The sequence below is a fragment of the Ralstonia sp. OTU4908 genome (genome assembly GCF_038440115.1).
Taxonomy (GTDB): domain Bacteria; phylum Pseudomonadota; class Gammaproteobacteria; order Burkholderiales; family Burkholderiaceae; genus Ralstonia; species Ralstonia pickettii.
Genome location: NZ_JASATD010000015.1, coordinates 57672 through 114443, shown reverse-complemented (window position 1 = coordinate 114443; position 56772 = coordinate 57672). Strand labels below are relative to the sequence as shown.

At 62.0% G+C, this 56772-nt stretch carries 52 protein-coding genes and 1 pseudogene (2 of these 53 running past the window's edge); 23 read left to right on the top strand and 30 right to left on the bottom strand.

What is annotated here, in order from left to right; translation table 11 throughout:
* From AAHM38_RS15040 to AAHM38_RS15015, 6 genes are all read right to left on the bottom strand, one after another.
* On the bottom strand, positions 1–236 hold the beginning of the coding sequence (locus tag AAHM38_RS15040; protein WP_116575919.1) for a cytochrome b. It extends 289 nt beyond the left edge of the window; only the first 236 of its 525 coding nucleotides appear in the window; the start codon lies at positions 234–236; its stop codon lies beyond the left edge, outside the window.
* Between the two features lie 176 nt (positions 237–412).
* Entirely contained in the window at positions 413–1960 is a 1548-nt protein-coding gene (locus AAHM38_RS15035; protein WP_259393901.1) for a thymidine phosphorylase family protein, read from the bottom strand.
* A gap of 10 nt (positions 1961–1970) precedes the next feature.
* Entirely contained in the window at positions 1971–2249 is a 279-nt protein-coding gene (locus tag AAHM38_RS15030) for a DUF1488 domain-containing protein (RefSeq protein ID WP_009241734.1), read from the bottom strand.
* 29 nt (positions 2250–2278) lie between these two features.
* Positions 2279–3220 carry a ribose-phosphate pyrophosphokinase gene (locus AAHM38_RS15025; protein ID WP_116575921.1) on the bottom strand — a complete coding sequence of 314 codons (942 nt, stop codon included), beginning with the start codon at positions 3218–3220 and terminating at the stop codon, positions 2279–2281.
* Entirely contained in the window at positions 3217–4581 is a 1365-nt protein-coding gene (locus AAHM38_RS15020; RefSeq protein WP_116575922.1) for an MBL fold metallo-hydrolase RNA specificity domain-containing protein, read from the bottom strand. The genes AAHM38_RS15025 and AAHM38_RS15020 overlap by 4 nt, the downstream gene beginning before the upstream one ends.
* 18 nt (positions 4582–4599) lie before the next feature.
* The gene (locus AAHM38_RS15015) at positions 4600–5022 is read right to left on the bottom strand and encodes an Hsp20/alpha crystallin family protein (protein WP_004634108.1); all 423 of its coding nucleotides are present in this window, start codon (positions 5020–5022) and stop codon (positions 4600–4602) included.
* 338 nt (positions 5023–5360) lie between these two features.
* On the opposite strand from AAHM38_RS15015, the gene AAHM38_RS15010 reads away from it, so the two are divergent.
* From AAHM38_RS15010 to ftsH, 3 genes are all read left to right on the top strand, one after another.
* Positions 5361–5861: a lecithin retinol acyltransferase family protein gene (locus tag AAHM38_RS15010; RefSeq protein ID WP_116575923.1), complete on the top strand. Its 501-nt coding sequence runs from the start codon at positions 5361–5363 to the stop codon at positions 5859–5861.
* Between the two features lie 14 nt (positions 5862–5875).
* Positions 5876–6097 carry a hypothetical protein gene (locus AAHM38_RS15005; protein ID WP_009241738.1) on the top strand — a complete coding sequence of 74 codons (222 nt, stop codon included), beginning with the start codon at positions 5876–5878 and terminating at the stop codon, positions 6095–6097.
* Between the two features lie 153 nt (positions 6098–6250).
* The gene (gene ftsH / locus AAHM38_RS15000; RefSeq protein ID WP_116575924.1) at positions 6251–8194 is read left to right on the top strand and encodes an ATP-dependent zinc metalloprotease FtsH; all 1944 of its coding nucleotides are present in this window, start codon (positions 6251–6253) and stop codon (positions 8192–8194) included.
* Here ftsH and AAHM38_RS14995 read toward each other — a convergent pair.
* Positions 8186–9472: an erythromycin esterase family protein gene (locus tag AAHM38_RS14995; RefSeq protein ID WP_342234296.1), complete on the bottom strand. Its 1287-nt coding sequence runs from the start codon at positions 9470–9472 to the stop codon at positions 8186–8188. The two genes, ftsH and AAHM38_RS14995, sit on opposite strands and share 9 nt — an antisense overlap.
* A 267-nt stretch (positions 9473–9739) precedes the next feature.
* On the opposite strand from AAHM38_RS14995, the gene AAHM38_RS14990 reads away from it, so the two are divergent.
* On the top strand, positions 9740–10240 hold the full coding sequence (locus AAHM38_RS14990) for a BCAM0308 family protein (protein ID WP_116576022.1): 501 nt from the start codon (positions 9740–9742) through the stop codon (positions 10238–10240).
* Between the two features lie 132 nt (positions 10241–10372).
* Here AAHM38_RS14990 and AAHM38_RS14985 read toward each other — a convergent pair whose 3' ends face one another.
* The gene (locus AAHM38_RS14985; RefSeq protein ID WP_116575926.1) at positions 10373–11305 is read right to left on the bottom strand and encodes a 1-phosphofructokinase family hexose kinase; all 933 of its coding nucleotides are present in this window, start codon (positions 11303–11305) and stop codon (positions 10373–10375) included.
* A 209-nt stretch (positions 11306–11514) separates the two neighbouring features.
* Here AAHM38_RS14985 and AAHM38_RS14980 point away from each other — a divergent pair, with 209 nt between their 5' ends.
* Together AAHM38_RS14980 and ppsA are read left to right on the top strand one after the other, a co-directional pair.
* A complete protein-coding gene (locus tag AAHM38_RS14980; RefSeq protein ID WP_009241743.1) occupies positions 11515–11778 on the top strand; it encodes a hypothetical protein in 264 nt (87 codons plus the stop codon).
* Between the two features lie 48 nt (positions 11779–11826).
* The gene (gene ppsA / locus AAHM38_RS14975; protein ID WP_116575927.1) at positions 11827–14226 is read left to right on the top strand and encodes a phosphoenolpyruvate synthase; all 2400 of its coding nucleotides are present in this window, start codon (positions 11827–11829) and stop codon (positions 14224–14226) included.
* Positions 14227–14253: 27 nt separating this feature from the next.
* Here ppsA and fdhF read toward each other — a convergent pair whose 3' ends face one another.
* Both fdhF and AAHM38_RS14965 read right to left on the bottom strand, forming a co-directional pair.
* Positions 14254–16914: a formate dehydrogenase subunit alpha gene (gene fdhF / locus AAHM38_RS14970; protein ID WP_116575928.1), complete on the bottom strand. Its 2661-nt coding sequence runs from the start codon at positions 16912–16914 to the stop codon at positions 14254–14256.
* Positions 16902–18065: an NADH-ubiquinone oxidoreductase-F iron-sulfur binding region domain-containing protein gene (locus AAHM38_RS14965; RefSeq protein ID WP_310735794.1), complete on the bottom strand. Its 1164-nt coding sequence runs from the start codon at positions 18063–18065 to the stop codon at positions 16902–16904. Before AAHM38_RS14965 ends, fdhF begins: the two co-directional genes overlap by 13 nt.
* A gap of 778 nt (positions 18066–18843) precedes the next feature.
* On the opposite strand from AAHM38_RS14965, the gene AAHM38_RS14960 reads away from it, so the two are divergent.
* Entirely contained in the window at positions 18844–20811 is a 1968-nt protein-coding gene (locus tag AAHM38_RS14960; RefSeq protein ID WP_116575930.1) for a phosphate transport regulator, read from the top strand.
* Positions 20808–22463, top strand: coding sequence for a PEP/pyruvate-binding domain-containing protein (locus AAHM38_RS14955; RefSeq protein ID WP_116575931.1), 1656 nt, complete (start codon positions 20808–20810; stop codon positions 22461–22463). Before AAHM38_RS14960 ends, AAHM38_RS14955 begins: the two co-directional genes overlap by 4 nt.
* A gap of 197 nt (positions 22464–22660) precedes the next feature.
* Here AAHM38_RS14955 and AAHM38_RS25700 read toward each other — a convergent pair whose 3' ends face one another.
* The 8 genes and pseudogenes from AAHM38_RS25700 to AAHM38_RS14925 form a co-directional block, all read right to left on the bottom strand.
* The gene (locus AAHM38_RS25700; protein WP_009277622.1) at positions 22661–22981 is read right to left on the bottom strand and encodes an HPF/RaiA family ribosome-associated protein; all 321 of its coding nucleotides are present in this window, start codon (positions 22979–22981) and stop codon (positions 22661–22663) included.
* Positions 22982–23109: 128 nt separating this feature from the next.
* Complete coding sequence (locus AAHM38_RS25695; RefSeq protein ID WP_353734649.1) at positions 23110–23340, bottom strand: hypothetical protein; 231 nt, start codon at positions 23338–23340, stop codon at positions 23110–23112.
* Positions 23322–24197: pseudogene (locus AAHM38_RS14950) on the bottom strand (PAS domain S-box protein); the annotation flags it as partial. The gene AAHM38_RS25695 and the pseudogene AAHM38_RS14950, both read right to left, overlap by 19 nt.
* 24 nt (positions 24198–24221) lie before the next feature.
* Positions 24222–24491: a hypothetical protein gene (locus AAHM38_RS14945; protein ID WP_125472839.1), complete on the bottom strand. Its 270-nt coding sequence runs from the start codon at positions 24489–24491 to the stop codon at positions 24222–24224.
* A gap of 185 nt (positions 24492–24676) precedes the next feature.
* Complete coding sequence (locus AAHM38_RS14940; protein WP_116575933.1) at positions 24677–25789, bottom strand: ABC transporter substrate-binding protein; 1113 nt, start codon at positions 25787–25789, stop codon at positions 24677–24679.
* Positions 25786–26565, bottom strand: coding sequence for an ABC transporter permease (locus AAHM38_RS14935; RefSeq protein WP_116575934.1), 780 nt, complete (start codon positions 26563–26565; stop codon positions 25786–25788). Before AAHM38_RS14935 ends, AAHM38_RS14940 begins: the two co-directional genes overlap by 4 nt.
* The gene (locus AAHM38_RS14930; RefSeq protein WP_009241752.1) at positions 26562–27521 is read right to left on the bottom strand and encodes an ABC transporter permease; all 960 of its coding nucleotides are present in this window, start codon (positions 27519–27521) and stop codon (positions 26562–26564) included. The genes AAHM38_RS14935 and AAHM38_RS14930 overlap by 4 nt, the downstream gene beginning before the upstream one ends.
* A 70-nt stretch (positions 27522–27591) precedes the next feature.
* Positions 27592–28683 (bottom strand): ABC transporter ATP-binding protein, encoded by a 1092-nt coding sequence (locus AAHM38_RS14925; RefSeq protein WP_009241753.1) that lies wholly within the window; start codon positions 28681–28683, stop codon positions 27592–27594.
* Positions 28684–29514: 831 nt separating this feature from the next.
* Between AAHM38_RS14925 and AAHM38_RS14920 the strand changes: the two genes are divergently transcribed.
* Positions 29515–31263, top strand: a complete 1749-nt coding sequence (locus tag AAHM38_RS14920; RefSeq protein ID WP_116576023.1) for a sensor histidine kinase — start codon at positions 29515–29517, stop codon at positions 31261–31263.
* Between the two features lie 34 nt (positions 31264–31297).
* Here the strand turns inward: AAHM38_RS14920 and AAHM38_RS14915 are convergent, their stop codons facing one another.
* Positions 31298–31927 (bottom strand): response regulator, encoded by a 630-nt coding sequence (locus tag AAHM38_RS14915; RefSeq protein ID WP_009241755.1) that lies wholly within the window; start codon positions 31925–31927, stop codon positions 31298–31300.
* A gap of 319 nt (positions 31928–32246) precedes the next feature.
* Between AAHM38_RS14915 and AAHM38_RS14910 the strand changes: the two genes are divergently transcribed.
* Both AAHM38_RS14910 and AAHM38_RS14905 read left to right on the top strand, forming a co-directional pair.
* The gene (locus AAHM38_RS14910; protein ID WP_009241756.1) at positions 32247–32792 is read left to right on the top strand and encodes an Hsp20/alpha crystallin family protein; all 546 of its coding nucleotides are present in this window, start codon (positions 32247–32249) and stop codon (positions 32790–32792) included.
* Between the two features lie 206 nt (positions 32793–32998).
* Positions 32999–33340 carry an HPF/RaiA family ribosome-associated protein gene (locus AAHM38_RS14905; protein WP_116575935.1) on the top strand — a complete coding sequence of 114 codons (342 nt, stop codon included), beginning with the start codon at positions 32999–33001 and terminating at the stop codon, positions 33338–33340.
* Positions 33341–33669: 329 nt separating this feature from the next.
* On the opposite strand, the gene AAHM38_RS14900 is transcribed toward AAHM38_RS14905, so the two are convergent.
* Positions 33670–34479: a hypothetical protein gene (locus tag AAHM38_RS14900; RefSeq protein ID WP_259393903.1), complete on the bottom strand. Its 810-nt coding sequence runs from the start codon at positions 34477–34479 to the stop codon at positions 33670–33672.
* Between the two features lie 75 nt (positions 34480–34554).
* Between AAHM38_RS14900 and groL the strand changes: the two genes are divergently transcribed.
* From groL to AAHM38_RS14885, 3 genes are all read left to right on the top strand, one after another.
* Positions 34555–36192, top strand: a complete 1638-nt coding sequence (gene groL / locus AAHM38_RS14895) for a chaperonin GroEL (protein ID WP_116575937.1) — start codon at positions 34555–34557, stop codon at positions 36190–36192.
* A 122-nt stretch (positions 36193–36314) separates the two neighbouring features.
* Positions 36315–36692 (top strand): hypothetical protein, encoded by a 378-nt coding sequence (locus AAHM38_RS14890; RefSeq protein ID WP_259393904.1) that lies wholly within the window; start codon positions 36315–36317, stop codon positions 36690–36692.
* Positions 36693–36708: 16 nt separating this feature from the next.
* Positions 36709–37092 (top strand): hypothetical protein, encoded by a 384-nt coding sequence (locus AAHM38_RS14885; RefSeq protein ID WP_009241761.1) that lies wholly within the window; start codon positions 36709–36711, stop codon positions 37090–37092.
* A 16-nt stretch (positions 37093–37108) separates the two neighbouring features.
* Here AAHM38_RS14885 and AAHM38_RS14880 read toward each other — a convergent pair whose 3' ends face one another.
* Complete coding sequence (locus AAHM38_RS14880) at positions 37109–38926, bottom strand: adenosylcobalamin-dependent ribonucleoside-diphosphate reductase (protein ID WP_116575939.1); 1818 nt, start codon at positions 38924–38926, stop codon at positions 37109–37111.
* A 171-nt stretch (positions 38927–39097) separates the two neighbouring features.
* On the opposite strand from AAHM38_RS14880, the gene AAHM38_RS14875 reads away from it, so the two are divergent.
* Complete coding sequence (locus AAHM38_RS14875) at positions 39098–39652, top strand: hypothetical protein (protein ID WP_223293297.1); 555 nt, start codon at positions 39098–39100, stop codon at positions 39650–39652.
* A 213-nt stretch (positions 39653–39865) separates the two neighbouring features.
* Positions 39866–40228 (top strand): hypothetical protein, encoded by a 363-nt coding sequence (locus tag AAHM38_RS14870; protein WP_009241764.1) that lies wholly within the window; start codon positions 39866–39868, stop codon positions 40226–40228.
* 52 nt (positions 40229–40280) lie between these two features.
* On the opposite strand, the gene AAHM38_RS14865 is transcribed toward AAHM38_RS14870, so the two are convergent.
* From AAHM38_RS14865 to AAHM38_RS14850, 4 genes are read right to left on the bottom strand one after another with little or no spacing between them, the layout of a single operon-like run.
* Entirely contained in the window at positions 40281–42671 is a 2391-nt protein-coding gene (locus AAHM38_RS14865; RefSeq protein ID WP_116575940.1) for a serine hydrolase, read from the bottom strand.
* Positions 42626–43909: a putative glycoside hydrolase gene (locus AAHM38_RS14860; protein WP_116575941.1), complete on the bottom strand. Its 1284-nt coding sequence runs from the start codon at positions 43907–43909 to the stop codon at positions 42626–42628. The genes AAHM38_RS14865 and AAHM38_RS14860 overlap by 46 nt, the downstream gene beginning before the upstream one ends.
* Positions 43881–44672 (bottom strand): polysaccharide deacetylase family protein, encoded by a 792-nt coding sequence (locus AAHM38_RS14855; RefSeq protein ID WP_116575942.1) that lies wholly within the window; start codon positions 44670–44672, stop codon positions 43881–43883. The genes AAHM38_RS14860 and AAHM38_RS14855 overlap by 29 nt, the downstream gene beginning before the upstream one ends.
* Before the next feature lie 52 nt (positions 44673–44724).
* The gene (locus AAHM38_RS14850) at positions 44725–45318 is read right to left on the bottom strand and encodes a rhomboid family intramembrane serine protease (protein ID WP_116575943.1); all 594 of its coding nucleotides are present in this window, start codon (positions 45316–45318) and stop codon (positions 44725–44727) included.
* 180 nt (positions 45319–45498) lie between these two features.
* On the opposite strand from AAHM38_RS14850, the gene polX reads away from it, so the two are divergent.
* Together polX and AAHM38_RS14840 are read left to right on the top strand one after the other, a co-directional pair.
* Positions 45499–47247: a DNA polymerase/3'-5' exonuclease PolX gene (gene polX, locus AAHM38_RS14845; protein WP_116575944.1), complete on the top strand. Its 1749-nt coding sequence runs from the start codon at positions 45499–45501 to the stop codon at positions 47245–47247.
* A 161-nt stretch (positions 47248–47408) separates the two neighbouring features.
* A complete protein-coding gene (locus AAHM38_RS14840; RefSeq protein ID WP_004634046.1) occupies positions 47409–47726 on the top strand; it encodes an HPF/RaiA family ribosome-associated protein in 318 nt (105 codons plus the stop codon).
* 23 nt (positions 47727–47749) lie between these two features.
* On the opposite strand, the gene phbB is transcribed toward AAHM38_RS14840, so the two are convergent.
* Genes phbB through AAHM38_RS14820 form a run of 4 tightly spaced genes read right to left on the bottom strand, consistent with a single transcriptional unit; the run spans position 47750 to position 50757 of the window.
* On the bottom strand, positions 47750–48496 hold the full coding sequence (phbB, locus tag AAHM38_RS14835) for an acetoacetyl-CoA reductase (protein ID WP_116575945.1): 747 nt from the start codon (positions 48494–48496) through the stop codon (positions 47750–47752).
* A gap of 7 nt (positions 48497–48503) precedes the next feature.
* Positions 48504–48959 carry a hypothetical protein gene (locus tag AAHM38_RS14830; protein WP_259393906.1) on the bottom strand — a complete coding sequence of 152 codons (456 nt, stop codon included), beginning with the start codon at positions 48957–48959 and terminating at the stop codon, positions 48504–48506.
* 59 nt (positions 48960–49018) lie between these two features.
* Positions 49019–49672, bottom strand: a complete 654-nt coding sequence (locus AAHM38_RS14825) for a nitroreductase family protein (protein ID WP_116576024.1) — start codon at positions 49670–49672, stop codon at positions 49019–49021.
* 47 nt (positions 49673–49719) lie between these two features.
* Positions 49720–50757, bottom strand: a complete 1038-nt coding sequence (locus AAHM38_RS14820; protein WP_116575947.1) for a zinc-dependent alcohol dehydrogenase family protein — start codon at positions 50755–50757, stop codon at positions 49720–49722.
* 127 nt (positions 50758–50884) lie between these two features.
* On the opposite strand from AAHM38_RS14820, the gene AAHM38_RS14815 reads away from it, so the two are divergent.
* From AAHM38_RS14815 to AAHM38_RS14795, 5 genes are all read left to right on the top strand, one after another.
* Positions 50885–52435: a bifunctional aminoglycoside phosphotransferase/ATP-binding protein gene (locus tag AAHM38_RS14815; protein ID WP_116575948.1), complete on the top strand. Its 1551-nt coding sequence runs from the start codon at positions 50885–50887 to the stop codon at positions 52433–52435.
* 185 nt (positions 52436–52620) lie between these two features.
* Positions 52621–53109, top strand: coding sequence for a hypothetical protein (locus AAHM38_RS14810; RefSeq protein ID WP_116575949.1), 489 nt, complete (start codon positions 52621–52623; stop codon positions 53107–53109).
* 22 nt (positions 53110–53131) lie between these two features.
* Positions 53132–53596, top strand: coding sequence for a CBS domain-containing protein (locus AAHM38_RS14805; protein ID WP_004634031.1), 465 nt, complete (start codon positions 53132–53134; stop codon positions 53594–53596).
* Between the two features lie 40 nt (positions 53597–53636).
* Positions 53637–54320 carry a dienelactone hydrolase family protein gene (locus tag AAHM38_RS14800; protein ID WP_116575950.1) on the top strand — a complete coding sequence of 228 codons (684 nt, stop codon included), beginning with the start codon at positions 53637–53639 and terminating at the stop codon, positions 54318–54320.
* Between the two features lie 4 nt (positions 54321–54324).
* Positions 54325–54975, top strand: a complete 651-nt coding sequence (locus AAHM38_RS14795) for a phosphoribosyltransferase (RefSeq protein WP_009277634.1) — start codon at positions 54325–54327, stop codon at positions 54973–54975.
* 40 nt (positions 54976–55015) lie between these two features.
* On the opposite strand, the gene mgtA is transcribed toward AAHM38_RS14795, so the two are convergent.
* Positions 55016–56772, bottom strand: partial view of a magnesium-translocating P-type ATPase gene (gene mgtA / locus AAHM38_RS14790; RefSeq protein ID WP_116575951.1) — the 3' portion only. 871 nt of this gene lie beyond the right edge of the window; only the last 1757 of its 2628 coding nucleotides appear in the window; its start codon lies beyond the right edge, outside the window; the stop codon is at positions 55016–55018.

Below are 56772 nucleotides of genomic sequence, written 5' to 3'. Positions count from 1 at the left end.
GTGCCCGGAACGGGAGGCGGGGCCTGCGTGGCCACCCGGGCCAACAGGCGCAACACCATCAAAGCGAGCACGGAGAGCCCCGCTGTCTGATGGAGCATGAAGAGAGCGGCACGCCCGGCGCTGCCTTTCGGGAAGAAATCGAGAACTTCGATCGCCGCGACGGCGATCAACACCGCCAGAACCACGAGCCAATGGAGCGCGCGCAGGGGACGGGAGTACTTCAGGTCGGATTGCATGGCGTTATCCAGAGTACGTTGAGTGGTAAGGGAAGTTACTGCAGATCATGCTTAGGCCGGGCGGGTGGCTTTCGGCGTTCAGCAGCCTGGCAAGTGCAGGCCCTCCAACCGGTGCATGCGCGCTCGTCTGTTCAGCCGCCCTGCACCGCCAGCGGGTAGGCGGAGACAGCCCGATGTCAGCCCACGCCAATCGGAGACAGTCCCACCACAGCATGCGTCAACGCATATGCCGACGAATACTCCAGCTCGCCCGAGGCCTGCGCGTGGATCGTGAACAGCGGTTGCCCAACATTCACCTGATCCCGCAGTCGCACACGCATCTGTACGCCCGCGACTTGACGCATCGGCGCGCCCGCAAGCTTTGCAATGCGGGCAAGGTGGCGGTTGTCGATGTGGGTGACGATGCCATTTTGTTCGGCAACGACGTCGCGGCGGAACACGGCTTCTCCGGGGATGCGCAAGCCACCCTGTGCCTCGCAGATCGCTTCGAACTTTCGCCATGCAGCACCGCTGTCCAGCAGGTCGGTTGCCATGACAAGCCCCGTTCCGGCAACAGCCGTACCGCAAAACTCCAGCAATGCGCCGGCCAGCAATAGAGACCGTTCCCGCAAGTCGAACGGCGCGGTAGGGGTCCGTTGGAGTACAGCCAGAACGTCTCTTGCTTCCAGCGCAGGGCCGATCCCGCGGCCAACGGGCTGCGCGCCATCCGTGCGCACCATCAGCACCTGCACCCCAAAAGCTTGCGCCACACGTTTGAGCAGCATTTCAAGGCGTTCAAGGTCTTCGACACTACGGACTTTGGCCGTCGGCCCCACAGGCACGTCGATCAACACATGGGTGGACCCGGCCGCGATCTTCTTGGAGAGAATGGACGCCACAAGCTGGGCATCGCTGTCGACGTCCAGTGCCCTTTCCACCCGAATCAAGACGTCGTCCGCGGGGCTGAGGCTCAATGCGCCGCCCCACGCGAGCGATGCCCCAACCTGCCCCACAACGCATCGCAACTCTGCCGCGCTCAGGTTGACGCGGGTGAGCGTTTCCATCATGTCGGCGGTACCCGCAGGCGAGGTGATGGCGCGTGACGACGTTTTAGGCAGCAACAGCCCCGCCGCCGCACAGATGGCAACCACGATGGGGCTGGTGCGATTGCCGGGCAGACCGCCCACGCAGTGCTTGTCTGCCACAACGGCGCGATCCCACTGCAGGCGCTCACCCGAGTCGACCATCGCTTGTGTGAGGTCGATGGTCTCCTTGATGGTCATGCGACCAGATGCGCAGGCACTCAGGAATGCCGCGATATGGACATCGGCATAACGCTCATGCGAGATGTCAGCAATGATCTCCTGCAATTGCTTGGCGTCCAGATGCCCGCCATAGATCTTGGCCCGCAGGGCGCGCAGCGACTCGAGCGACGGCGCGTGCCTGACGCAGACTTCGTCACCCGGGCGCGCCATCAACGAATCGACCGCGCTGGCTGACAGGCTCACCTCATGCTTTTCCAGCAACCCCGAGCCCACCAGGTTTAGCGTGGCGATCGCCGATCGCTGGCCGATCTGCACTTCCACACGGGCCTGCGCGGCAAAGCCCTCCGACCGGCAGATCGCGCTGTCCGGGTGCATGTAGATGACGTGCTCCTGCCACGTGTCAATGCCAAGCGCCTTGAACCTGAGGCATCCCGGCGGCGCAACGGGTGCGTCAACCGAGGGCATGGAGATGGTGGTCATGACAGGCATGTCAGCCAGCGAACCGGAAGTGCCCGCTGTGCAGCGTGATCTCCTTGGAACCTGTTTGCTCGAACAGAAGGCGTGCAACTTCTTCGATATCTCCGCGGTGCACCTTGAACGCGCTCAGCAGATCGTCCGACCGGCAGGAAAGCGCACCAAAATGATCCTCGAGGGCTTCCGCCGTGATTGCGTAGCTTGCGGAGCAGCCATCGACCGACGCGCGGCATTGCAGGTGCGGCCCCGCTGCGCAGTATGTCGGGTCGTCAGGCAGGAACCTGATCTGTTTCATGATGGCCTCCAGATACGAAAGCGCCCCGGTCAAACAAGCATCTGCTTGCTCAAAGGCAGGGGTAGATCAAACATGCGTGAAATGGCGTCGACCAGCGGCCCTGTCAGTGCAATCTGGTTCGAAGGATGCGGGATCGTGTCGCACGTGACCACCTCGGCGCTGGCCGCACACAGCTGGCTGTACGCGTCGGCGGCGAACACAGCATGCACTCCTACGCATACCGGCTGCGGTTTGCCGGCGCGCTGCAGCAAGCCTGCGGCGGCGAGCATCGTGCGCCCGGTCGAGATGATGTCGTCGACGAGTACCGGCACACACCTTGGTGGAATGTTCGGCAACTCAGCCACTTCCACGTGCCACGCACTGTGTCGCGTCTTGGTCAATGCAGCCCATGGGGCCCCGCACATGCCAGCTACTTGCTCGACCCACTGCCTGCTTTCCTCGTCAGGCCCGATCAGGAACGGCGCCTGTACATGGGTCTGAATCCATTCGGCAATGGCAGGTGCGGCTTCCACGGCGACCGTCGGCACGCGATAGACCTCCGACAAATGCGAAATGCGATGCAAGTGCGGATCCACCGTGACAAGCCAGTCGAACACGGGATTGAGCAAGGCGGCAAAGTGTTCCGCAGCGCGAATCTCGCCCGCATTGAAGATGACGTCCTGCCGCATATACGGCAGGTACGGCGCAATCAGGCCAACGCGGCGCGCCCCGCCCTGGCGTGCGGCAATCGCGAGCCAGAGCAGTGGCAAGAGCTTCTCGTCGGGACGATCGAGTGTGCAGACAATGGCCGCTTCTGCGCCGTGCACGGGCGTGTAAAGCCGCACGTAAGACTCTCCGTCCGGAAAGCGGGTCACTGCGGCATGCCCCAACTCTGCGCGCAGCGGGATGGCAAGTCGCATGGTGGCAGTGTCGCAGCCCGGCATGGCAATCAGCACACGCTGCGGGTCCAGAGCAACGGTCGGGGCGGTCATGCACCCTCCAGTTCGTAGGACTCGCGGTACTCCGGCATGCAGACCGACCACTGCAATTCATGCTCGATGCGCTGGCGCAAGGCGTCGCTGGCGGCTGGCTCGCCATGCACGATGAAGGTCTGCTGTGGCGGCCGCGTGAAGCCCCGTAACCAGGTCATCAGTTCATTGGCATCCGCGTGGGCGGACAGATTCTGGATCTGCTCAACCGAGGCTCGGATGGCAACCTCGCGTCCGTGCACGCGCAACGCCCTTTGACCGGCCAGCAGCGCGGCGCCCCGCGTGCCGGCGGCCTGGAAGCCCGACATCAGGATGGCGTTGCGCTTGCCGCCGCCAAAGTTCTTGAGGTGATGCAGCACCCGCCCGCCCGTTGCCATGCCGCTTGCCGCAAGAATGATCTTGGGCGCGCGATCGTTCCCCAGATGCCTCGACTGTTCTGGGCTCTGCACCGGAATGGCCAATGCACAGGCAGCCTGGCAGTCGGCAGCCTCGATATGCAGATCGTCAATATGATGCGCAAACACCCCCGTCGCCAGTTCGGCCATCGGGCTGTCGAGGTAGATCGGCACATGTGGAATCCGATGCTCGCGGATCAGCATGTAAAGGCAATACAGAAGCTCCTGCGTACGCCCCACAGCGAAAGCCGGGATCAGCAGCGTGCCGCCCTGCCCGATGGTCCGCTGCACAACCCGCTCGAGTGCATCGAGCGGGTCTCCCGCCGGATGCACGCGATCGCCATAGGTCGATTCGACCAACAGGGTATCGGCCTCCGCAATGGGCTCGGGTGGCCGCATGACGGGATCGACCTGCCGCCCCAGGTCGCCTGAGAAGACAATGCGGCGCCCCTCGGTCAGCAATGTTGCCGTGGCCGCACCGATGATGTGTCCTGCACGGTGGAACTCCGCTTCCACGCCCTCGGCAACGGAGAAGCGCTCGCCATAGCCGACGGGATGCAGGCGGCGCAACGCCCTGGCGGCGTCCTTTTCGTCATAGAGCGGCAAGGCGGGATGATGGCGCGAGAACCCCTCGGCGTTCGCGTACTGTGCATCCTCCTGCGCAAGCCGAGCGCTGTCAGGCAGCAGGATGTTGCACAGCTCAGACGTGCCTTTCGTGCAATAGACCGGACCATGAAACCCATTGCGCACGAGCAGCGGCAGGTAGCCGCTGTGGTCGATATGGGCATGCGTGAGCACGACCGCATCGATGTGATGCGGGTTGACGGCGAGCTTGTCCCAGTTGCGCAGACGCAGCGACTTGTAGCCCTGAAACAGCCCGCAGTCGACCATGACGCGGCGCCCGCCGGTCTCAAGCACGTACTTCGAGCCGGTTACCGTGTCGGTCGCGCCGAGAAATTGCAGCCGCATGCCACAGTCCCCTGGCGCCTAGCGAATCGTGATGCGCTGCTGTGGAGAGGCGTCCTTCTTGGGCAGCGTCACACGCAGCAGTCCGTTTTCGTACGTGGCGTCGACCTTGCTCTCATCGACTGCCGCATCCAGCGTGAACATGCGCTGCATGGTGCCGCTGTAGCGCTCGCTGCGGATGATGCGTTCGCCTTCCTTCTCTTCGGAAGTGCGCTCCACCTTGGCCGAGATCATGACCGTACCGCGATCGACCGTCACGTCGATATCTTCCTTTTTCGCCCCCGGGATTTCTGCAACAACGCTGTATGCCTTGTCAGACTCCGTCACGTCGACCTTGAATGGCAGCACGCTATCCATGCTGCCGCGCACCGAGCGCAGAAGCCCCTGGAAGATATCGCCAACCGGTTCAATGGCGAACGGGTCATAACGCTTGAGTTGACTCATGACTGCCTCCTGATGAGTAATCCCCGGGTTCCTGGGGTCACCAGATTCATCGTGGCACGGCAGTGCCGGAGTGCCTTGCGGCAGATCAACGGTGGCGCACGGTAGCCGTCGCAGGCGCGGCTTGCGACTCGCATCAAGCACATCGCTTCTGAGGTGCCGGCTGCCGTGTCAGGCTTTCCTGACATGGAAACCCGCGGCTCCGACAGTATTCTCAGCGCAGCCTGCATGACGCCGGCGCGTGCACTGCCAATACTGGTGGCACACCACCAAACAGCGCAGCGTCTTGTCGCATCGCCCCCAGAACTCGACAACGCCCAGCCAGTACAACGGAGCGCGCCATGAGCCGGAACATCGAATGCATCGCCCTGTGGAATGCGCCGCAAGACCTCGCCGCTTTTGACACTGCGCTTCCTGTTGGCGCACACCTTGTAGCGGACCGCGATGGGTACGAACACCACGGCATCTATGTCGGCAATGGGCAGGTCATTCACTACGCCGGCTTCTCGCGCCGTCAGCGCCGCGGGCCGGTGGAGCGCATCTCCATTGGCTGCTTTGCATGCGGTTTTGCAGTGACCATCCAGCGCGACGCCAGCCCCTGCTACGACGGTGAAGAAGTCGCCCGCCGTGCCGGTTCACGCCTGGGGGAGCGCAATTATCGGCTGCTGACCAACAACTGCGAGCACTTCTGTTCGTGGTGCCTGTTCGGAGAATGCCGCAGCGCACAGGTGGAGGCGTGCCTGAAAAGCCCCGTGCGAGCTGCGCGCACGCTATTCAAGCTGATGCTGCTGGCGCTTTCGACCGAATGTCGGACCGCACAGCCGCAGGCTCGGGCCGCGTGACACCGGAGAACTCCATGCCCCAATGCGACACCTCGTTGCGCGAGCTGGTCACCAAGTGGTTTGGCCTGAGCGATATGCCGCATCTGCGAATCACGCGCCTGCATTGCCCCGGCGTCGATTGCGGCTGCGTACGGGCGGAGCTGACGACATCCGCCCGCCCGCTTGCCATCGTCTTCTTTCGTCACCAGGCGGGCTGCTGGAGGTTGTTTCCGCCATCGCCCACACGCCGCCGATAGTGGCAACGTAAGTTTTCCTGCTGTAAGCCGACCCCAACTTGCGGGTGGGTTGATCCGCATCAACCGTCATTCCGGCTCAAGCACGAACATCAAGGTTCGATCCGGATGCCGGTTGACGCACGACCATGCGAAGGTGGACACGTGAAAGAGAGTATGCAGCCGCGGCAGCAAAGGTTCTCGCTCTGGTACGCCGTCATCGTCGCGTTGACCATGCTGGCGTTCCAGACGCTGTTCATGTCCGAGCAGATCGACACCCTCCCCTACAGCGACTTCAAGGCCCTACTGCATGCGGGCAAGATCAAGGACGTCGCCATTGGTGACCAGGACATCACCGGCACGTTCTCCACGGAAGGCGTCGAGGCGTTGCTGACGCAGCAGCAGGTCGATGCCATCCACCGCACGGGCAAGGGCGACCATCCTTTCCAGACCCTTCGCGTGAATGACCCCGCTCTTGTTCAGGAGCTGGAGGCGGCAAAGGTGCGCTTTGTCGGTCGGCCGGACAACAAATGGTTGAGCACCCTCTTGTCGTGGGTGGTGCCTGCGCTCCTGTTCTTCGCGGTTTGGAACTTCCTGATCCGGCGCATGGGCGGGGCCGCCGCCGGTGGGCTGATGGAAATCGGCAAGAGCAAGGCAAAGGTCTACATGCAAAAGGAAACCGGCGTGACCTTCGCCGACGTTGCCGGCATCGATGAAGCCAAGGACGAGCTGTCGGAAATCGTGAGCTTCCTGAAAGAGCCACTGCGGTATCAGCTCCTGGGCGGCAGGATTCCCAAGGGCGTGTTGCTTGTGGGGGCTCCCGGCACAGGCAAGACGCTGCTTGCCAAGGCAGTTGCCGGTGAAGCCGGCGTGCCTTTTTTCAGTATGAGCGGGTCGGAGTTTGTCGAGATGTTCGTTGGTGTAGGTGCCGCACGCGTGCGGGATCTGTTCAGCCAGGCCGAATCCATGGCGCCGTGCATCATCTTTATCGATGAACTCGATGCCCTGGGCAAGACGCGTGCGTTCAACCTGGTTGGTGGCAATGAAGAGCGCGAGCAGACGCTGAACCAGCTTCTGGTCGAAATGGACGGCTTTGACAGCAACAAGGGCGTCATCATCATGGCCGCGACGAACCGGCCCGAAATACTTGACCCTGCGCTGCTTCGTCCTGGCCGGTTTGACCGTCATGTCGCCCTGGACCGTCCGGACCTCAAGGGGCGAGAGCAGATCCTCAAGGTCCACGCCAAAAACGTCACGCTGGGGGCCGATGTCGACCTAGGCAAGATTGCCGCCCGAACACCGGGCTTTGCCGGCGCCGACCTGGCCAACCTCGTCAACGAGGCGGCGCTTCTTGCGGCGCGCGAAGGTAAATCCGCCGTCGAGACCACCGACTTTGACCAGGCGCTTGACCGCATCGTTGGCGGCCTGGAGAAGAAGAACCGGGTGATGAACGCCACGGAAAAGGAGACGATTGCCTACCACGAAGCCGGCCATGCCATCGTGGCCGAGCACCGACCCCTGGCCGATCGCGTTTCGAAGGTTTCCATCATTCCAAGAGGCATCGCCGCCCTGGGCTACACGCAGCAGACACCTACGGAGGACCGCTACCTCCTCAAGCACAGCGAATTGCTGGACCGGCTCGATGTGCTGCTGGGCGGCTACGTTGCCGAGCAGATCGTGTACCACGATGTATCGACCGGTGCGCAAAACGACTTGCAACGCGCCACTGACATGGCCCGCCAGATGATTACCCAGTTCGGCATGAGTGAACAGCTCGGACTGGCGACCTATGAGCAGACGCCCAACCCGCTACTCGCCGGCACAGGCTTGATGCAGCGCGAGCGCAAGGAATATAGCGAAGACACAGCCCAGTTGATCGATGCGGAAGTGCGCAAGGTGTTGTCCGATGCCAGCGCACGCGTGACCGCAACACTGGAAGGCCAGCGTGCCAAACTGGACGCTTTGTCGCATATGTTGCTGGACAAGGAGGTGGTTGACCGCCACGACCTGGACATGATTCTGGCTGGCAACGTGACCCCAATGCCGCCCCCGAAGGCAGAAGCGGGCTCCCCCGTCGGCGTTCCAGCGCTGGTGCCCGCGCAACAGCCGCATTCACGGTAACAGCGCCGTGGTCAACGGCTCGATGGCGGAGGTTTCGTCCAGATGGATCAGCGCGTCAAACTGGGCACCGATGGCGGCATCGAAGTAGTGCGAGGCGTACTCGGTTTTCGGCAGGTACAGCACACCGATTGCGCGCTCCAGCAGCGGCTCGTGGAACACATCTGCCGCCGTATCGCCAAGCGGCAGGAGGAAGCGATCCAGCCCGGTGCTATGGAACACATGTTCCCAACTGTCCGGCCGCGCCGGGCGCACCCATTTCCGCTCGGCCTCGCCGCCCCACTCGGATGCGGCGCATACATGGCCCGTATAGGTGGTAAAGCCGACAAGCAATGCGGCACCGCCCACCCGCTCACGCACGAGCTGTCCAAGGTTCCACTCATGCCGGCTGGCGGACTCCGTTGCCCGCGCATCGCCCACATGCGAGTTGTGCGCCCACACGACGACCCGTCCGTCGCCGCCTCGGCGCTGCCGGTATGCAGCCAAACCCAACAGCGTTTGTGCCATGTGCGCATCGCGCAGATTCCACGTATTGACGCGGTGCCCGAATGATTCGCGGTAGTACGCTTCTGCGTTGACGACGACGATGGCGTTCTGCTCGGCAAAGAAATGCGAGTCGATGGCAGCGACGCCGTCCTGCTCGATCAGCCTGGCCTCGCTTGCCCGAAGCCGACGCAGTTGCTCGACCACCTCGCGTTGCGCTGGCAGCCTCAAACCGGCGGCGGCTTCGTAGCCGTACGTCATGGGTTCCCGCACATGGTCCAGTGCCGCGTAGTGCATGCGCGCCACCGCTGCCTGCTCGGGGTCGGTCTTCTGCAGGTATTCGATGACGGCCTCGGCAGACCGGTACAGGCTGTACAGATCCAACCCATAGACGCCCACACGTTCTGAGGCAGCAAGGGCCGTATTGTGCTCATGCAGCCAGGTGATGAAGTCGAGCATGTCCGGGTTGCGCCACATCCACTCCGGAAAACGCTGGAAATCGCCTAGCGCCTCGGTAGCGGTGTCTGCGCCCTCGCCCTGGACATAGCGGTTGATGCGCCACACGTCCGGCCAATCCCCCTCGATGGCGACAGCGTCAAAGCCGCCTTGCACAATCAACTGCCGTGTGATGTCTGCGCGTGACTGATAGAACTCGCGTGTTCCGTGCGTAGCCTCGCCAAGAAGAACGTAGCGCTTTCCCTTCGCCATCTCCAGCAGGGGGTCGTAGTCGACAGCGCTTCCGGTGAGGCGGCTGGCCGCTTCGCGGACACCAAGGAAAGGCGTGAGAGGGGCAGACATGGGCGACGGACTCCACGGATGCAGCGGCAGTATCTGCAGTCTAGGCAGCGCTGATGCACATTGATTGCGCTATCTCAAGCGACAGGCCGCTCGGCATTGCGGTGCAGCTCGACTCGAGTCTGGCCCGATGAGCGCTGCTGCACGCAGAGTTGATTCAGCCCAAAGTGCGCCGCGCTGCGGGACGTACTCTGAGAGTTGTCCACCGCGACTGCGTTGCAGATTCTGGTCTGCAGCAGGCCGGAGGAACTCGCCCTCATAGGAGTCAACATGAAACAACGCTCTCAATCCGAACGAGTGCGGCCGGCACGCTGGAGCCCATTTGCCGTTGAGCCGATCCACACCAGGTATCGGCAACCCGACAAGGCACCGGCGGCAAGCTGCTGCCCAGTCTGCGGTGCTGTCTACCTCAAGGGCCGCTGGTTATGGCGCAGTCCACCGCCCGGAGCCACTTCGTTGATCTGCTCGGCATGCCAGCGTGCCGCCGACCAGATGCCTGCGGCCAGAATCCACCTCTCGGGGGACTTTGAGGCGGCCCATCGGGAGGAGATCCTGACACTCGCACGCCACCGCGAGGCAGATCTGCGGGCAGATCATCCGATGGAGCGCATCATGGCCGTCGAATCCACGAGCAGCGGCACTGACATCCTGACGACCGGGTTTCATCTGGCGCGCGACATCGGCCACGCAATCCACCATGCATTCCACGGGCACCTGACATTTGACTATGGCAACGCAGAGACCGAACTGCACGTGAAATGGAGCCGGTAGCGCCGAGGGGGCGTTCCGTATCGCCCCCATCCGCCTAGCCGACAGACCGATCACCCATACAACGGATCATCGCCGGCCTTGTGAGCCAAGCGGCGCTTCAACAGCGGTCAATCAGGCCGAGGCAGGTGCAACTCAAGTCAATGAGATCTCTGCGAAGCGCTGCTCGATTTCGGCGGCGCTGCCAAGTTCGGTACCGGCATGGCTCAACGCGGCTGCGGCGGCGGCCATGCCGTACCGAAATGCCTCTCGCATGCCTGCATCGCGGTTTAGCGCCCACACCATTCCGCCCACGAAGCTGTCACCTGCCCCAATCGTGCTGAGGATTGACGTTCCGACAGCACCCGAGCGGACAACCTCTTCCTGCGTGACGAGCATGGCGCCGCCCGCACCCAGGGTGAGCGCCACCACCTGCGCGTGCCCCTTGCGGACAATCTCCCGCGCAGTCTGCATGCAATCCGCTTCCGTCTCCAGCGCGTGCCCCGTCAGTTGCCGAAGCTCGTTCAGGCTCGGCTTGATCAGGTATGGCGTATGCGGCAACGCAGCACGCAATGCCGGACCGGCGGTGTCCAGTACGACGCGGCTGCCGCGCGCCTTGGCCCTGTCAATGACCCATGCATAGAAATCGTCGGCAACCCCAAGTGGCAGGCTTCCGCTCAGCACCAGGTAGCGCGGCGGTGGTTGCAGCGAATCGAGGTGGTCCAGGCAGCGCTGCCATTCCGCCTCCAAGACGACCGGCCCCGGCATGACGAACCGGAACTCCCGGTGGCTGCACAGTTCCGTCACGGAAAAATTCTCTCGCGTCTCCCCTTCGATCCCGAGGACGGCGAACGATAAGCCCTCTGCCGACAGGAGACGCGCCAATCGCTCGGCCACCGGACCGCCGGCAAGGTAGATGGCGAGGCAATCCCCGCCCAGGCGATGGACAACGCGGGCGACGTTGATTCCGCCCCCTCCAGGGTCACAGCGCACCGGTGCGCAGCGCATCTTGTGCGTATCCGTCAAGCGCTCCACCGACGTGGCGATATCGATTGCGGGATTGACCGTGAGCGTGACGATTTCCGGCATTGCACACCTCCAGGGGGCACGACTGGCAGCATGACAGTGCCAACGTGTCCAGGCGATTTTTCTGGGCGCAGGGTAATCGGCCCTCGTTTGATACGGCACAAAACCAGCGCCATCCATCATGCCAGTATTGATTCGACTGGCCGAGTCACCCTTGCTGCTTGTCGTCTCAGGTTAGGGATCGGCTTGAAAATATAGGAGACGCAATCGCCATGAAGACCGCATCACAAAACCACGGGCACCTCACCGCGAAAGAGATCAGAGAGATCATCGGCCCGTTCGAGATGGAGGTGTTGACTCGTATTCTTGCGATTGACCCGACCATCGAGGATGTGCAGATCGCGTACAAGTGGCTTCGCTCAGACGAGCACCTCGTCCGCGGCATGGATATCGAACTCACCGGTAAGGCCAGGACGATCTATGAGCTCCTTGACGCCGAGTTTCCGGACTTCGACGCATTCGGGCGTGGCGCCTAGGTTCCTCTTGCAACAATCCGTCGAACCCGCACCGAAAGGGAGGCCGTCATGGTCAACGACACCGCGCACGTTGTCTGGCTCGAAAATCTCCGGCGGACCGATGTTCCACGGGTCGGCGGCAAGAATGCGTCGCTCGGCGAGATGCTGGCCAACCTGGCGGGACGGGGCGTCAACGTTCCGCCGGGCTTTGCACTGACAGCCGATGCTTTCAGGCAATTCATAGAGGCAAATGATTTGCAGCCGGTCATCTTCTCGGCGCTCACCGACCTCGATGACAGCAAACTTTCCCTGGCCGAAGCGGGACTTGCCATCCGACGCGCCATGCTTCGCGGTGAATGGCCAAAAGAGACGGCGCGGGCAATCCGTCTTGCTTACGATGAACTGAACCGCCGAACAGGGCAATCCGACTTGGACGTTGCCGTGCGATCCAGCGCAACGGCCGAGGATCTGCCAGAAGCAAGCTTCGCTGGGCAGCAAGAAACCTATCTCAACATCAAGGGCGAGCGCGCCCTGCTTGACGCCTGCCGGCGCTGCTACGCGTCGCTTTTCACCGACCGGGCGATCAGCTACCGCCAAGCGAAGGGAATCGACCATCTGAAGGTCGCGCTGTCGGTCGGTGTCCAGCGCATGGTGCGATCGGACCTTGGGGGCGCCGGCGTCATGTTTTCCATCGATACCGAGACGGGCTTTGACAAATCGGTCCTGATCAATGCGGCCTGGGGTCTTGGCGAAAACGTGGTTCAGGGAGAAGTCGATCCCGATGAATATGAGGTCTTCAAGCCGCTGTTGTCGGAACCGTCGCTATCGCCCATTGTCGGGAAAAAGCTTGGCGGAAAAAGCCTCAAAATGATCTGCACAACCGACAACGAGCAGCCGACGAAGAACGTCCCCACCTCGAAAGCCGAGCGTGCGGCTTTCGTCCTGAGCGACCACGATATCCTGGCTTTGTCTCGCTGGGCCTGCGTGATCGAACAGCACTATGGCCAACCAATGGATATTGAATGGGCAAAGGACGGGCTCACCGGCGAGGTGTTCGTCGTGCAAGCCCGCCCGGAAACGGTCGAGTCACGTCGTGAAGCCAGTGCGGTAAGGACGTGGCATATCAAGAAGGCAGGCCGCAAGATGCTCTCCGGTGTCAGCATCGGCGAAGCCATCGCCGCCGGCAAAGTCTGCATCATCGAAAGCCCCAGCGACATGGGGCGTTTCGTCGACGGCGCCATCCTGGTCACCCAGACGACGGACCCGGATTGGGTGCCCGTCATGCGGCGGGCGGCTGCCATCATCACCGACCAGGGGGGACGCACATCGCACGCTGCGATCGTCAGCCGAGAGCTGGGGCTTCCTGCCATCGTCGGCGCCGGTAACGCGACGCATCTGCTGCATGACGAGCAGGAGATCACCGTGTCATGCGCAGAAGGCCGAGAAGGATTCGTCTACGAGGGGATTGCCGACTTTGCGGTCGAAGAGGTCGACTTTGGCAATATCCCCGCGACGCGCACCAAGGTCATGCTGAACCTCGCCAACCCGGCGGCGGCGTTTCGCTGGTGGCGGATACCCGCCGACGGTGTCGGGCTCGCGCGAATGGAGTTCGTCGTGAACAACCATATCAAGATCCACCCGATGGCCCTGGCCCGCTTTGACACACTCAAGGACGAAGACGCCAAGCAGACCATTGCGGCGTTGACCACGGGCTACGAAGACAGGACGGAATATTTCGTCGATCGCCTTGCGCGTGGATTGGGACGGATCGCAGCGGTCCAGTATCCGCACCCTGTCATTGTCCGCATGAGCGACTTCAAGACCAATGAGTACGCGCATCTGATTGGCGGCGCGGAATTCGAGCCTAAGGAAGACAATCCCATGCTCGGATTCCGTGGCGCATCGCGTTACTACTCCACACGCTACCGGGAAGGCTTCGCGCTTGAATGCCGCGCCATTCGACGCCTGCGCAATGAGATGGGCTTCACGAACGTCGTGGTGATGATCCCTTTCTGCCGTTCAACAAAAGAAGCGGACCGCGTGCTTGAGGTCATGGCTGACAACGGCATCCATCGTGGCGAAGCCGGTCTCCAGGTTTACGTGATGTGCGAGATCCCGTCGAACGTGATTCTGGCAAAGGCCTTCGCGCAACGTTTCGATGGCTTCTCCATTGGCAGCAACGATCTGACGCAACTGACGCTGGGCGTCGACCGTGACTCGGCCGATCTCGCAGCGCTTTTCGACGAACAGGATGACGCCGTCAAGTGGATGATCCGCAATGTCATTGCGAGTGCTCACGAGGCGGGTGCACATGTCGGTCTGTGCGGTCAGGCGCCCAGCGACCACCCCGAGTTTGCTACCTTCCTGGTCGAATGCGGCATCGATTCCATATCGGTGAGTCCTGACAGCTTCATCGCGGTCAAGCGCAGTGTGGCTGCCGCGGAGAGCACTGCCGCGAAAGCGCCGTGATACGGACGTCACTCAAACTGGTCCTGATCAGTCGCTGCGCTTTTTCACCCGTACCGCAGTCACCTTATATTCGGGCGTATGCACCTGCCGGTCTCGCACGGGAGAGGTCAATCGGTTGACCAATAGATCGGCGCGGTGAAAGCTGCAGAACAGTTGCCCAATCTGCATCGCATGGCTGATATGCAACGGCAGGATCGCGGAACCATACCGGCTTGTTACCTCGACCACATCACCTTCGGTAAAACCGTGGCGTGCTGCATCCGCTGGTGCCATGTCCAGCGTGTCCGACGGCCGTAGCGCTGCGTTCGGGGTGCGGTAGCTCATCGTGCCGGCGTTGAAGTGCTCCAGCACGCGACCTGTGGTCAGAAGAAAGGGATAGTCATCGTCTGGCCGCTCGGGCGTCGGCACATAGTCGACCGGTATCAGAGCGGCCGTCTTGCCGCCGGAAAAACGTTCCCGGTGGAGCACGGGTGTTCCGGTGTGCGTTTCGTCAGGGCACGGCCAATGCAGGTTTTCGCCGTCCAGGCGCGAATACGCCAAGCCGGCGCCCTCTGGCCAGAGCGCGCGCACTTCATCCCAGATCTGCTCGGGGCCGTCAAACTCGAAGCCCTCCGGCTTGCCCATGCGAGCAGCCAGCGCCTGGATAATCCACCAGTCGGAGCGTGCCTGCCCAGGAGCCGTCGTGACAGCACGAACACGCTGTACGCGTCGATCCGAGTTCATGAAGGTGCCCTCTTTCTCGAAGGCCGATGCCGCGGGCAGAAACACCGTACCGAACGCCGCAGCCGTCTGGTTGATAAACAGGTCCTGCACAATCACCAGATCCAAGGCGCCAAGCGCGGCAGCCGTTGCGGATGCATTGGCCAGCGAGAGATAAATGTCGTAGCCCATCACCCACAGCGCTTTGAGCCGACCCGCCTGGGCTGCATCCATCATTTCTATGACATCCAGCCCGCGCGTGGCGGGCAGTTTGGCACCCCACACCTGTTCAAAGCGCGCGCCCGCCTGGCCAATTGACTGGGCGCCGGTGAGGGTAGCCGGGTCGCATCCCATCTGTGCTGCGCCCTGTACGTTGTTCTGCCCACGCAATGGATTGATGCCGCTGCCCGGCCGACCGAGATTGCCCGTCAGCAGCGCCAGGTTGATGAGTGCCATCACCGCTTCGCTGCCTTGCAGGTGTTCGGTTACGCCCAGGCCATGAAAACACATGGCGGGCTGCCCTTTGGCGTAGATTCCGGCGGCGGCACGAATGGCCGGAGCCGACACGCCACATCGTTCGGCAACGCTCTCGGGAGCGTAGTGCGCGACATGCGCAGCGAAGGTATCGAAGCCGATGACCCTCTCGGACAGAAACGTGCGATCAACCCACCCTTCCTCGATGATCGCGGCGGCCAACGCGTTGAACAGCAGCACGTTGCTGCCAGCGCGCACTGGCAGATGCACGTCGGCCAACGCCGCCAGTTCTGTACGGCGCGGGTCGATGACCACGAGCTGCGCTCCCCTCGACACGGCCTGCTTGATGCGCGCTCCGACGACCGGATGATTCTCGGTCGGGTTCGCGCCGCAGATCAGGAACGCGCTCGCATGCTCGATATCGTCGAAGGTGTTGGTGGCTGCGCCAATGCCAAGCATCGTCTTCAGCGCTTTCGCACTAGGGGTATGGCAAACGCGGGCGCAACAGTCGACGTTGTGCGTGCCCAGCACCACGCGGGCGAACTTCTGCGCCAGGTAATTCTCCTCATTGGTCGCCCGTGACGATCCGAGTACGCCAATGGCATCCGCCCCGTTTGTGGCGATGATGTCTTGTAGCCGTGACGCCGTGAAGCCAAGCGCCTCATTCCACCCCACCGCTTGCCACCTTCCATTACGCCGCAGCATCGGTTGGGTGACACGGTCTGGGGCGTGGTTGTACTCAAACGCATACCGCCCCTTGAGGCAGAGATGCCCGCGATTGACGGGGCTATCTGCAGGGCGCACCAGGACTATGCGGCCACCGGCCGTTCCGACTTCCATTTGGCAGCCGACTGCGCAGTATGCGCACGTCGTACGGGTCCAAGCCGTAGGCTTGACGCCGGACCGTTTGTCGAACAAGGCTCCGCTGGCACAACTGTCTACACAGGCGCCGCAACTGACGCACCCCGCCGTGAGCAACGTAGGCCCCTTGCCGATTGCAATGCGCGTCGTATCGTCGCGCCCGGTCGTCTCCCAGATGAATTGCCCTTGCACTTCCTCGCAGATGCGTACACAGCGGTCGCAATGGACACAGCGTTCCATGCCGACGCCAAGGTAGGGATGGCTGTCATCTTTAAAAAATCCGTCCTCGTGCTTGCCCCCGGGCGGCACACCGTATTCGGCCAGCAGACGGTGGAACGGGTGCTTCGGGTCTGCGGCATACGCCGTTCGCGGATAGCGCGCGGCGATGAGCTCCAGATTCGTGCGGCAGAGTGTGTCGAGCGCATGGCTGCGCGTCTGCACGACCATGCCTTCAGCCACTTCGGCTGTGCAACTCGCAACCGGCCGCCGTTGGCCTTCGACCTCCACGAGACACAGGCGGCACGCGCCAGAAGGCACCAGGCGTTTGTCGTGGCACACGTGCGGAACTGCCTTGCCCGCCGCCGACAGCGCGTCGATCAGCAAGGCGCCTTCCGCCACCTCCAACGGGCTGCCGTCGATCGTCAGTCGCACCATGCTTGCAGCTCCGACGGATAGTGGCGGCGCACAGACTGGACAAACTCGGCCAGCCCCCGGCCATGCCCGCAAAGGCTGGTCGCCGCCAATGCATCAATCAACCGGCGAAAACGGTCCGCATCAACTGGCAGACGGTTGGCCGCCGCATCCGCCATCGCTGCAAGAATGGGCGTACCAAGATGACAGGGCGTGCACTTGCCGCAGGACTCGCGAGCGCCGAAACGCAAGACCTGGGCAACGATGCGTGGGATGGACGTGTCGTCGGCAAACGCGATGACGCCGCCATGCCCCACGGCGCAATCGATGGCCTGCATCTCTTCGTAGCCGAGCCGGGTGTCGAGCAATGTCGGTGGAACGATGCCGGCCAACGGGCCACCGACCATCAGGCCATTCAGCCTGCCACGACGCAACCCTTGCCCGAGCTGCTCGACGACATCCGCCAGACTGATGCCGAACTCGACTTCATAAAGCCCAGGGCGACAAAACAGAGAATTCAAAGACAACAACTTGGTGCCTCGGCTGTTGGAGAAGCCGAGGGCGGCATACGCAGCGGCGCCATGGGTCACGATCCAGGGGATCGCGCACAAGGTCTCGACGTTGTGTACCAGCGTGGGGGCGCCAAACAGTCCGCGCTCGCTGATCTGCGGAGGCCTTGGCCGCACTTCCGGACGGCGGCCTTCCAGCGCGTTCAGCAGGGACGTCTCTTCTCCACAGATGTAGGCGCCCTGCCCCACGACCAGCTCGAGTTCGAGTGTCGGCCCGAGCCAGCCAGCCACACGCGCCTGTTCCAGTGCATGCGACATGACCCGCACCGCATCCGGGTACTCCTTGCGGATGTAGATGTAACCGCGTCGCGCGCCTACTGCGTGTGCGGCAATCGCAGTGGCCTCAATGAGGCGAAACGGATCGTCCTCCAGCAGGAACCGGTCAGAGAACGCGCCCGGGTCACCTTCGTCGGCATTCACGACCACATACTTGGTTTCGGCGCATGCGCTGGCAACGGCTTGCCATTTGGTGCCTGCGGGAAATGCGGCGCCGCCTCGCCCTCGCAATCGGGACGCCTCCACCATGTCCAGCAACGCTTGTGGCGCCATCCGTCGAGCTTTCTCAAGCGCTGCCCCGCCGCGGCGATAGGTCGGCAGATCGCGCACGCCACCGCGCAGCACGTTGCCTAACAACACGGTTTGGCTCGCATGCTCGCCCACGTGCGGTCGAACATCGTGCGCGCCGTCACTGGGTGCGTCATAGCATTTGCCAAGGCAGTAGAGCACCGGGGTCTGCGTGGCCGCGGTCTGCCAGCGGTCCGGTCTATCGGCGCGGGCGGCAAAACACGCCAACCCCGCGCAAGCGCACTCGCTGATCGCCGTGTGCTCAAGGTGATAAAAGCCGATTGGAGCTGGATGCCGTTGCCTGGGCATCGTCACGGTCTCGATGGCGCCTCGGTTCGTGGGCAACGTCGCCGCTAGGGTAGACACGACGTCGCTGCCGTCAGCCTGTTCTGCATCCCCACCCCGCTCATGCCGATGCAGGCGCCTGCGCAGGACGTCTCGTAAGACTGGCTTCATGTTCGTGGCCGCAACGGAAGGACAGAATCATTGTTCGCCAGCCGGGCGCGCGCAGCTTGATGCCGGTCAAGTCGCCGGTTGATATCGGCCGGGTACGGTGACACCGAAATGTTGGGTTCGCGCTTGCTGCCACATGTTCGCGCGAGGTCTGGCCGCGACGGCAATGAGGCACCCAGAGCGCCGTACACGCTCAGCCCTCCTCCGCCAAAAGTGATCCGGTGGCGCTATGCCGCGAAGATGTGCTGTGTGGGGGCTTGATCCGAGTCAACCCCTAACGCCATCGACTACCTAGACTTTCCACGTTTGTCCCAGCATTCCGTGGAACGGCGATCCGGCTGGCCACGTCTGCCGCTTGAGCATACCGATGCAAAAAGCCGAAGCCGTCGTTGCAATTGGTAAGCGCAGCTTGCTGCTGCCAGCATGGATCAAGGCCGCCCTCGCCGCCAATGATCGTCTCAAACTCTTCCTGAGCGTTGTGCAAGCCGCTGCTGCACACGCAGCGCACCCCGATCTGCAGATGCTAGATCTGGCACCAGAGATCGGTGTGGCCCAGAGCGATGCCGCCTGGCTGCGTGACATGCCCGCAACAGCAATCCAGGTGGACAGCGCGTTACGCCTGCCAAATCTGCCGCGTTTCGCCAAGCGGGCGGCGGAAGAACTTGGCGTGATGGCCCGTCCGGTGCTGGAAGCACATGACAACGCATTTCGCGAGCGCGTGCAGAACTGGCTTGCCTGGCTGGGCAAGATCGATGCAGGCGAGTTGACCAACGCACAACTACGCGCGTTGACCAGCGGTGTGACAGCCGGCGGCGAAGACAGCTTGCACCAGCTGATCATGGATCTGCACAGGCAGCTGGCAGAACTAGAGCGCTCCCTCGCAACCGAGGAGATCGACGGTGCCCACGTATGGCAGGTGCTTCCCGAAGATCGCGCCCGCATCGCGGCGTTCATGCGCGGGCTGAATCGGACCGCGCCGCTCAAGTTCGACCATACAGGTCTGGGGACTGCTGTGACGCGGGACGGGGACAAGCTCTTACTGCAAAACGACATTGGCGCGACCGATGTACACGTGCTGGTGGTTCAGGTGCAAGCAATGACCATCACGGTGAACTACGCAGACCTGCATCGCCAACGGTTCGAGTTCTTTCGCTCGATGCTCGAACCATTGGACGTGCATTGGGAGGGGCTCCAATCGAAACTCGATCCCGCGCTGAACGAGGGACAGCCTTTCATCTTCGGCACTGCCCGCCTCGAATGTGGTGACGAAGCGTCGCTCGACGACGCGCTGGAAGGTATCGGCTCCCGCATCGTGTTTCTGATCGACTGGAACCGCGCGCGCAAGCGCCTGCTGTCGTTTGTCGGAAAGGACGCCGCCGTGGGCATCCTGCAAGAGGCTGCACGTATCGACGCCGGCCACATGGCCTGGCTCAAATGTGGTGGCGAAGCGCTCATCCACGGCGCCATGCAAGCCGTCGGCGCGGGCGTCTTCCGCATCGGGGACCGTCTTGACACCGTGCTTGGTGCCGCCGACGCATGCCGTTTCCTGATCGATGTGTTGCGCCTGGCAAGTCAGGCCATGCTTAATGACCAACCTGTCGCGCAGTTGGCAGACCAGACACGCCTGTTGCTGATGCGTTCCGTGCGTCTGTACGGCAGCGAATTCGAACTGCTCGAAGAGCATGCCGCGTATTGCCACGCATTGGCCCAGTCCGTCAGCGACGCACTCGAACACGACGTCATGAATACGTCATGCATGCAACCAAATTCGGGGGCCGGTGCCAGTGCAACGCAGAGGCTAGCGGCTCGCGCCAAGTCGTGGGAGCGGGAAGCCGACGAGCTCGTGACACTCGCTCGGGAGAAGGCGCAGCGGCAGCCGCGTTGGGGGCGCTTTGCCCGCGTGATCGAATCTTCCGACGACATTGCCGATGCACTGGAAGAAGCCGCCTTTCTGATGAGCCTGATTGCCGACGGCCATCAGATCGGCTGGAACGACGTCATCCGCGACACGCTTTGCCGCCTGGCACGCACGGTCCAGGTCGCCACGCAGGAGCACATCAAGGCGCTGGCGATTGCGCGCGACCTCGCTGGCTGCAGCGACATGTCCGACAGTGATGCCTTTGTTGCGGCCACGTGGAATGTGCTGCGCGCGGAGCGCCAATGCGATGAGCTTCTGAGACAGGCCCGGCATTTGATGCTCGCCAGCATGAAGGATGCCGCCTCGTTGATGTTGGCCAACGATCTCGCGCAGGCTCTGGAACTGACATCCGACCGGCTGCTTGCCGCCAGCTATATGCTGCGTGACGCTGTGTTCAGCCAAGCCGAGCAGGTATGAATATGCCTTCGAGCCTGACATACGCCGAGTGGCCCGCTGATGTCTACCTGATCGGCTGCGGCCGCAAGCCGCCTGGGCTCGTACATGCTGACGCATCGCTGGAGAACATTGGGTGCAAGGCGTTCGGCCTGTTAGGGATGTCGCAGTTGGGGTTACCGGTTCCACCCGCGTTTGTGCTCGGCACGGGCTACAGCCGGAGCGACGCCATGCGGCAGCTTGCAACCGAACGCAAGGTATGGGCCCCGGGGTTGCAGCAAATCGAACTCGCCTCTGACAGGCGCTTTGGCGATACGCGTGCTCCGCTGTTGCTTGCGGTGCGCTCGGGAGCCGCTGTTTCCATGCCCGGGATGCTCGAAACCCTGCTCAATATCGGGCTATGCGATGCCACGCTGTCTGGCCTGCTCCGGCAGACTGGCAACCCCCGGCTGGTGTGGGACACCTATCGGCGCCTGGTGGCAAGCTATGGCGAAGTTGTCGAAGGAATCGCACCGCAAGTCTTCGAGGCTGAATACAGCATGGTGGCCGGAGCAGCGGATGAAGTCGAACAGCTCGACTTCGCACAATTGCGCGAACTGACCCGGCGCTCGTTGCGGGCCTATGCACAGGCCGCCGGCCGACCGTTCCCGCAAGACCCGGAGGCCCAGCTCGCAGGCGCCATCCAGGCGGTACTGGCCAGTTGGAACACGCAGAAGGCGCGCGCCTACCGGCACCAATATCAGATTGACGAGAACATCGGTACTGCCGCCACCGTCCAGGGCATGGTGTTCGGAAATGGCGGTGGGAACTCTGGTGCTGGCGTTGGATTCACGCGCAACCCTGCCACCGGCGAACCGGCCATCTGGGTGGACTTTCTCTTCAACGCACAGGGCGAAGACGTCGTGTCGGGCCGGCGACGCGTGCAAGGGCACACAGAACTGGCGCGGACCATGCCCCGCCTATGGGAAACACTGTGTGAGTTTGGGTCACGCATCGAGCGAGCCTTCGGCGACATGCAGGATTTTGAATTTACTGTGCAGGACGCACGCCTCTATCTGTTGCAGACGCGCAGCGGGAAACGTACCCCAGAAGCCGCCGTACGCATCGCGCTCGACCTTCTCGACGAAGGCATCATCGAGGCGGCAACCGCCCAGGAACGCACGGCGGGTATCGATCCGGCCGTGCTGGTACGTCACCGCGTTGCCTTTGGCGACGGCAACTCACCAGAGCCGTTGGCACATGCCGCGAGCGCATGCAGCGGAGTCGCAGCCGGCGAAATCGCCCTGGATGAGACCGCCGCGCGGGCACGGCAGGCGGCCGGAGCATCCGTCATCCTGGTGCGCAGCGATGCGCAGACGAGCGATCTGACGGCAATACAGGTAGCCTCCGGCCTGCTCACACAGCGTGGAGCGCGGACATCCCACGCGGCGGTGGTCGCGCGCCAACTCGGCAAGGTGTGCCTGATCGGCTGCGAAGCGCTGCGCGTGCACGAGTCCGCCCGCGCAATCTCATTGGGCGAAACCACCCTGCAGGAGGGCGATTCCTTGACCTTGGATGGCAACGACGGTTCCATCTATGCGGGCGAGTTCAGTGTGGTCGCGGAGCCATTGACCGATCTGCAGGCAAGACTCGCGCGACTACGCACGGGTGGCACGCGCGCTCAGTCGCACGACTAGCGCCCTTCTCCGACTCCGTCCACACGCGGTTCATGCCCGGCAAGCGCAGCAGCCGGAATCCGAAAGCTGCTCTAGGTGGCGCTCCAGCGCGCCTGGGTTGAGGACGGGCTCAGCTTGCGGAGGAGTTCCAACGTATCTCGTGAGGGCACGAGAAGCTTCGCATGATCGATAGACCGGATCTGTTACACATCCGATGGTCATGCAGCACATCGGCGTTTCAATCCCGCCGCTCTGACCATCTCATGCATGTCTCGAAGGGCATTGAGAAGCGCGACATACACGTCCACATCAGATGCCTGGTCTATTGCAAGCTCCTGCCCTTGCATCTCCACCTCGACGTGAACGAAATATGGGCCGCCACAAAGCGGCTCGGCTCTCTCGGAAGCCAGCCTCACGCTGCACCTTTCGATGCTGCATGGCAGACCATTGAGCTTGTTGAAAAATCGCCTCACGGCTTCTTTGATTGCATCTGAGGGGGGCAGGTGACGGAACTGAATCTCGACTCGTCGAGTGTCCATGATCTAAACGTATGTAAAACCGAAGTTCAACAGCGAAGCGGAACCAATGCGAACTGAGCTGCCAGCCTATTGGACGCTACGTAGCGCGCCTTGACCTATCTCAATAACGCAAGACCCCCTCACTTCACTCACCACCCAGAGGACGTATCCATCGATGTCGTTGCATAGGCTGTGTGAGATATGCGAGTGGGTGCACTCAGCGGAACGGTCACCTTCACGCTGACACCACCGCTCGGCTTCGATTCCATGTGTGCTGCGCCGCCCAACAACCACGCGCGCTCTCGAATACCTATCAGCCCGAGACCTTGCTGCTTAGCCGCATCCCGGATCGACGGGTAGCCTATTCCGTTGTCCGCCACGGATACCTCACAGTTGCCGCCCACCGCGTGGACATCATGTGCACTTGGGGCGCTTGCGCATGGCGCGCCACATTGGTCAGCGCCTCCTGCACGATACGAAGCACGCCAATCGACGAATGCCCATCCAACTCGCAAGTATCCGCGCTAACCATGACTGCTATGTGATACCGCCACTCGAAATCCGTAGCGATCCACTGGATCGCCGGCACCAAGCCCAGGTCGTCAAGCAGTTGGGGACGCAGGTCCGAGCAGATGCGACGTATTGATCTGTCGGTCGCCTCAAGGCTGATCCGAATCGCATCGAGACGGCGCCAACAACCGGTGAAAACAGCAGGCTGCATTTGCTCGGCAATTCCGGCAGTCGCCTCGTGCAACGCCCGGAGGCGCGGACCGAATCCTTGCTGCAGCTCGCCCGCAATCGCTCTCTGATCTTCCTCGCGAGCAAGCAGCGTTGAATCTGCAAGGTCGTGAAGTTCTTCCTGTAAGCGCATTTGGGCCTCATTGGCTTTCACGCGCTCACTGACATCACGCAACATGATCGTGTACCACTTTGTTCCAACCCCCTCCGAGTGCGAAATGGACGCCTCGATGGGAAACTCATGGCCATCGGCATGCAAAGCGAATATTTGCCGTTGGCTGCCCATTCGTCTTTCGTTTGACCGAGTCCTGCCGAATTGCTCGACCCATATTCTGTGAGCGGCACGGAATCGCAAAGGGATCAATCTGTCCACCGGCTGCCCAACCAGGTCATCGGCTGCATATCCGAATAGCACCTGGGCCATCGGGTTGAAGAGAACGATGCGCTGTGCTGCGTCAACTGTGACGACCGCCTCCATCGAGGCACGAATAATCGCCTCAAGACGGCGCTGGCCTCGTTGGCTCTAGAGGCTCTTGCTACGGACGAACATCGCAAGACATCGACACTGACGCGTGTAGTTGGCATAGGCCACGACAAGTAGCCCCACGCAGAATGACGCTAAAAGAATGCTCCAGGGTGAGCGAGCCGCCTGCCCCGTCGCCTCAAGCCGAATGATGGCAATCAGCAATGCGGCAATAACTGCTGGAGCAAGTACCCATTCCGCGAAGCTGCCATAGCGCGATGCCGATGGTTGCCGAATTTCATCGTCAATAAGAGCGGCCGATTTATCCATGTACGCGCAATGAGTGACGGCCCGATTCATTAAGTTAGGGCGATTTCCAACACGTTGCCAGTAACCTTATGGTTGCCATTATTTCGCTCTAAAGCACCTGTATCCGCTTAGAGAAGCAATAAACGGCTCTAATCAAATAGTCGTGAACTTCAGTTGTGGCCGACCCCCCACATTCGTTTCAAGCCTTACTGCCCCATCTTGAGCTCGGTCCATGCACGATTCCAGGCGCGCCGTGTCTGGCTGTCCAGATCGGTCAGTTGCTCGAGCCGTTTACGTTCTTCGGGGCCAGGATTGATGGCAGGATCGCTCAGCAGTTCTGCGCGGATATAGGCATGTGCCGCGCGGTTGGGATTACCTGAGCCTAGCGTGTTCGTCAGCTGTGCTGCAATCTTGGGCTGCAGCATGAAATTGATGAATCGGTGCGCTAATTCAGGATGCGGGGCAGTTCTGGATATGACAAAGCTGTCCCCAGTCATGCCGTTACCTTCCTTCTGTAGCGCTTCCTTGATGGAGAACGGCCGTTTTGCGTTCAGTGCATCCGTTTTGGCCTGGAAGATATCGTTGGAATATCCAAGCGCCACCCAGATGTTTCCGACCGTCAACTCACGGATATAGCTTTGACTATTGAATGCTGCCCAGTACGGCATGGCTTGCCGAATGGCTTCAATCGCCTCGCTCAACTGCGCTGCGCTCGTTGAGTTAGCCGAATAGCCCTTGTAGCGCAGCGCCGCTGCAATCACCTCGCGGGGATCGTCCAGCACGGTGACCTTGCCTCGAATCTTGGACAGCACCTTCGGATCGAATACAAGAGACCAAGACGTCGGGTCCAGTCCCAACTCGCGTATTCGCGCCTCGTTGTACCCGATCAGCGTGATGGTGAAGTCATAGGGCAGAGAGAAGACGTTGTGCGGATCCTGTGGTGTATCCAGATAGGCAGGTTCAATATTGGCGGCGTTGGGAATGGCGGCCTTGTTCAGGGGCTGCAGTGCACCCAGCCGCACAAGCGCGGGGATGCCATAGTTGCTCGGCCCGATAACGTCGAAGCCGCGAGCGCCGCCCGCCAGCTTGGCAAGCGCCTCTTCCATCGAGCCGTAATACGAGAGGTTGACCTTGCAATGGCATTCCGCCTGAAACTGTTCAATCGTGTCCTGCGAGAGCGAGTTGTTCCAGTTGAATACGTTCAGTTCGGCCAGCGCTCTCGTTTCGGCCGCAGTGCAACGGGGCAACAACGCGAACGAGACACCAACGACCAGCAAGCAAGTCGCCTTGACGATTCTGCTGATCGACCCGGGCTTCATACATGTACCCGCCAGACGTCTCGCGACATCCGAAAAGCAGCCAGCGAGGCTGCCAGCGTAATCAGCATCAGGATGGATGAAACAGCGTTGACCTCCGGCGTGACCGCAATGCGGATCATCGAGTAGATCTGGATCGGTAGCGTCGGTTGGCGAGGCCCTGAAGTGAAGAACGTCACCACGAAATCATCCATGGATAACGTGAACGCGAGTAGCGCGCCGGCTGCCACTCCGGGCAGGATCAGTGGCAGCACCACATACCAGATTGCCTGGAGTGGGGTCGCTCCCAGATCGCGGGCAGCATCGATCAAACTGTCGTCCAACCCTTCCAGGCGGGAACGCACCACCACGGCGACAAAACCGACGCAGAAGGTGATGTGCGACAGCACCACGGTAAGCAGGCCGAGTTCCAGGTTGATCGATACAAAGAACAGCAGCAGCGAAACACCCATCAAGACTTCCGGGATCGCAACAGGTGCGATCACCAGGGCGGTCAACGCGCGGGGCCGGTATCGGTACATCGCGAAGGCTGCCAGCGTGCCCAATACGCTGGCGCAGACAGCAGCTTCCACCGCGATCATCAACGAATTCCATGCTGCTCGCTGCATGGCTAGGTCTCTGGCCAGCACGCCATACCAGCGCAATGTGAAGCCGGTCCACTCGGCGTTCAGGCGCGAATCATTGAACGAGTACGCCACAACCAGCAGCAGTGGCGCATATAGGAACAAGCACACGCCACCCCCGAACAATGCGGGCCAACCGATACGCTCCCGCTTCATGATGCCTCCCTGTTCATCATCGATGGGGCCGCCTCCAATTCCGCTGCGCGTACACGTTTGCTCGCTGCACGATGACCGCGAACCCATGCACCATGTCGTGGCCGCGCTGCCACCGATGCGAGCCCCATGATGCCCAGTACGGCACCGACCAGCGCAAGAGATAGCGCGGAACCCAGCGGCCAGTCCCGGTTATCCAGAAACTGCTGCTTGATCAGATTGCCGATCAAGATGGCGCGCGTCCCCCCCACCAGTTCGGGCACAGCAAAGATGCCGAAGCACGGAATGAATACGAGTGCCGCTCCAGCCCACACGCCGGGCAGCGACAATGGCCACGTCACCTGCCAGAACCGCTGCCAAACGTTCGCACCCAGATCACGAGCGGCATCGATCAGGAGTGGATCGTGCTTCTCCAGGTTGGCATAGAGCGGCAGAACCATAAATGGCAAGTGCACATAGACCAGCACGATGACCACTGCGGCAGGCGTAAAGAGCACGTCAATCGGTTGCGTACCCAGCAAGACCAGAACACCATTGAGCCCGCGCATGACGTAGCCGCGCGGGCTCAGAATGATCATCCAGGCATAAACGCGCACCAGAAAATTGGACCAGAACGGCAAGATCACCAGAAGCAGCAAAATGTTGCGCCAGCGTTGCCCGCTGCTGGCAATAACCCATGCCAAAGGGTACGCGGCGGTCAGGCAAATCAGCGTCGTCAGTACTGCGTATCCCGCCGACTTCAGGAACAACAAGGCATACAGACGGTTGCTGAACAGGATCGAGACATTGTCCAACGTGAACAGGTCTCGCCAACGGCCGGTGTGTACCGTATCGCTGAAAGCAAGACTCCCGTTCTCTGTGGAAAAAAGAGGAACGAGCCCACCACTCTCCCCCGGTAGTCTGAACGCCGCCAGCAACATGATGGCTGTTGGTATGGCAACCAATGCGAGCAGGTACATCGTCGGGACCGCCCATGCTACCCAACGCATCCACCCATCTGACCGCGTGCTGGAATCCATAGACAAACGTTCAGTGACATAGGAATACACCGGCCGTTTCTGGCCACGTCAGCCCTACTGGATCGCCCTGCTGAAACTGCCCCGCCTCGGCGGTGGCGGCGTTCGCCACCATGGTTTGCAAGCGTGGGCCGCTGGCAAGTTCAACCGTGTACAGCGTCACGTCGCCTTGGTAGAGCCGGTCGCGGATGACGCCCGGCCAGCTGGATGATTGATCATCCGCAGCCTTGATTTGTCCCCGCTGAAGCCGAATCTGCTCGGGACGGATCGCGACAGTGCCTCGGCTGCCTAGCACCAAGGGTTCAGCAGAATTGACGCGCAATGCACCGAGGCCATCGACCCGGACTTGCAGACAACCGTCCGCCGCGCGCTCGACCGTTCCATCCAGCAGGTTGCATGCGCCGATGAAGCCTGCCACAAAGCGCGTCATGGGTTGACGGTAGATAATCTCGGGCTTATCGATCTGAACAACGCGGCCCGCTTGCATAACGGCAATTCTCTGGGACAGCGCCAATGCGTGAACCTGATCGTGCGTCACATACACGAACGCCACCTTGACTTGCTGCTGCAACGCAATCAACTCGTGTTGCATCTGGGCTTGCAGCGCAGCATCCAACGCCGAGAGCGGCTCATCCAACAACAGCAGGCGCGGATCAGCAGCCAAGGCCCGAGCAATGGCTACGCGCTGCCGCTGGCCGCCTGAGAGTTCATGCGGGAAGTGGTTCTCATGGCCTTGCAAGCGTACGTCCTCGATCAAGGCTTCCACACGCTGCGCAATCTTTCTTCGCGGCAGTCTTCGCATCCGCAACGCAAAGGAGATGTTGCCGGCGACCGTCATATGTGGAAACAGCGCGTAGCTCTGGAAGACAGTGTGAATCGGTCGCGCCTCCGGCGGGATGCCCGCGAGGTTGCGCCCCTCGAACAGGATCTCACCCAGGTCGGGCTCCAGAAAGCCACCGATCTGCCGCAACAGGGTGGACTTCCCGCATCCTGACGGCCCCACCAGCGTAAAGAACTCACCCGCATCCACCGAGAAGCTGACATCGTCGACGACAACATTCGGGCCGAAACGTTTGGTCAGGTGGCGAAGCTCGAGCAGGCTCATCAGGACCCTCGATCGATTGGCCGCGTGCGACGTTGCACACAGCGCATGCCAAGCCGAAGAAGCACCGGCTTTACCCTCGATATTCGGCACAAGGGCCGGTTACGGCTTGACTCACGTCAACAAGGGGCGAAACGGACTCGATCCGAGGCAATTGATCTCATAAGGTACTTGCCGAAAGCGCACAAGGCTGCGCTGCCGAGCGTGCGGCGCATCCTGCCGGTAGCGATACGTAGCGGCTACCGCACCTTGCGGCGTAGCTGGCGCAAGCTCATCTGGCCCCATAACCCTGGGGCTGGCGTAACCTGATCACTCTTACCGCGGGGGCTGATGGCCTCGCTGCTGCCCGCGCACTATTTCGCGGTACGACTGGCACGAGTGCCACTTCGCCGCTGCTGTTTTCGCCTGTCCGTGCCCCGTCAATGTAGCGGGCAGACAGCCGCAGGAAGCTTGCTACGTGCATTGCCTTGATTTCGCTCGACATGAAAATGGACTCCTGTGCATGCAGCCGGAACGGGCTCACGGCCAGCGATTCACTTGTGGATCAGCCGGTCGATCAGACAGCGATCGCGCGCCTGACTTCCGTACTTGCGTGGCGCTCATCAACGGAATGTCTGCGCTGCCTCATATTGATACGTGCGCTTGCAAGCTAAGGTTGAACACTACAGAGGCGAGCCAACGCGAGTAAGCGGCCTGGGACGAAAAGCGCATCAGCCCGATAGCGCTCCGCATGTCAGGAAAACCTGACAAGGTTTGAAGCCAGCACGCCTGAGGTCCAGCCCAACATTCCGGGGCAGCGCGCGCGAGCGCAGGTTCCAGTTATTGGAGAGCATCTTGAGCGACCCAGGGAGCGATCCCCGCATCTTCCTGTCGACCGTCTTGCCCCGACCCAATCAGCAGCGCCTGGTCACGGCAGTGATGCTGGCGTCCGTCGTGGTCTTTGTGGCGGTATTGCCGTTTGCTCAATGGCAACTCGCGCAGGTCTGGGGGTTCATTCCCGTCTATGAATCCGCGGTCGTCATCAACGACCTTGTCACCGCTGCGATGCTGGTCGGGCAGTTCACCCTGCTGCGCTCTCCCGGATTGCTGGTCCTGTCATCCGGCTACTTCTTTACCGCCACGGTCGCGGCGGTGCACATGCTCAGTTTCCCTGGGCTGTTCTCTGCATCGGGGCTGTTGGGTGCGGGCCCGCAAACGACAGCGTGGCTTTACATGTTCTGGCACGGAGGGTTTCCACTGTCCCTGATCGGCTATGCCCTTCTGCAAGAGAACGAGCGAACACGGCGTATCAGGTGGTCGCGCGCCGTCTCCCCCGTTCTATGGGCTGCTGGCGTCGTGCTGCTTTTGGCTTATGGGCTGACTGCGCTGGCGACCCAGCCGTCTCTCTTGCCGGCCATCATGCGCGGGAACGGTTATACCGGCGCCATGTCAACGACGGTCAGCATTGTGTGGATGCTGAATGTGCTGGCCGCAGCAATTCTGTGGCGACATCGCGGCCACTCGTTGCTGAATCTATGGTGTACGGTGGTCGCCGTCATTTCGGCATTTGAGGTGGCACTTTCTGCCGTGTTCAACCACGGGCGGTTCGATCTCGGTTTTTACGCCGGCCGCGCCTATGGTCTTGTCGCTTCCAGCTTTGTTCTGGTCGCGCTGATCATCGAACACGCCAGGCTTTACGCCATGCTGGTGAAAGCACTGGATAACGAGAGCGCAGCGCGCGCAGGCGCCTTGGAGAAAACGCAACAGCTGAATGCGGCGAACGAGCATCTCGAGCAGCGCGTCAAAGACCGCACCGCCCAACTGAGCGCCACGAACAGCGAGCTTCGACTGGAAATCACCGAGCGTAAGCGCGCCGAACATGCGCTCGAACGCTCGAGAGAGGAATTGCGTGAGCTGGCAGCGATCAGCTCGAGGGCGCGTGAGGAAGAGCGGCGGCGCCTTTCACGCGAGCTTCACGATGAGCTTGCTCAATCGTTGGCGGCGCTTAAGGTCGACATGCAGATGTTGGAGCACAAGCTTGATGCCACGAACGCGCCGGTTGCCGAACGCTTGGGCGCAATGGAACACGCCGTAGATGACATGATCCGTGCGACACGTCGTCTCGCGTCCGATCTGCGCCCCTCCATGCTCGATGATCTCGGCCTCGTACCTGCGTGCAGATGGCTTGTCGAGTCATTTCAACGGCGCCACCGTATTCAGTGCGAACTGAAGATCGTACCCGGGCATTTTGAACTTTCCGAGCCTTTTGCATCCACCGTCTATCGCGTCCTGCAGGAGTGCCTGGCCAATGTAGCGCGCCATGCCGGCGCGTCGGCTGTACATGTACGCCTGCTCTATGAGGCGCCCACCGTCCAGCTTTCCGTGCAGGACGATGGCATCGGTTTTGACCCCGCCCATCCGAGAAAGGATCTGTCTTTCGGGCTTGTGGGCTTACGTGAGCGCGCCTATCTCGTACGCGGGAGCTTAAGCATCGAATCGTCGCCAGAATCCGGAACGTTGATCGAACTCACCATTCCGCAAACGATGGCCACATCTGCGCAATTGCCGCTGCCAGCTTCCGGTGCCGGGCCAAAAGCAATGTAATCCGACATCGCCGCGACGGTCGCTCCGGCCAGCCTCATGCCAACCCGTGGCTGAGCGCATACCGAACCAGGGCGACGTCATTTGGCAAGTTCATCCTCTCAAGAATGCGTGCCTTATAGGTGCTGACGGTTTTCTTGCTGATGCAGAGATCGTGCGCGATGGTCGCCAGTGAATCGCCTCTAGACAAGCGCAGGAAGATATCGAACTCCCGGTCGCTGAGCCGCTGATGAAGCAGCCTGTCTGCAGGATCCCCGAGATTGTGTATCAGTAGCTCAGCCACGGCCTGCGTCATGTACGTACCGCCCGATGCGGCTTTGCGGATGGCCTTTTCAAGCTCCTTGACCGCTCCCTCTTTCGTCAGATAGCCGACCGCCCCGGCTCGCAACGCGCGCAGTGCGTACTGGTCCTCAGCATGCATGGTCAGAACCAGGATCTTGAGTTGCGGAACGTCTCTGTGAACCTGGGCGATCAGGTCAATGCCACTGCGGCCGGGCATCGACAAGTCCAACACGATGACGTCGGCCGGTGTATTGCGCACCAGATCAATGGTGGATGCACCATCGATAGCCTCGCCGACAACCTCGATATCGCTCGCATCGCTCAGGATCCGACCCAATCCCTCACGAAAGACGGCATGGTCGTCCGCTATCAGCACCTTGATCATCGCGTGTCCTCTGGATCTGTGCTTCCTCTGTTCCATCGTAGGTGGCACGGCGACTCCATCCAACGCTTCGCGCATGGCTTTCTGATCAAGGTCAGGAACGTGAATGCGCGCTGTTTTTGATGACCCGAGGGGACCAATGCTCTTATCAATACCGTTCGGGCAACGGCGAGATCGTTTGCGTGATCGCCGGTGAAACGCAATGCGCACACAAACCATGAGCCGAAACATCGACGGCATAGAACGGTTGATGCCCATCAAGATGTTGTTCGCATCTGCGTCCAGAATGGTTTCTCCCCGTACCTGCATAGGAGAAAGCATCATGGCTGAATCCGATACCAAGCTTCCCGTGAAGACCGGCTCGGAAGCATCGACCAAACAAGCCGGTGGCATGCAACCCTGGCGCGCATTCGACAACCTGCGGCAAGAGGTTGCACGTGTCTTCGATGATTTCGACCGCGGATTTCATCTCTTTCCGTTTCATCGCGCCGCGCTGGATATCGCGCCGTTCTGGCGGCGCGAATGGGCATTGACGTCCGCGCCCGCAGTGGACGTTGTCGAAACCGACAAGGCTTACGAGATCAAAGCCGACCTGCCTGGCATGGAAGAGAAGGACGTCGAGGTCAAGCTGGTCAACGGCGGCTTGACCATCAAAGGCGAGAAGCAGGAAGAGAAGGAAGAAAAACAAAAGGACTACTACTTGCATGAACGCCACTTCGGGGCGTTCGAGCGGTCATTCCGCATGCCAGACGGCGTCGATACAGACAAGATCCAGGCCAGCTTCAAGAACGGCGTATTGACGGTGACGCTGCCCAAGACGGATGCGGCGCAGGCGGCTTCCAAGACCATCCCCGTAAACGGGGGCTGATGTAACGGACAGCTCATCGCAAAAACAGCGGAGGACGGATGGCAGCAAATCGCTGCACGATTCGCTGCTGCGCCGATCCTGGTCTTACTCGCGGCCCGAGCGACTGCGCTCCGGCCGCGTCGTCCGGTTGACAGGATGCGACCTTGAAGTTTTGTTCTGCCCTTGAAGTCGTGGCAGCGCCCGACATTGGGTCGAGGAGTTCGAGCGTGACCTTGCCATTGGACATTTCATTTCGGGACTTTCCGTACTCCAAAGCGACCGAGGATGCTGTCATCAAACAGGCGAGCAGCCTGGCCAGGTTTCAAGCGGAGATCGTACGTTGCCGCGTCAAGTTGATTCAACTGCCTCGACAGCAGACACCCATCCAATCCGTCAGGGTTCACATTGATGTGATGACACGCCACGATAGCCACCTCTCGCGCCATGCCTCCGGCGAGGACGCCCGAGCGGCACTTTGCGAAGCGTTCAGAGAAGTCGAGTTCGCGTTGCGACGCGAGATGGTCCGTGGGCAGTCGAAAGCAACCATCGGAGCCAAGGGGGGCATGTGAGCTTGACCGTTCAAGCCGGGCGGGGTTGGGTGGATGTTCGTACAAAGCGGCGAAGGGACAAGCGCTGGGAATGCGAGTGCCGGTTCGTGTCGCCCGGTGGAAAATGCTCGTCCTGGATTTCCGCCGCCAGCGCTGAAGGCTACGTTTCCCGCGAGCTTGCCTTCAGCGCGGGTATCTTGCTCGGCAGGGAGCTTGCTGCGCGCTATGCCGTATTGACCCCGGTTGAAACGACCACGTATCAATGAAGTGGCAGGGCGAAGAATGCCGGCGCCACGCATGCTTCGCCATCCTGAAAAACACATCGTTTGCCGACGTCGCTACCGAGTCCTTTAGCGGGGCCAAGTCATCGTGCGCACGATCGCTCCATGTGCCGGCACCACAAGCGTGCCCTGACGTACCACGCCGTTATAAGACGCACTGACCTGGTACTGGCCACGCGGCAGGTGAGCGTAGAACAGCGGGCCTTCCGATACGACCGCCAGGGACACCGCCCCGTCTGCGGAGCGAATACGGATATCGACATCTGAAACGTACGCCCCGCCTTGCTCGATGAACGTCAAGCGCAGGTTGTAGTTCGCTGCAACGCCACGCATTGCATCCACCGAATCCTGCCCGACCCCACCTGACACATAAGCCACGCCTCCTTGCACATGTGGCATAGGACGCACGGCAGAAGCATCTTCATTCAGACACCCCTCCTCGTACATGGCCCGCCACGATCGCCTGTTCATCGTGCCGCCGGGCATCCCTCCTCGTGCCCGGCCGCTCATCCGATCCGACTCGTTCAAGCCGTGAATATCCTGCATGCGCTGCATCAACGCACGGCGTTCTGCCGGTGTCCGGGCATTGCGCATCTGCGCGCAGAAATCGGGGCTCGGATGGTGTAGTGGCTCGGGGGCGGGTGCCTGCGCCAATGCCGCGTGTGTCGACACGAGAGACGCTGCAACCAGCGCAGCCCGCAAGAGGTTCTGTAACCGCAGCATGGTCGGCTCCTCCTTGAGAATCCGTTCGCTTCCCTCACCCCACAATGGTCGATGCGCACCGGAGCGCGTTGATATGGCGCAACCTTTGATCCAGCCCAACCCCGCGCCCTCGGTCATGGCTAACCTGAAAGACAACAGCCCGTGCGTGGCGTGCAATGCCGGCTGCGGCACCTTCTGTTTCTGTAAGCGAAGCCGTACGCCGCGGCACACCCGACCCAATGTGAGTTGACCATGACAGCCAGGACCCTCGTCTTCCATCAAACCGCCCGCAGGATGATGCTCAACGGAATCGACCTGTTGGCCAGGGCCGTCAAGGTGACGCTCGGGCCTGGCGGACGCAACGTGATCATCGAACGGCCGGGCATGACGCCCATGGTCGCCAACTCCGGCGTTGTGGTTGCACGCTCCATTGCTCTGCGCGAGCCATTTGCCGATATGGGCGCTCGGCTGCTGTGCGAGGCAGCGGCGCGCACCAGCGAGGTCGCAGGTGACGGTACGACCACGGCCACCACGTTGGCGCACGCCATCGTGGCCGAGGGCGTGAAATACGTAGAAGCCGGGCACGACCCGATGCAGCTCAGGCGCGGCATTGAGGCCGCAGGCGCCGTGGTTGCGCAACAGCTCCACGACATGGCACGCCCCTGCACGACCGTAGACGAAATGCGGCAGATCGCCACGATTTCCGCCAGCGGCGACCAAACCGTGGGCTCGCTGGTGGCGCGCGCGGTTGAACAGGTCGGCAAGGACGGCGCTATCAGCGTGGAAGACGGCTCGAGGCTTGAAGACCAGGTCGAGATCGCGAAAGGCGCGCGCGTGGACCGCGGGTTTCTCTCGCCGTTCTTTGCCACCACCGAAAGCCGGGCCGTCGTACTGGAAGAGCCCCGGGTGCTGTTGTGCGATGCCACGATCGGCTCAATCGCCCAGCTGCTGCCGGTTCTTGAAGCCGTGTCCGGTACCGGCAAGCCACTACTGGTCATTGCCAACGAAGTGGAAGGCGAAGCGTTGGCCACGCTCGTCGTCAACAATCTGCGCGGCACGCTCAAGAGCTGCGCGATCCGTTCGCCCGGCTTTGGCGAGTCGCGCACGGAGCAACTGGCCGACCTTGCTGCGCTGACTGGTGCGACCGTCATCTCATCGCAGACCGGCGTTTCATTGGAGCACGCGACGCTTGATCAGCTCGGCCACGTACACCGTACGGAAACCACCAAGGATGCGACCACACTCATCGCGGGCGATACGGCAAAGGCCGCGGTGGAGCAGCGCGTTGGCCAATTGCGGGCACAGCTCAAGGAGGCAAAGACGGACTACGACCGCGAGCAGCTTCAGCGACGGCTTGCACGCCTGAGCGGTGGCGTTGCTGTCATCAAAGTGGGCGCGGCAACCGAGGCTGCGTTGCACGAGCGCAAGAACCGCTTCCAGGATGCCCTTCACGCCACGCGTGCCGCCGTTGAGGAAGGCATCGTGGCGGGCGGTGGCGTTGCTCTACTCCGAGCGCGTTCCGCCATCGACGCATGGACCGCGCCCAATGCCGAGCAACAAGCGGGTGCCCATATCGTGCACACCTCTCTGGCCGCGCCGATGCTCCAGATCGCAGCCAACGCAGGAGCCGATGCACAGGCAGTCGTTCACCAGGTGCTCTCCGGTGAGGGATCGCACGGCTACGACGCAGCGTCCGATCGTTATGGCGACATGCTGGAGTTGGGCGTTGTCGACCCTGTCAAGGTGGTGCGCACCGCATTGCAGAACGCCGTGTCGATTGCCGCCCTGTTGTTGACCACGGATTGCATGATCGCCGATGTGCGGGAAGGCTACGTTGACCGGTCGGATGAAACTTCAAACTCGGCCATGTTCAACGCCGGATACGCATAGCAAAGACAATCCGGAGCCTTTCGAAGGCTTCTGGCGATGGCTCCAGCTTTGCTCACGATCAAATGCGCTTCCGAGCCGTCTACTACAGTGGTAGCAAGACGCTTCGACACACCGAGTTCGCCATGATCGCTCAAGCATTCGTCCATCCTCCATTCGCAAAAGCGGCACCCCTTGAGCCCATGAACGAAGACGCGTTGGCGACGGCATTTCTTCCGGTAGCCAGTTCCAGTCTGCTCCCCGATCCGGCGCTTGCCGTGCTGGCAAAGACGGCAACCGATTGGTTTGCCCCGACGCTGGCGAGCGAAATCCATGTCAGCGCGGAGCACGGTCGCATCCGCATGGCGGGCCACGTCGGCAATGCCAGCCCGCTGAAGTCTCTGAAGAGGGCCCTGCTCCGCTTGCCTGGCGTCGGCGGCCTGGACATGACGGTTACGGTGGAAGCCCTCACCAATCCACTGAGAACGTATCCCGCCGCCCAACACAGTCAACACGTCGGATAACCGGGAGCGCGCAAACATGCGTACGACATTTTTCTGTGCGACCGATTGCCCCTGCCCGCAGATTGCCTTCGATACGACGTGCCCAGAGTCGGTGGAGGAGATTCTCCGGGCGTACGCTGCGCTCTTCTGGTTCAACCTCTACCTCAGGTGCCCCGACTTCTCCACTGCGGATGGCATGTTTCCGCGAGATCCAGACACTCGCCAGAAGTATCTGGCTGTGCATTCGAAAGTCTTCACACACTGGGCCACGGCGGCCAATCGCATGGGCATCCCCACCGCCCGCTTTCGTGATGTCTGCGCCAATGTGCGCGCGGCATGGATCGGGCCGGACGATCCGCTGCGTGCGTGCCGCTCACGGGCCGACGTTCTGTCGGACCATCCCGAGCTGGATCTGGATTAGGCGCTGGCTGGGTTGCTCAACAGAAGCACGTGGGGCGACCGTTCAACGGGGGCAGCTCGGAGAGCACGTCGTCCGGACCGGTGTCCGGCCTGAAGATCGTGATGCCTTTGAGTCGCAACTGCCATGCGTGAAAGAGCAGTGCCGCAACCTGTGCGCACGACGCGCTGCAGGGAAGAAGGACCGTCTTTGAAATGGATGCATCAACAAACGGTTGCAGCGTCGCCACCATGCGCAAGTGGTCGAGCCCATCAATCTGCCTTGCGCTGACAAAGTAGCCGGGCAACGCTGCACGCTGTCCGTACAGCGCCCGGAAAAGCCTGTAGGCGCGGTTCTCAATACGGTAAAGCTGCGGCGCGCGATGTTGGATACGTACGCGACGCTGATACACCCAATCGAACGCAGGTTCGATACCACTGGAGCAGTTATCTCCGAACGCCAGGCTTACGCTACCCGTTGGTGCCAGGGAGAGGAGGTGGCTATTGCGCAGTCCGTGCTTTGCGACAGCTTCGCACACGGCCTTGGGCAATGCGGCGCTGAAATGTCCGGAAGCAAGACTGCGTTCCGGACTGAACAGCGGATACGGCCCGCGCTCGCATGCCAATGCGGCGGAAGCTGCGTAGGCGTTATCACGCAAGCATCGCCCGATCTGAGCGGCGAAGCATCGTGCTGCCGGAGCGTCGTAAGGCAGGCACATCATTGTGAGAGCATCGGCAAGGCCGGTCACGCCTACGCCGATCCTGCGTTTGGCCTGGGCCTCGTGCATATGCTCAGGCAACGGCCAGCGTGTGATCTCGATCGCGTTGTCGAGCATTCTGACTTGAACACGCACCGCCTGGCTCAGGCCGACGAAATCGAACAGTGGTTGACCGCCCATTCCAAACGGCCACTGCACCCACCTGGATACATCAATCGGCCCCAGTAAACAGCTGCCCCAGGGCGGCAATGGTTGTTCTCCACAAGGATTGGTTGCGGCAATCGTCTCGATCTCGGCAAGGTCATTGGCAGCGTTGATCGTATCGATGAACAGCAGACCCGGCTCTGCACTGTGATGCGCGGCTTCCGCGATCATGTTCCAAAGCTGCCGTGCGGGAACGACTGCGTAGCACCACTTGCCGTTAGACAGCGCGTGGGCGCCTGTCGCCAGCCGTTGTGCATTGGGCACGGCTCGATGCTGCAGGCACCAGAGACCGTCATCGGCAACCGCTTGCATGAACGCGTCGGTAACGGCAACCGATAGGTTGAACGTTGCCCAGCGCTTGCGCCCGCGCTTGGCAGTGATGAAAGCAGCCAGGTCGGGATGGTCACAGCGCAGAACGGCCATCTGCGCCCCACCTCGCGTGTTGACGAGCGCTTGCGTTGCGCATACCCGATCAAATGAGTCGAGGACGGCACAGACGCTTCCAGTTCCGCTGTTCGACGTTGCCTGCTCAGCATCAGCAGGGGCGATGACCGAGAAGTCGTAGCCGACCCCGCCACCCATCTGCAAGGTGCGCTGTGCTGCATGCAAAGCGCGTTCGACATCGGAAGCGTCTGCGACGGATTGCTCGCTAGCGCCGATAGGATGCACGAAGCAGTTGACCATCGTCCCGTGATTCGCACTTCCCGCGTTCGCCATGATGCGCCCCGCTCCAATGGCACCTCGCAGCAGATTGGCGTAGAACAAGCGCGTGAAATGCGCGCGCTGGTCTGGCTGCTCTGCAGCGGCAAGCGCATGGGCAACCCGCTTGAATACGTCATTGCACGTCGTCTCGCCGGGCGCAAGATAGCGATCTGCAAGTACAGCGGTACTCAGAGGTGATGGTCCGCCTGGGCGGTTCAGAGGCCCTGCCCGCATCGACGTGCTCCCTTTGCGCGGATGACTCCATGCTAGGCAACATCGCCCTGAGAGCGTTGATCGACATCACGCCCAAACGCATCGCCCCCGCCGTAACGTCTTTGGCTCAGGCAGCTAACCGCCCCAAGAAAACCGACCCCTCAGGAGCGCCCGACAAGCCGATCTGGAGACTTGCGTCAGGTCAAATCCGGCAATACCGAAGTGCCTAATCTCCAGTCATATCAACCGGAGATCGTGATGCAACAGCCTACTGATGCCGTCTGCACCCTCGCCTGCGCCACCATGCGCGATGCCAGCCGCGCTGCGGAGTTCTTCGTGGATAGCGAGCTTCAGCTCGCGCGCCTTCGCGTCAAGATGGCAGAAACCGCATTGGATAACCTGTCCCAGTTGGAGGGCCAGTTGGATGCAGTCAAAGACTGGACCGCACTGGCCTCGGCGCAGAGCGCGTACATGAAGCTGCAAGCCAACCAAAGTGCGAGCACTGTTCGCCAGTGGGCCGACCTTCTCAATGAAGCGCAGCGGTCATATCTGCGCCAGGCGACAGAGTGGAACGACCAGTTCCAACATCGTCCCGGAACGGCTGCATCTCCTGCACAGCTGTTGATCGCGTCTCTTGACTCCTGGCAGACCTTGGTCAACACCTTCAACGCGATCGCTGCATCGGCTACGCAAGCCCGACCTTCGTCGCAACCGCAGGCGAAGTCCAGGAGTGCGCCAGGCGCCTGACGGCTTGTGGCTGTGAATGGAAATACGCCCGCCCAAAGACAATTTCCATGTGCCCTGTGCCACACAGGCACAGACGAAAGAGAGCAGCTTGATTTCTCTCAACGAGGGTCTCTGGTAGCTACCTATTCTTGAAATAGCCATCGGACATGGACGTGCCGAAGGGAAAAGGTTTTGATCCAACGGTTGGACTTGACTTGTTTGCAGGAGCTCAAAATGCACAGGAAACTCATGATGACTCTGCTCGTCGTCGCAGCAGCCTCTGCGTCGGTGTACGCGCAGAGTCAGCCCGATACGGCACAGAACGGCGACGGAGAAAAAGCCAGCAAGGTGGATCCCTACACGGAGGGGGCAAAGCAAGCCAAGCCCGATCCATACACAGAGGGCTCAAGACGCGGCAAGTTCGATCCGTACACAGAAGGCGCAAAGGGCAAACGTGATGCCTATACCGATGGCGCCAAGCAAGCCAAGCGTGACCCGTACACAGAAGGATCGAGACGCGGCAAGTTCGATCCATACACGGAAGGCGCAAAGGGCAAACGCGACCCACATTCGGATGGCGGCAATCAGACGAAGTAGCCGCATCGGGTGTTGCCTTGTCAGGCTCCATCTGGGCGCGTAGCTGGCATCGTCAATACAGCAGATATGCCGCGCGCTGGGAAAGAAAGACATCGGCCTGTGCGGTGTAGGCGCGCTCGATTGCATCCAGCGCAATGCCGTCACGCAGCATCGCCCAGACCGTCTCCGACCCGACAGACGTACGGATCGCCTCCAGCTTGAACTGCTCCGGATAGCGTTGCGACAGTACGCGGGCGAGCGCTAAACCGATGCGGCCCGGGCGGGTCAGAGCTGACACCCGCTGGATCGCCACACCCGAGCACGAGCGGCCATGGTACGGCCCTTCCGCAGGAACGAAATGGACGGGTGTATAGATGGCGCCCGTGTCCAGCGCATTGAGTTCTCGCGCGAGCGCCGCGCCGTCCATCCATGGCGCTCCTACCATGCCAAACGGCGCCGTCGTGCCTCTGCCTACGCTCACACGTGCGCCCTCGACCAACCCCACATCCGGATATCGCTCCAGGGCAGAAAGATCGCGCAGGTTCGGCGATGGCGGAACCCAACCCAGCCCGGTGTCGGCAAAGCGCATTGCGCGGTCGTACTGCTCCATGGCCACCACATGCAGCGCCGCGCCGATGTGCAGTTCGCCATTCAGCAACCTGGCAAGCTCGCCGATCGTCATGCCGTGCACAAGCGGCAGCGGCACGTAGTTTGTCAATGAGCGGTCCGCCGTATCGGATACCGGCCCACCCACCAGATCACCGCCGAGCGGGTTGGGACGGTCCAGCACCAGCACTGGGATATGGGCCTTCGCAGCAGCTTCCAGCGTCGCCCCCAGAGTGGCAAGGTAGGTAAAGAACCGCACGCCGGCGTCCTGGAGGTCAAACACCAGAGCGTCCAGATCGGCCAGCGCGCTGCGCGGTATGGCTTTGCTGTTGCCATAGAGGCTATGGACGACCACGTTGGAGCGTGGGTCGATCGTGTCACCGAAGCGCGCGTCGAGATCGGTGCCGATACCGTGCTCCGGTGCGAAGATCGCGTTCAACCGCACACCGGGTGCCTGACTGAGTACATCGATGGTGCGCCGCCCCTGCGCATCGAAGCCACTGTGGTTGGTAACCAGGCCGACCTGCTTCCCGACCAGCGGTGCGAAGCCGCTGGCCTCCAGCACATCGATGCCTGTTCGAACAGGCCCCACCGCCATGGGCAAGCGCCGTTCCGCGCCGATCACGGCGTCGGCCATGGTCGGGGCACGCGTGGCGATCTGCTGACCAGAGAGCGGCGGCGCAGTGCTCGATACCAGATTCAGGACGGCTTCACGCAACGGCATGGCGTTACCCCGCTCATCCGGATATAGGCGGCTCGTGAGGACAATCACGAACCGGCGCGTGACCAAGTCGATCCATAAGCCGGTTCCGGTGTAGCCCAGATGCTGGACGAGCCCGGCGCGCGGTGCGCGATAGCGGTTGGGGATCAACGGCGACTGAACTTCCCATCCGAGCGTGCGCGTCGCCTCCACTGCAGTCGAACTGTCGGGCGTCAACAGCAGGGCAACGCTGTCCGGCTGCAAGATCTGATGGCCCCCCAGGCTGCCCCCGTTGAGGAGCATCCTGGCGAACAGCGCGAGGTCATCCGCCGTGGAGAACAAGCCCGCATTGCCGGAGACACCACCCAGTGCGGCGGCCGTCGGATCATGCACGTTGCCGCGAAGCCATCGCCCGTTGCGCATGATGGTCGGCGCGATACGGGCGATCGCCCTGTGGCTCGGACGGAACGCGGTGTCGCGCATGCCAAGCGGTCGAAAGATATGCTGCGCACACCATGCGTCCAGTCCCATTCCGCTGGCACGCTGGACAAGCTCGCCCAAGGCGACATAGTTGAGATCGCTGTAGATGACATTGCGCCCCGGCTCCCCTATCGGGGGCATGATTTCGATGGCGTGAAGCACCGTGGCGTGGCTGCGGAGTTCCGATCGGGCAGCCAGGCCCGAAGGGAGTCCAGACGTGTGATTGAGCAATTGCCGTAGGGTGATGCCTGCCTTCCCTGCGTTGCCGAAGGCCGGCCAGTAACGGCTGGCCGGCGCGTCCAGTTCCACACGTCCGCGCTCTGCCAGTTGCAGTACCGCCGTGGCCGTGGCCACGGCCTTGGTGAGCGATGCGAGATCGAAGATCGTGTCTTCGGTCATCGGCTCGGCGGGACCGGTGGATCGCTGACCCAGCGCAACACGTTCGCGCACCGCATTGGCTTCACCGATCGCGACGACCGCCCCGGCCACATTGGCATCGGCAATCTGCGCGGCAACCACGGCTTCCAGCTCGTGCATGGGCACTGGCGTACCCAGCGGCCCAGGGTCGTTGGCAATGGGCGCGGCCTGCCCACTCTGCATGCAGGCCAACAGCGCCGCTGTCACTACCGCGACTACCGCGGCAAGTTGGCTGGATCGTAACGATTGCGCGCGTTCCATAGCATCCACCCGTTGGTGCCTTCCGCATCGGCAGCGTCGACCTGGGCGCGAATCATCTCGGCGTTGAACTCGCGATGATCAAAGGCATAGTCCCGGAACGCTTGCAGCCACGGCCGGAACCGCTCTCCCGGCAAACCTGTGCGGCGCTTCGCTTCAGCCAGCGAACGCGAGACGATCTCGCCGGGCTGCTCAGTCGGCTTTCTGGTGCCCGGCAGGCCCCATGTGAAGCCGGAGGGGTACAGCATGGGCGAGATGTAATCGACCACGGCGCCCAGCGTGTTGATCTGCTGGCCAATCGCCGTGTCGTCGGTGTTCCAGCAGACGTAGCCGAAAATATCCGCCGCCAGGTAAATGTTGTACGCCCGCAGCCGTTCTCTCGCCCGCGCAAGGAACCCCGTGATGGCCGCAACCCGATGTGCTTGCGTATTGGCCTGATGAAACTGCAAGCCATTGGCGTCCGGAAAGCGCAGATAGTCGAACTGGATTTCATCGAACCCCAGTCTTGCTGCCTCTTCCGCCACGTCAAGCGTACTGGCCCACGCGGCTTCGACACTGGGGTCGATCCATTGTTGGTCTTCGCGATCGCGCCAGACCTCTCCATCACGATCACGCACCGCCCATTCGGGGTGCGCTCGAGCCAAGCGGTCGTCCTTGAACACGACGATGCGCGCAATCAGATACAGCCCACGCAAGTGGAGTTGCCGAATCACGGCGGCGAACTGGTTGATGCGGGCCACCCGGTCTTTTTGTTCGGGGACTGCGCCCACCGCCACACGAGCCGCACTCGGGTAAGGTGTGTCGCCCCGGTCGCCCTTCATGTCGATCACCAGCGCATTGATGGCCGTCTGCCCCTGGAGTGCGACGGCGGCATCGCGCAAGGAACGGTTGGATACGCCCTGTACCGACAGGTAGACCGCCCGGGGCTTGATCTGCTTGAGCGGTATCTCGACTGCGGGTAGCGGGCCGCCCAGCATCAGCTCGGCACGTGCATAGCCGGGGGCGCGGACGCTGACCGTCGCCCGTGCTTCCACTGCCGATGCCGGAATGCTAATCAGACCGGCAGCATCGGTCTTTCCGCTTTCGCCCTGAACGAATGTGATTGCGCCCTCTACAGGAACGCGGGTCTGTGCGTCTATCACCCTGACCTCGGCAGCGCCGGCAAACTGCGCCCAAGAGAGCAAGACCGCTACAAGCCAGAGGTGTGCGCGGCTACTCATGATTACCACCCCCGGCTGCATTGAGAATGTTCGCCATGCATTGCGCACCACAGCCATCGGTGATCAGGTATCGGGGCAACGCCATGGCAGGTTGACTCGCCCGCAGCGGTTGCGCGTCCAGCGTGAAGGCCGCGGTATAGCCCTCCTCTCGTGCGAGGCGCTCCAGCTCTGGATCGTGGATGCCGAAGGGCCATGCCAGTGCGTGCACCGGGGCTCCGATCTCTGTTTCGATGCGCTCCTTCGCGCGGCGCAACTGATCGCGGGCGAACTTGATGAAATCATCGGCGCTTCGGTGCATCCGCTCCACGCGGAAGTCCGGATGCCAGTACGTATGGGATTGCACGCCAAACTGTCCGGTGCGGGCCAACGCTCGCAACTGGGGCCAGGTCATCGCGTATGGAGCATTCGAGATGGCAGACGGGTACACAAATAACGTCACGGGAATGCCCCGGCTGCGTAGCGCGGGCCACAAGGTCTTGTACACAGACCGATGGCCGTCATCCACCGTAATGGCAACCGCCTTTGCGGGCAGTGCACCTTGCTCGCCGTCGTGCCAGCGCACGATGTCTGCGAGCGGAACGATGCGATAACCCGCCGCCTCGATCGCCTGTAAATGCGCCTCGAATGTCTGCATCCGAACCGTCATGGTGCTATCCACCGTCGGTGCAAAGCGGTGATAGACGAGCACCACCACGTGCGGTTCCAGGGCAGGCATGTCTGCGTTGGCTCCAGGGCACGCAAACACCAGAATCGCCCAGCACAACGAGAAGACCCAGGTGTTCACAGCCGTGGCTCCGAATAAGGATGGAGGGTGCGCATCGCTTACCCCGCACCGCCTATGACTCGCGTGGGGTGCCGTGCAGCCAGTGCCAAAGCAGCACCCCGCTGCCCGCCATGCCGCCCAGATGCGCAAAGTGCGCAACATTGACTTCGGTGCCGCTCACGCCGAGGGTCAGCTCCACAATCGCATAGAGCGTCGCGAACACCCACGCCGGCATCGGGATGGGCGGGATCAACGGAACGATGATGCGATTGGGAAACAGGACGGCATACGCGAGAAGCACTCCGAATACGCCCCCGGACGCGCCAATGACCGGCCCCGCCGGAAGAATGCTCAAGGCCGTAAAAGCGAGTTGCGCGAAGGCTGCACTCAAGATGCTGGACAGATAGAGCTGCCAAGTCCGAGGCGCACCCACGGTACGTTCGACGTCGCGCCCGAACAGGTAGAGGCCGAACATGTTGAACGCCAGATGCGCTCCATTTGCGTGCAGGAAGGCGTATGTCAGCGGCTGCCACGGCAGGAATCCTCCCCCAACGCCGCCGCCAGATACCCCGAGTGGCCAGAGCGCAAAGGTTCGTAGCAACGCGTCCCCCGCAAAGACTTCTGCAACGAACGCCGCCACGTTGATGAGGATGAGCAGCTTGATCATGAAGGCACCCCTGATCTCTGCCCACGATACGGCTGCGCGCGTTGGCAGGGTTGATCTCGCGCAAGGCGGTTCGACTGTGTGTCGTGATCCTGCAATGCAACGCGTTCCGTTTGATGTGCCGCAAGGCCCCGGCATGGCCAGATGAAACGATGGAGCTACGTGCACGCAAGAGGATGACCCATGCCTTTGGCCGCTTCCTATCAATACCCCGCGAACCAGGCCATCGCCGCGATCTTCAACGAAATCGCTGATCTGCTGGAGATCGAAGAGGCCAACCCGTTTCGGGTGCGTGCTTACCGCAATGCCGCACGCACGGTCGAAGGCATGACCGAAGGCGTTGACGCCATGCTGGCACGCGGCGCCGATTTGACCGCCTTGCCGGGCGTGGGAGTCGACCTCGCGGCAAAGATGCGCGAGATCGTCGAAACGGGAAGCTGCGCCATGCTCACGCGCGTGCGGACCGAGGTTCCAGCGTACGTGCTGCAACTGCTCCAGTTGCCTGGCCTTGGTCCAAGGCGGGCCCGCGCGTTGCAGCACGAACTGGGCATCACATCCCTGGATGAGTTGGCCCGGGCCGCGGCCGCTCACCGCATTCGCGAACTGCATGGCTTTGGCGCCCGAAGCGAACAGCGTTTGCTCGAAGCCCTCAACGCACGCCTGGCGCGCGATCGCCGTTATGGTCTGGCAATCGCCAAGCCGTGTGCCGATGCATTGACGCATTACCTGCTGGCAAGCGGGCTGGTCGACCAACTCGTCGTTGCCGGCAGCTACCGCAGAGGGCGAGACACCGTGGGGGACCTTGATCTGCTCATCACGGGAAGAAAACGCGCCCAGATCGTTGAGCATCTCGTGCACTACAACGAGGTTGCCACCCGAATTTCAGCAGGCCCCACCCGCGCCAGCGTCGTCCTGAAAAATGGCATGCAGGTGGACTTGCGGGTGGTGCGGCCCGATGCTTTCGGCGCGGCGCTGGTGTATTTCACCGGCTCGAAGCCTCATAACATCGCACTGCGCAAGCTTGCGCAGGCTCAGGGTCTGAAGATCAACGAGTACGGCGTCTTCCGAGGAAAGGAGCGCATTGCCGGCCAGACGGAGGCATCGGTCTACCGCGCCGTCGGGTTGCCCTGGATCTGCCCCGAACTGCGCGAAGACCACGGGGAGATCGCAGCCGCGCAGTCGGGCCGACTGCCATCCCTTGTTGAGCAGGGCGACATCAAGGGGGATCTTCATGTCCACACATCCGCCAGCGATGGCACCGCCAGCCTTGAAGCCATGGCAGCGCAGGCGCGCCTGCTGGGCTATCAATACCTGGCGGTGACCGACCATTCGCCGCGCATTGCCGTGACGCACGGGCTCACCGCAGAGCGCCTGGCCGCACAAGCCGACGACATCGACCGTTTCAATGCCGAACACAAGGGTTGGCCCGTGCTGCTCAAGGGGGTTGAAGTCGACATTCTGGAGGACGGGTCACTGGACCTGCCCGATTCGGTGCTGGGCCGCCTGGACCTTGTGGTGGGCGCCATCCACAGCCACTTCAACCTGTCGGCTGATCAACAGACATCGCGCATTCTGCGCGCGCTCGATCATCCGCACTTCAGCATCCTCGCCCATCCGCTGGGCCGCCTGATCGGCGAGCGCAACGCCTGCAACGTGGATCTCACGCGGGTGCTGACCGCCATTGCCCAGCGCGGCTGCTACGTGGAGGCCAACGCGCAGCCCGCGCGCCTCGACCTGGCCGACATTGGATGCCGCCTGGCAAAGGCGGAGGGCGTGCTCGTGAGCATTGCGTCGGACGCGCACAGCCCGGCCGATCTGCTGAACCTGCCGCTTGGTGTCACGCAGGCCCGCCGGGCGTGGCTGGGGCAGGCAGACGTGCTCAATGCGCACGCGCTCCACACGCTGCTTCCGTTGTTGAAGCGGACCATGTGACGACCACATGCGCACACCACCTCGGACAGTATGTATCTGCAGCGCAACATGTCGTACGCCGTGCCCATCGGGTTGATCCGAGTCAAGGCGCCGGAAATCGTGCGGTCAAGAATGAACACATGATTTTCCACATCAGTAACCAGACCAATCGGAGCCAAACCATGAGCGTCCCAGTCGATATTTCTTTCCAGGGAATTCCGCATTCCAAGGCCGTCGAAGAAGCGGTTATCAAGCATGCAGACCGCTTGAAGCGCATTCGTGCCGATCTGATGCGGTGCCGCGTCAGCCTTGCCGTAGGTGCCAAGCACCAGCACCAGGGCAAGCCTTTCGACGTCAACGTCCACGTGTTCACACCGCATCAGACGCATGTTTCGAGCAACACCTCCAACGAGGACCCATACGTCGCACTTCACGAGGCTTTCTCGCACGTGGAACGAATGCTCTTGGAAGCCGGTAGCAAACGCTCGTCACAGTCTTGAGGCGTCGTGGGCATGCACACGCGCTATTGCATGTGCAAGCCACCATTTACGGCCAGATTGGCGCCGGTAACGTAGGCAGCGTCCTCGCCGCACAGGAAGGCCACCAAGGCAGCCACTTCTTCCGGCCGGCCGAGGCGGCCTACGGGAATCTGCGGAAGAATCCGCTCTTGCATGATGTCGCTGGGAATATCGCGCGTCATTCGCGTGGCGAGATAGCCGGGCGAAATCGTGTTGACGGTCACGCCCTTCGCGGCGCACTCGAGGGCCAGCGCCTTGGTGAACCCGTGTATGCCGGCCTTGGCCGCCGCGTAGTTCGTCTGCCCGAACGCGCCCCGCGATCCGTTGACCGACGAGATGTTGATGATGCGGCCCCAACCGCGCTCGATCATGCCTTCGTACAGCGGCTTGGTCATGTTGAAGACGGAGTCGAGATCGGTGGCCAGCACGTTCCGCCAGGCATCCAGCGTCATGCGCTTGAAGGTCATGTCTTGCGTGATGCCGGCGTTGTTGACCAGAATGTCGACCGGGCCGACGGTCGCAAGCACGTCGGACGCGCATCGCTGGCAAGCGTCGTAGTCGGTAACATCCACCGCGAACGTCTGGAACAGACGCCCCTGGGCATGCTGTTCCGCGATCCATGCAGTCACATGTGTATTGCCCAACGAATGGGTGACCACAACCCGATGCCCTTGCGCATGCAGACGGATGGCAATGGCTTCGCCCAGACCGCCCATGCCACCGGTAATGAGCGCAACGCGATGTGTTGTCATGACGGCCTCATCGCGCCGTCGGGCGTGCGCCAGCGCGCGGGCATCCGCGCTGGCACAGGAGCCACTCGTCTGGTCCGGGTTCGGTGCGCAACCGCACGACGGCATCAACCGGCTGCGCGCCTGCGCTCACGTTCACGGTCTGCATCGCACCGCGATACGCGGCCGTGATCTGATAGTGCCCGCGAGGCAAGCGCATATACAAGAGCGGCCCCTCCGTGCGCACGCGCAATCGGAGCTTGCCGCGATCATCCGCAACCGACACGTCCACATCCGACAACGCCTCGCCGGTACTGGCCGACACCACGTTCAGCCGCACGTTGAAGCGACGTGCCATCGCATGCATGGCGTCGCGCTCATCGCTGCCAACGCCCCCGGACACATAGGCGATCTCGTTCTGGAAGCGCACCTCTGGAGCCGCCGCCGCATCCGGCCCGACTGCACTAGCGTGTGCGCTGGCAGCCAAAGCCAACGCCGCGAAAAAGCCGCGTGGCAAAAGACGACATGCGTGGCTCATCTCATACCTCATCGCTCGGCAGCCGGGTGGCCGACCGTCTGCGCCAGCACCGGCACTTCGTCTTCATTGAGCGACAAGGCCTCTGCAAGAAGACGCTGATTGAGCCAGCCACGCACCACGCAGCCCAGCTTGGCCGAGGCACAGTAAAGCGAAACGTTTTGCGAGATCGCACCCGCCGCGACACCGGCAAAGGTTTCTCGCACGGCTTCCGGCATCTGGTCTGCTCGCGCATGATTCACCACGTACACCAGATCGAGCGGCGCCTTGCCGACAAAATCCTGATATCCGGTGAGGTTGCGCGCGTCCACGGCGTGCTTGAGCCGCAACCGGTGCGCCACCGGCTCGTACTGGTAGACGCCTTCCGGCAGGGCGACGTAGATGTCGATCTCGTTCAGGCCGTGCGCTGAAGGCGCGGTGCGCCCGCCTGTTTCCGGCCGGTTGATGCCATTCGCCGCCCACAGCAATTCGCTGAGCTGCTGTAGCGACAGCGGCGTGGGCGCGAACTCCCGCACGCTCTTGCGCCTCGTCAGCGCTGCAGTCAACGTATTGCCGCCATTCAATAGCGGCGACGCCAGTGCAATGGTTGCCGGCGCAGCGTGGGAAGTCGGCTGTGGCAGTAGATGTTGCACAGGGTCGTAAGACAGGAGCATCGCCTCGCTCATGGCATCCACCTCACAAAACAGAAAATCCATCGGACATGTGTCGCCGCCTATGCGGAGATGATCACCTTGAGCGCCTGCGTTTTTGAGGCGTTGCGGAACGTGTCGTAGGCGGTGAGGATGTCATCGAGCCTGAACCGGTGCGTAATGAGCTGCCCGGGTAGCAGTTTCCCCGCACGTACCGTTTTCAGAAGCATCGGCGTGCTGACGGTATCCACCAGCCTCGTGGTGATGGCGATGTTCTGGCTCCACAAGGTTTCCAGGTGAAGGTCCGCCTTGACGCCATGCACGCCGATGTTTGCAATCACGCCACCTGGCGCAACCAGTTGCTGGCAGAGCTCGAACGTCGCGGGCACACCCACTGCCTCGATCGCACAATCGACGCCCACGCCATCCGTGAGCCGCTTCACGGCGGCAGCGGCGTCTTCACGGGAGACGTCGATACACGCCGTTGCGCCCAGCCTGGTGGCCACTTCCAGCCGTGCCGCGTTCGTGTCGATCATGATGATCTGCGCCGGCGAGTAGAACTGCGCCGTCAGCAGCGAGGCCAGCCCGATGGGGCCTGCGCCGACAATCGCCACGCTATTGCCCGGCTGAACGCGGCCATTGAGCACACCGCATTCGAATCCGGTAGGAAAGATGTCCGACAGCATGACCAGCGCCTCTTCATCGACGCCCGGCGGCAGTTTGTAGAGGCTGGTCTCAGCATGCGGAATGCGGACGTACTCGGCCTGCACGCCGTCGATGCGATGTCCCAGGATCCAGCCGCCCGTTTCGCAATGCGAGTACATGCCACGCCGGCAATTCGCACATTTTCCGCAAGACGAAATGCACGAGATCAGCACGTGATCACCCCGCTGTAGCGATGTCACGGCCGCGCCGACCGATTCCACCACGCCCACGCCTTCGTGGCCCAGCGTGCGCCCCGGCTCGCAGGTCGGGACGTCGCCCTTGATGATGTGCAGATCGGTGCCGCAGATGGTGGTCAACGTGACGCGCACCACGGCGTCGCCGGGTGCCTGCAACGCCGGTTTCGGCTTGTCGGCCAGGGTGATCTTGCCGGGCCCCTCGTAGACAAGTGCTTTCATGGGAATCACCAAGGAAGACGATGACTCCATGCTAGGCAACCGCCCTGTGCGGACGTTGATCTACGTCAGGGCGCATGGCGTCAAGCGCGCGATATTGATCTTCAGTGTCAGGAGATGAAACCCGCGTATGGCCGAACAAGCCGCCACCAATCCGTGCACGCAGCCAGCAGAAGCCTTGGTCAGTCGCATGCTCGATGCGGCAGCGTATCCACACCCGGCGGCCGATCTGCAGATGATCGAAACGCATCTGTCGTGGGTCTTCCTGGCTGGAGAGTTTGCGTACAAGGTACGCAAGCCGGTCAAGTTGGACTTCGTCGATTTTTCGACGCTCCGTGCGCGGCAAATCGATTGCGAGGAGGAATGCCGCCTCAACCGCCGCCTCGCCCCTGCGCTATACCTTGGCGTCGTGCCGATTTCGAACGATCCGGCCACGGGGGGCATCCGCGTCAATGGGCAGGGCACGCCCGGTGAGTACGCAGTTTGCATGCGCCGGTTTGCCCAGCAGGACGTACTGATTGCGTTGGCTCGTGACGGGCGACTTCGCCCGAAAGAAATCGACGCGCTGGCCGACCTGATCGCCGACTTCCACGCAACCGCGCCGGTCGCCAGCGCGAGTTCAGACGATGGAACGCCCTCAGGCATTCGGCGCACGTTCGAGGACTGCGCTGCGGGAGTCATTGCCTTGGGGCATGCACCGCTGGATGCTGCGACCACGGTATCGCTGCTTCGTCAGCACGCAGTTCGCCTCGAAGAGACATTCGCTTCACGCCGGCGCAGCCGCCACATCCGCGAATGCCATGGCGATCTGCACCTGGGCAATATCGTGTTGATCGATGGCCAGCCGACCCCGTTCGACTGTCTGGAATTCTCACCGTCACTGCGGTGGATCGACACCATGTACGACACCGCTTTTCTGTTCATGGACCTGCTCGCCGCAGGTCTGGACGGGCTGGCGTATCGACTCATCAACCGTTATCTCGAACGATGTGGCGACTATGGCGGGTTGGCAGTCCTGCCCTTCTATGCAGCGATGCGCGCGCTCGTGCGGGCTCGCGTATTGCTCGAACGCGCCCATCAGTTGGGCGGAGCCCCCGATGAGGCTGCCAGCCTCCGCGGCGAGGCGAGCCGCATGCTCGCCCTGTCTCGGCATCTGCTCTGCCGAAACAACGCCTGCATTCTCCTCATGCATGGCCTTTCAGGCAGCGGAAAGTCCACCCGTGCCGCGCAGCTTGCCGAAGCGGAAGGCATGATCCGTGTGCGCTCCGATGTCGAGCGCCAACGCGGCCGGCATGTCCGCGCAGTCGATCGCTATCTGCCACGTGCAGTCGAACGTACGTATCGGCGTCTCGCCGCGATCTGCAAGCTCGGTGCAGGCGCTGGCTTTCCAATGATTGCGGATGCCACATTCCTGGCCGAGCACCAGCGCCGACGTTTCTTCTCGCTGGGCCGGCGGCTGGGGACGGCCGTGGCCATCGTGGACTGCGTTGCCGACGTCGACACGCTGCGTAAGCGCATCCGCAATCGCATGCGCGGCGGGCGCGACGCATCCGAGGCAGACCTGCACGTACTGGACGCCCAGATCGCCACACAAGAGCCGCTCTACGCAGACGAGCGGGCACATGTTATTCCTGGCGAAATGTCCAAAGTGGTGCCATACATCAAATCCAGAGAGCAGTGATTTTGCCCGGGGCCGGCCCAGGCAATCAAAGGCCTTGAAACGAAGCGACGAAGCGATGGCGTTTCACGGGCGGCCGCCAATTTGCGCCATATCAACGCGCTCAAGCACAGAGTGCCTACGCTGCAGTTGGAATCCTCGTTCGGCGGCCCTGTTCACCACCCGCCAAGACCCCACCGGAGAACGCAATGCAACAACCTGCCGATATGGCCTGCAACGTGGCGTGCGCCGTCATGCGCGATATGAGCCGCACCGCCAGCTTCATGCTCGAGACGCAAATCGACCTGTCTCATCTCCGGCTGAAAATGGCCGAGGCAGCGCTGGAAGATGTGCGTGAATTGGAACATGAACTGAGCGGCACGCATGACTGGACATCGCTGGCCTCCGCGCAAAGCATCTTCATGAAGATGCAATCGAGCCACAGTGCGACGGCCTTGAAGACTTGGGTCGAGTTCACGAACAAGCTGCAGGCCGCCTATCTGCGTCGGTTGACGGAGTGGACTCAGCAAATGCAGCAGCCGGAAGCGCAAACCTCTTCGTCACAGTTGTTCGCCGCATCGTCCGATTCGCTGAAGGCATTCTTTGACAGTTTCAGCCTCATGGCTCCGTCGGACTCCGAGGCAAAGAAGAACCGACCGGCGCGCCACACGCCGGCAAGCGCTGAAAAGACCGCCTGATCGATACGCCAAGGAGCCCATCATGCGAGTTCAGGACGTTTATTCGCCCAATGCAGTCCATATCCCGCTCTCCTGCACGCTTCAGGAGGCGGCACAGCAGATGCGCCAGAAACATGTCGGTGCGCTGGTCGTGACGGAGAACACCCCGTCTGGCCCCCGCGCAATTGGCGTCGTCACGGATCGCGACATGGTGCTCGATGCGGTCGCCGTTGGCGTGAGCCCCTCACAGACCTGTGTGGCCGATGTGATGAGCCGGGGCATCCTCAACGTACCGCTCGACGCAAGCCTGAGCGATGCGTTGCAGGAAATGCTTTCGTCCGGCGTGCGACGTGTTGGCGTGACGTCCGACGGCGCGCTCGTTGGGGTGCTGTCCCTGGACGACGTGCTGGGCGCCATGGCCACCGAGCTGGGGCTGATCGCCCGCCTTGTCCATAACGAGCGCGAACGCGAGACGACCGGTAGCGTCCAGCCGCCGCTGAGCGTGTAACCCGGCCACCGGCTGCCATCCCATTTCAGGAGTTCTCTCCATGAATGCCGAACCGCTTTCTCTCAGCATGGACATCGTGGCGGACGACGCAGTGCTGGAAGGCGCCCTGGACTGCCCCGGCAATGCAACCGGCCTGGTGATCTTTGCGCATGGCAGCGGGAGTTCGCGGTTCAGCCCGCGCAACCGGTATGTTGCCGATCAGCTCCATGCCGCCGGCCTGGGCACGCTGCTGTTCGATCTGTTGAGTGCCGAAGAGGCGTCACATGCATCATGCCGTTTCGACATCGCTCTCCTGGCGCGTCGTCTGCAGAGAGCCACACACGCTGTAGGCAGCGTCGCCCGCGAACGCAGTTTGCGACTCGGTTATTTCGGCGCCAGCACGGGAGCCGCAGCCGCGATCCTGGCAGCGTCCGAGCTGGACGACGCCTGCGCGATCGAAGCGGTGGTCAGCCGCGGCGGTCGCCCGGATCTTGCCGGCCAACGTGCGCTGGCCAGACTGGCCTGCCCGACCCTACTGATCGTCGGCGCCGCCGATTTGGACGTTCTCGATCTCAACCGGCAGGCTCTGAGCCAGATGCATTGTGAGAAAGCGCTGGAGACGGTGCCACGCGCAACGCACCTTTTTGAAGAGGCCGGCGCGCTCGAACAGGTGGCCGAGCTCGCACGGGCATGGTTTGTCCGCCACCTGAGTGCAGCCGCCCAATCCCGCCAACACGCGAGGTGACCCCGTGCGATTCAAAGATCGATTGGATGCTGCGCGCATGCTGGTGCAGGCGCTGGAAAAGTACAGGGGCACGCACCCGCTGGTGCTAGCCATTCCAAGGGGCGCGGTTCCGATGGGCGCACTCATCGCATCCGCGCTCGGCGGTCAGCTTGATGTGGTGCTGGTGCGCAAGCTCGGCGCGCCGTTCAATCCCGAACTGGCAGTCGGCTCTGTGGAAGAAGGCGGCTGGTCCTACATCGCGCCCTATGCAGGGCGCATTGGCGCGGATACGACCTACCTCGAACAGGAGAGCGCCGAGCAGATGGAGGTCATCCGACGGCGCCGGGCGCTGTATACCCCGAACCGCGGCCCGTACGACGCAGAGGGGCGTGTTGTGATCGTGGTCGACGATGGACTGGCAACCGGCGCATCAATGAAGGCAGCACTTCACGCCATACGGGAGCGCCATCCGCAACGCCTCGTCTGCGCGGTTCCTGTGGCGGCGCCGGACAGCCTGGAAGACATTCGCCCCCTGGCCGATGAGATCGTCTGCCTCTACGCGCCGCAGGGTTTCCGCGCGGTCGGCATGTATTACGCCGACTTTCCTCAGGTCGAGGACGCTGAGGTACGTGCCGCGCTTGGGGCTGCTTCGCAAACCGAACGCCGAGCTGGCTGACACGGGTGCGGCCCCTGTCGCCACCCAGCCGTGCCGGGGTTCAGTCCAGACCGTATCTGCGCACATACCAGGCTTTCATCACGTAGGCGGACAACCCATAGGCCAGGACGATCGCAGCTAGGCAGGGCCAGTAGGCTGCAGGCAGCGGCACGAAGCCGAACAATGCCCCGACCGATGTCAACGGCATGGCGACACCCACGCAGGCAATGGTGATGCTGGTCAACACCAGCGCGGTACTTGCCCGGCTTTGCACGAAGGGCACCTTGCCCGTGCGGATGATATGGATGATGAGTGTCTGTGTGAGCAACGATTCAACAAACCACCCGGACTGGAAGAGCGCCGGATCAGCCCACGCGTGAAACACACCCAGCAGCAGCGCATAGGTCGCGAAGTCAAACAGCGAACTGACGGGCCCCAAGTACAGCATGAACTTCAGAATGCTGCCGATCTCCCACCGTCGTGGCTTGACGAGGTAGTCGTCGTCCACGTTGTCGGTCGGGATGGCGGTTTGCGAGAAGTCGTAGAGCAGGTTGTTGAGCAGCACCTGCACTGGCGCCATCGGCAGAAAGGGCAGAAACAGGCTGGCGCCCAGCACGCTGAACATGTTTCCGAAGTTGGAACTGGCGCCCATCTTGATGTACTTGACGATGTTGCCAAACACCTTGCGCCCTTCCGTCACGCCCTCCCCCAGCACGGCCAGGCTTTTCTCCAGCAGGATGATGTCGGCGGACTCCTTGGCAATATCGACCGCGCTATCCACGGAGATGCCGACATCGGCGGCCTTGAGCGCCGGCCCATCGTTGATGCCGTCGCCCATGAAGCCCACCACATGACCCCTGCGGTGCAGTGCATCGACAATGGCCGCCTTCTGCGCGGGCGAAACCTTGGCGAAGATCGATGCGCGTTCGGCGATGTCGGCCATCTGGTCGGGTGACATGGCGGCCAGCTCGGTGCCAAGCACCACCGGATCCACGGCCAGCCCGACCTCGCGACAGATCTTGCGCGCAACAATGGCGTTGTCCCCCGTCAGGATCTTGACTGCCACGCCGCTGGCCTTCAAGGCGGCCAAGGCTGGCGCGGCCGTATCACGTGGTGGGTCAAGAAAGGCGATATAGCCCAGCAATGTCAACCCCGCCTCGTCCGCCACGGCGTACTGGCTTTGCCCGGGCGGCATCTCCTTGTACGCAACAGCGACGACACGGAAACCGTCAGCGTTCAGGTTCTCCGCCAGTTGCCGCGTAGCTTCGAGATGGCTTGCCTCCAGCGGGCCAGCCTCGTCACCGCTCACATAACGCGCGCTGACGGCCAGCACTTCTTCGACCGCCCCCTTGCAGATCAGCACGTGTGTGCCGTCGTCCTGCGCCAGCACCACCGACATGCGCCGGCGCTCGAAGTCAAACGGCAGCTCATCGATTTTCTGAAAACGCGCATGCACATCCAGGCGCAGCTCCAGCTCCACGTGCTTGAGCACGGCCACGTCCAGCAGGTTCTTCAGGCCCGACTGGTAGAAGCTGTTCAGAAACGCATATTCCAGCACCTGGTCGGATTCCTCGCCACGCAAATCCAGGTGATGCTTGAGGATGATGCGGTCTTGCGTGAGCGTGCCGGTCTTGTCGGTGCACAGCACATCCATCGCACCGAAATTCTGGATGGCGTTGAGCCGCTTGACGATGACCTTCTTGCGCGACATGGCGATGGCGCCCTTGGCCAGATTGACCGTGACGATCATCGGCAGCATCTCGGGCGTCAGGCCGACGGCCACGGCCACCGCAAACAACAGCGCCTCGAACCAGTTGC

Excerpts from the sequence above, each read along its gene's own strand:
- phbB (WP_116575945.1), bottom strand. The coding sequence starts at position 48,496 with ATGACAACACATCGCGTTGCGCTCATTACCGGTGGCATGGGCGGTCTG.
- groL (WP_116575937.1), top strand. The coding sequence starts at position 34,555 with ATGACAGCCAGGACCCTCGTCTTCCATCAAACCGCCCGCAGGATGATG.
- polX (WP_116575944.1), top strand. The coding sequence starts at position 45,499 with ATGCCTTTGGCCGCTTCCTATCAATACCCCGCGAACCAGGCCATCGCC.
- AAHM38_RS14915 (WP_009241755.1), bottom strand. The coding sequence starts at position 31,927 with ATGATCAAGGTGCTGATAGCGGACGACCATGCCGTCTTTCGTGAGGGA.
- AAHM38_RS15020 (WP_116575922.1), bottom strand. The coding sequence starts at position 4,581 with ATGCGGCTGCAATTTCTCGGCGCGACCGACACGGTAACCGGCTCGAAG.
- AAHM38_RS14870 (WP_009241764.1), top strand. The coding sequence starts at position 39,866 with ATGCACAGGAAACTCATGATGACTCTGCTCGTCGTCGCAGCAGCCTCT.
- AAHM38_RS14850 (WP_116575943.1), bottom strand. The coding sequence starts at position 45,318 with ATGATCAAGCTGCTCATCCTCATCAACGTGGCGGCGTTCGTTGCAGAA.
- AAHM38_RS25700 (WP_009277622.1), bottom strand. The coding sequence starts at position 22,981 with ATGGACACTCGACGAGTCGAGATTCAGTTCCGTCACCTGCCCCCCTCA.
- fdhF (WP_116575928.1), bottom strand. The coding sequence starts at position 16,914 with ATGGTGCGACTGACGATCGACGGCAGCCCGTTGGAGGTGGCGGAAGGC.
- AAHM38_RS14985 (WP_116575926.1), bottom strand. The coding sequence starts at position 11,305 with ATGCCGGAAATCGTCACGCTCACGGTCAATCCCGCAATCGATATCGCC.
- AAHM38_RS14815 (WP_116575948.1), top strand. The coding sequence starts at position 50,885 with ATGGCCGAACAAGCCGCCACCAATCCGTGCACGCAGCCAGCAGAAGCC.
- AAHM38_RS14865 (WP_116575940.1), bottom strand. The coding sequence starts at position 42,671 with ATGGAACGCGCGCAATCGTTACGATCCAGCCAACTTGCCGCGGTAGTC.
- AAHM38_RS14805 (WP_004634031.1), top strand. The coding sequence starts at position 53,132 with ATGCGAGTTCAGGACGTTTATTCGCCCAATGCAGTCCATATCCCGCTC.
- AAHM38_RS14980 (WP_009241743.1), top strand. The coding sequence starts at position 11,515 with ATGAAGACCGCATCACAAAACCACGGGCACCTCACCGCGAAAGAGATC.
- ppsA (WP_116575927.1), top strand. The coding sequence starts at position 11,827 with ATGGTCAACGACACCGCGCACGTTGTCTGGCTCGAAAATCTCCGGCGG.
- AAHM38_RS14925 (WP_009241753.1), bottom strand. The coding sequence starts at position 28,683 with ATGAGCCTGCTCGAGCTTCGCCACCTGACCAAACGTTTCGGCCCGAAT.
- AAHM38_RS14945 (WP_125472839.1), bottom strand. The coding sequence starts at position 24,491 with ATGGATAAATCGGCCGCTCTTATTGACGATGAAATTCGGCAACCATCG.
- AAHM38_RS14800 (WP_116575950.1), top strand. The coding sequence starts at position 53,637 with ATGAATGCCGAACCGCTTTCTCTCAGCATGGACATCGTGGCGGACGAC.
- AAHM38_RS14995 (WP_342234296.1), bottom strand. The coding sequence starts at position 9,472 with ATGTCTGCCCCTCTCACGCCTTTCCTTGGTGTCCGCGAAGCGGCCAGC.
- AAHM38_RS14880 (WP_116575939.1), bottom strand. The coding sequence starts at position 38,926 with ATGCGGGCAGGGCCTCTGAACCGCCCAGGCGGACCATCACCTCTGAGT.
- AAHM38_RS14935 (WP_116575934.1), bottom strand. The coding sequence starts at position 26,565 with ATGAAGCGGGAGCGTATCGGTTGGCCCGCATTGTTCGGGGGTGGCGTG.
- AAHM38_RS14825 (WP_116576024.1), bottom strand. The coding sequence starts at position 49,672 with ATGAGCGAGGCGATGCTCCTGTCTTACGACCCTGTGCAACATCTACTG.
- ftsH (WP_116575924.1), top strand. The coding sequence starts at position 6,251 with ATGCAGCCGCGGCAGCAAAGGTTCTCGCTCTGGTACGCCGTCATCGTC.
- AAHM38_RS14810 (WP_116575949.1), top strand. The coding sequence starts at position 52,621 with ATGCAACAACCTGCCGATATGGCCTGCAACGTGGCGTGCGCCGTCATG.
- AAHM38_RS14940 (WP_116575933.1), bottom strand. The coding sequence starts at position 25,789 with ATGAAGCCCGGGTCGATCAGCAGAATCGTCAAGGCGACTTGCTTGCTG.
- AAHM38_RS14955 (WP_116575931.1), top strand. The coding sequence starts at position 20,808 with ATGAATATGCCTTCGAGCCTGACATACGCCGAGTGGCCCGCTGATGTC.
- AAHM38_RS14990 (WP_116576022.1), top strand. The coding sequence starts at position 9,740 with ATGAAACAACGCTCTCAATCCGAACGAGTGCGGCCGGCACGCTGGAGC.
- AAHM38_RS14910 (WP_009241756.1), top strand. The coding sequence starts at position 32,247 with ATGGCTGAATCCGATACCAAGCTTCCCGTGAAGACCGGCTCGGAAGCA.
- AAHM38_RS14930 (WP_009241752.1), bottom strand. The coding sequence starts at position 27,521 with ATGTACCTGCTCGCATTGGTTGCCATACCAACAGCCATCATGTTGCTG.
- AAHM38_RS15025 (WP_116575921.1), bottom strand. The coding sequence starts at position 3,220 with ATGACCGCCCCGACCGTTGCTCTGGACCCGCAGCGTGTGCTGATTGCC.
- AAHM38_RS14960 (WP_116575930.1), top strand. The coding sequence starts at position 18,844 with ATGCAAAAAGCCGAAGCCGTCGTTGCAATTGGTAAGCGCAGCTTGCTG.
- AAHM38_RS15015 (WP_004634108.1), bottom strand. The coding sequence starts at position 5,022 with ATGAGTCAACTCAAGCGTTATGACCCGTTCGCCATTGAACCGGTTGGC.
- AAHM38_RS15010 (WP_116575923.1), top strand. The coding sequence starts at position 5,361 with ATGAGCCGGAACATCGAATGCATCGCCCTGTGGAATGCGCCGCAAGAC.
- AAHM38_RS15005 (WP_009241738.1), top strand. The coding sequence starts at position 5,876 with ATGCCCCAATGCGACACCTCGTTGCGCGAGCTGGTCACCAAGTGGTTT.
- AAHM38_RS14820 (WP_116575947.1), bottom strand. The coding sequence starts at position 50,757 with ATGAAAGCACTTGTCTACGAGGGGCCCGGCAAGATCACCCTGGCCGAC.
- AAHM38_RS15030 (WP_009241734.1), bottom strand. The coding sequence starts at position 2,249 with ATGAAACAGATCAGGTTCCTGCCTGACGACCCGACATACTGCGCAGCG.
- AAHM38_RS14860 (WP_116575941.1), bottom strand. The coding sequence starts at position 43,909 with ATGCAGCCGGGGGTGGTAATCATGAGTAGCCGCGCACACCTCTGGCTT.
- AAHM38_RS15035 (WP_259393901.1), bottom strand. The coding sequence starts at position 1,960 with ATGACCACCATCTCCATGCCCTCGGTTGACGCACCCGTTGCGCCGCCG.
- AAHM38_RS14840 (WP_004634046.1), top strand. The coding sequence starts at position 47,409 with ATGAGCGTCCCAGTCGATATTTCTTTCCAGGGAATTCCGCATTCCAAG.
- AAHM38_RS14885 (WP_009241761.1), top strand. The coding sequence starts at position 36,709 with ATGCGTACGACATTTTTCTGTGCGACCGATTGCCCCTGCCCGCAGATT.
- AAHM38_RS14890 (WP_259393904.1), top strand. The coding sequence starts at position 36,315 with ATGATCGCTCAAGCATTCGTCCATCCTCCATTCGCAAAAGCGGCACCC.